At 44.2% G+C, this 57157-nt stretch carries 60 protein-coding genes (1 of these 60 cut by a window edge); 40 read left to right on the forward strand and 20 right to left on the reverse strand.

Going from position 1 to position 57157, the window contains the following annotated elements:
• Positions 1 to 420: 420 nt before the first annotated feature.
• The 4 genes from ACFVAD_RS21995 to ACFVAD_RS22010 form a co-directional block, all read right to left on the reverse strand.
• Entirely contained in the window at positions 421 to 1428 is a 1008-nt protein-coding gene (locus ACFVAD_RS21995) for a FecCD family ABC transporter permease (RefSeq protein WP_386645358.1), read from the reverse strand.
• Positions 1425 to 2435: a FecCD family ABC transporter permease gene (locus ACFVAD_RS22000; protein ID WP_386645533.1), complete on the reverse strand. Its 1011-nt coding sequence runs from the start codon at positions 2433 to 2435 to the stop codon at positions 1425 to 1427. Before ACFVAD_RS22000 ends, ACFVAD_RS21995 begins: the two co-directional genes overlap by 4 nt.
• A 72-nt stretch (positions 2436 to 2507) precedes the next feature.
• Positions 2508 to 3437: an iron-hydroxamate ABC transporter substrate-binding protein gene (locus ACFVAD_RS22005; protein ID WP_386645361.1), complete on the reverse strand. Its 930-nt coding sequence runs from the start codon at positions 3435 to 3437 to the stop codon at positions 2508 to 2510.
• Complete coding sequence (locus ACFVAD_RS22010) at positions 3388 to 4233, reverse strand: ABC transporter ATP-binding protein (RefSeq protein WP_386645364.1); 846 nt, start codon at positions 4231 to 4233, stop codon at positions 3388 to 3390. The genes ACFVAD_RS22005 and ACFVAD_RS22010 overlap by 50 nt, the downstream gene beginning before the upstream one ends.
• 199 nt (positions 4234 to 4432) lie before the next feature.
• Here ACFVAD_RS22010 and ACFVAD_RS22015 point away from each other — a divergent pair, with 199 nt between their 5' ends.
• On the forward strand, positions 4433 to 5482 hold the full coding sequence (locus tag ACFVAD_RS22015; RefSeq protein WP_386645367.1) for an NAD(P)/FAD-dependent oxidoreductase: 1050 nt from the start codon (positions 4433 to 4435) through the stop codon (positions 5480 to 5482).
• Between the two features lie 67 nt (positions 5483 to 5549).
• On the opposite strand, the gene ACFVAD_RS22020 is transcribed toward ACFVAD_RS22015, so the two are convergent.
• The 6 genes from ACFVAD_RS22020 to rluF all read right to left on the reverse strand — a co-directional run bounded on the left by ACFVAD_RS22020 (position 5550) and on the right by rluF (position 12072).
• Entirely contained in the window at positions 5550 to 7037 is a 1488-nt protein-coding gene (locus ACFVAD_RS22020) for a peptide MFS transporter (protein WP_386645370.1), read from the reverse strand.
• Between the two features lie 251 nt (positions 7038 to 7288).
• A complete protein-coding gene (locus ACFVAD_RS22025; RefSeq protein ID WP_386645373.1) occupies positions 7289 to 8362 on the reverse strand; it encodes an ABC transporter substrate-binding protein in 1074 nt (357 codons plus the stop codon).
• Entirely contained in the window at positions 8359 to 9162 is an 804-nt protein-coding gene (locus ACFVAD_RS22030) for an ABC transporter permease (protein WP_386645376.1), read from the reverse strand. The genes ACFVAD_RS22025 and ACFVAD_RS22030 overlap by 4 nt, the downstream gene beginning before the upstream one ends.
• Before the next feature lies 1 nt (position 9163).
• Entirely contained in the window at positions 9164 to 9967 is an 804-nt protein-coding gene (locus ACFVAD_RS22035) for an ABC transporter permease (RefSeq protein ID WP_386645378.1), read from the reverse strand.
• Positions 9957 to 11063 carry an ABC transporter ATP-binding protein gene (locus ACFVAD_RS22040; protein ID WP_386645381.1) on the reverse strand — a complete coding sequence of 369 codons (1107 nt, stop codon included), beginning with the start codon at positions 11061 to 11063 and terminating at the stop codon, positions 9957 to 9959. The genes ACFVAD_RS22035 and ACFVAD_RS22040 overlap by 11 nt, the downstream gene beginning before the upstream one ends.
• A gap of 301 nt (positions 11064 to 11364) precedes the next feature.
• The gene (rluF, locus tag ACFVAD_RS22045) at positions 11365 to 12072 is read right to left on the reverse strand and encodes a 23S rRNA pseudouridine(2604) synthase RluF (RefSeq protein ID WP_386645536.1); all 708 of its coding nucleotides are present in this window, start codon (positions 12070 to 12072) and stop codon (positions 11365 to 11367) included.
• A 140-nt stretch (positions 12073 to 12212) separates the two neighbouring features.
• On the opposite strand from rluF, the gene ACFVAD_RS22050 reads away from it, so the two are divergent.
• From ACFVAD_RS22050 to ACFVAD_RS22145, 20 genes are all read left to right on the forward strand, one after another.
• Entirely contained in the window at positions 12213 to 12734 is a 522-nt protein-coding gene (locus tag ACFVAD_RS22050) for a GNAT family N-acetyltransferase (RefSeq protein WP_386645539.1), read from the forward strand.
• 512 nt (positions 12735 to 13246) lie between these two features.
• Positions 13247 to 14329 carry a BMP family lipoprotein gene (locus ACFVAD_RS22055; RefSeq protein ID WP_386645384.1) on the forward strand — a complete coding sequence of 361 codons (1083 nt, stop codon included), beginning with the start codon at positions 13247 to 13249 and terminating at the stop codon, positions 14327 to 14329.
• 172 nt (positions 14330 to 14501) lie between these two features.
• Positions 14502 to 16025, forward strand: a complete 1524-nt coding sequence (locus ACFVAD_RS22060; protein WP_386645387.1) for an ABC transporter ATP-binding protein — start codon at positions 14502 to 14504, stop codon at positions 16023 to 16025.
• On the forward strand, positions 16022 to 17095 hold the full coding sequence (locus ACFVAD_RS22065; RefSeq protein ID WP_386645390.1) for an ABC transporter permease: 1074 nt from the start codon (positions 16022 to 16024) through the stop codon (positions 17093 to 17095). The genes ACFVAD_RS22060 and ACFVAD_RS22065 overlap by 4 nt, the downstream gene beginning before the upstream one ends.
• 3 nt (positions 17096 to 17098) lie before the next feature.
• Positions 17099 to 18052 carry an ABC transporter permease gene (locus ACFVAD_RS22070; protein ID WP_386645393.1) on the forward strand — a complete coding sequence of 318 codons (954 nt, stop codon included), beginning with the start codon at positions 17099 to 17101 and terminating at the stop codon, positions 18050 to 18052.
• Between the two features lie 274 nt (positions 18053 to 18326).
• Positions 18327 to 19271, forward strand: a complete 945-nt coding sequence (locus ACFVAD_RS22075) for a DNA-binding transcriptional repressor DeoR (protein ID WP_386645395.1) — start codon at positions 18327 to 18329, stop codon at positions 19269 to 19271.
• A gap of 8 nt (positions 19272 to 19279) precedes the next feature.
• Positions 19280 to 19975, forward strand: coding sequence for a phosphate propanoyltransferase (locus ACFVAD_RS22080; protein ID WP_386645397.1), 696 nt, complete (start codon positions 19280 to 19282; stop codon positions 19973 to 19975).
• Positions 19884 to 20681 (forward strand): hypothetical protein, encoded by a 798-nt coding sequence (locus ACFVAD_RS22085; RefSeq protein WP_386645400.1) that lies wholly within the window; start codon positions 19884 to 19886, stop codon positions 20679 to 20681. The genes ACFVAD_RS22080 and ACFVAD_RS22085 overlap by 92 nt, the downstream gene beginning before the upstream one ends.
• A gap of 14 nt (positions 20682 to 20695) precedes the next feature.
• Positions 20696 to 20995 carry a EutN/CcmL family microcompartment protein gene (locus tag ACFVAD_RS22090; protein ID WP_386645403.1) on the forward strand — a complete coding sequence of 100 codons (300 nt, stop codon included), beginning with the start codon at positions 20696 to 20698 and terminating at the stop codon, positions 20993 to 20995.
• A gap of 3 nt (positions 20996 to 20998) precedes the next feature.
• A complete protein-coding gene (locus ACFVAD_RS22095) occupies positions 20999 to 22420 on the forward strand; it encodes an aldehyde dehydrogenase family protein (protein ID WP_386645406.1) in 1422 nt (473 codons plus the stop codon).
• A gap of 140 nt (positions 22421 to 22560) precedes the next feature.
• Positions 22561 to 22839, forward strand: a complete 279-nt coding sequence (locus ACFVAD_RS22100; RefSeq protein WP_204413457.1) for a BMC domain-containing protein — start codon at positions 22561 to 22563, stop codon at positions 22837 to 22839.
• Positions 22840 to 22847: 8 nt separating this feature from the next.
• Positions 22848 to 23672, forward strand: a complete 825-nt coding sequence (gene tpiA, locus ACFVAD_RS22105; RefSeq protein WP_386645409.1) for a triose-phosphate isomerase — start codon at positions 22848 to 22850, stop codon at positions 23670 to 23672.
• A complete protein-coding gene (locus ACFVAD_RS22110; protein ID WP_386645411.1) occupies positions 23673 to 24128 on the forward strand; it encodes an RpiB/LacA/LacB family sugar-phosphate isomerase in 456 nt (151 codons plus the stop codon).
• Between the two features lie 14 nt (positions 24129 to 24142).
• Positions 24143 to 24427 (forward strand): EutN/CcmL family microcompartment protein, encoded by a 285-nt coding sequence (locus ACFVAD_RS22115; RefSeq protein ID WP_386645414.1) that lies wholly within the window; start codon positions 24143 to 24145, stop codon positions 24425 to 24427.
• Positions 24428 to 24703: an ethanolamine utilization microcompartment protein EutM gene (eutM, locus tag ACFVAD_RS22120; RefSeq protein WP_204413230.1), complete on the forward strand. Its 276-nt coding sequence runs from the start codon at positions 24428 to 24430 to the stop codon at positions 24701 to 24703.
• On the forward strand, positions 24700 to 24963 hold the full coding sequence (locus ACFVAD_RS22125; RefSeq protein WP_386645417.1) for a EutN/CcmL family microcompartment protein: 264 nt from the start codon (positions 24700 to 24702) through the stop codon (positions 24961 to 24963). The genes eutM and ACFVAD_RS22125 overlap by 4 nt, the downstream gene beginning before the upstream one ends.
• Positions 24964 to 25149: 186 nt before the next feature.
• Entirely contained in the window at positions 25150 to 25797 is a 648-nt protein-coding gene (gene deoC, locus ACFVAD_RS22130) for a deoxyribose-phosphate aldolase (RefSeq protein ID WP_224840948.1), read from the forward strand.
• Between the two features lie 364 nt (positions 25798 to 26161).
• A complete protein-coding gene (locus ACFVAD_RS22135) occupies positions 26162 to 26365 on the forward strand; it encodes a helix-turn-helix domain-containing protein (RefSeq protein ID WP_386645420.1) in 204 nt (67 codons plus the stop codon).
• A 106-nt stretch (positions 26366 to 26471) separates the two neighbouring features.
• Positions 26472 to 27416 carry a helix-turn-helix domain-containing protein gene (locus ACFVAD_RS22140; RefSeq protein ID WP_386645424.1) on the forward strand — a complete coding sequence of 315 codons (945 nt, stop codon included), beginning with the start codon at positions 26472 to 26474 and terminating at the stop codon, positions 27414 to 27416.
• 11 nt (positions 27417 to 27427) lie between these two features.
• Entirely contained in the window at positions 27428 to 27817 is a 390-nt protein-coding gene (locus ACFVAD_RS22145; protein WP_386645426.1) for a DUF1761 domain-containing protein, read from the forward strand.
• A gap of 38 nt (positions 27818 to 27855) precedes the next feature.
• On the opposite strand, the gene ACFVAD_RS22150 is transcribed toward ACFVAD_RS22145, so the two are convergent.
• Positions 27856 to 28311, reverse strand: a complete 456-nt coding sequence (locus ACFVAD_RS22150) for an ASCH domain-containing protein (protein WP_386645429.1) — start codon at positions 28309 to 28311, stop codon at positions 27856 to 27858.
• A gap of 127 nt (positions 28312 to 28438) precedes the next feature.
• Between ACFVAD_RS22150 and ACFVAD_RS22155 the strand changes: the two genes are divergently transcribed.
• Positions 28439 to 29458 carry a serine hydrolase domain-containing protein gene (locus ACFVAD_RS22155; protein ID WP_386645432.1) on the forward strand — a complete coding sequence of 340 codons (1020 nt, stop codon included), beginning with the start codon at positions 28439 to 28441 and terminating at the stop codon, positions 29456 to 29458.
• Between the two features lie 847 nt (positions 29459 to 30305).
• Here ACFVAD_RS22155 and ACFVAD_RS22160 read toward each other — a convergent pair.
• The gene (locus ACFVAD_RS22160; RefSeq protein WP_386645435.1) at positions 30306 to 30587 is read right to left on the reverse strand and encodes a hypothetical protein; all 282 of its coding nucleotides are present in this window, start codon (positions 30585 to 30587) and stop codon (positions 30306 to 30308) included.
• Between the two features lie 251 nt (positions 30588 to 30838).
• Between ACFVAD_RS22160 and ACFVAD_RS22165 the strand changes: the two genes are divergently transcribed.
• Positions 30839 to 32872 carry a catalase gene (locus tag ACFVAD_RS22165; RefSeq protein WP_386645438.1) on the forward strand — a complete coding sequence of 678 codons (2034 nt, stop codon included), beginning with the start codon at positions 30839 to 30841 and terminating at the stop codon, positions 32870 to 32872.
• A gap of 72 nt (positions 32873 to 32944) precedes the next feature.
• On the opposite strand, the gene ACFVAD_RS22170 is transcribed toward ACFVAD_RS22165, so the two are convergent.
• Positions 32945 to 33787 (reverse strand): aldo/keto reductase, encoded by an 843-nt coding sequence (locus tag ACFVAD_RS22170; RefSeq protein ID WP_386645441.1) that lies wholly within the window; start codon positions 33785 to 33787, stop codon positions 32945 to 32947.
• Between the two features lie 30 nt (positions 33788 to 33817).
• The gene (locus ACFVAD_RS22175; protein ID WP_386645444.1) at positions 33818 to 35023 is read right to left on the reverse strand and encodes an MFS transporter; all 1206 of its coding nucleotides are present in this window, start codon (positions 35021 to 35023) and stop codon (positions 33818 to 33820) included.
• 207 nt (positions 35024 to 35230) lie between these two features.
• On the opposite strand from ACFVAD_RS22175, the gene ACFVAD_RS22180 reads away from it, so the two are divergent.
• Entirely contained in the window at positions 35231 to 35611 is a 381-nt protein-coding gene (locus ACFVAD_RS22180; protein WP_386645447.1) for a winged helix-turn-helix transcriptional regulator, read from the forward strand.
• A 51-nt stretch (positions 35612 to 35662) separates the two neighbouring features.
• Here the strand turns inward: ACFVAD_RS22180 and ACFVAD_RS22185 are convergent, their stop codons facing one another.
• Positions 35663 to 35983, reverse strand: coding sequence for a winged helix-turn-helix transcriptional regulator (locus ACFVAD_RS22185; protein ID WP_386645450.1), 321 nt, complete (start codon positions 35981 to 35983; stop codon positions 35663 to 35665).
• Between the two features lie 110 nt (positions 35984 to 36093).
• Here ACFVAD_RS22185 and ACFVAD_RS22190 point away from each other — a divergent pair, with 110 nt between their 5' ends.
• The 10 genes from ACFVAD_RS22190 (at position 36094) to ACFVAD_RS22235 (ending at position 44087) form a co-directional block, all read left to right on the forward strand.
• On the forward strand, positions 36094 to 36585 hold the full coding sequence (locus ACFVAD_RS22190; protein ID WP_386645452.1) for a lactoylglutathione lyase family protein: 492 nt from the start codon (positions 36094 to 36096) through the stop codon (positions 36583 to 36585).
• Between the two features lie 18 nt (positions 36586 to 36603).
• Positions 36604 to 37581, forward strand: a complete 978-nt coding sequence (locus ACFVAD_RS22195; protein WP_386645455.1) for a zinc-binding dehydrogenase — start codon at positions 36604 to 36606, stop codon at positions 37579 to 37581.
• Between the two features lie 138 nt (positions 37582 to 37719).
• On the forward strand, positions 37720 to 38241 hold the full coding sequence (locus ACFVAD_RS22200; RefSeq protein WP_386645458.1) for a DUF6773 family protein: 522 nt from the start codon (positions 37720 to 37722) through the stop codon (positions 38239 to 38241).
• Positions 38242 to 38250: 9 nt separating this feature from the next.
• On the forward strand, positions 38251 to 38448 hold the full coding sequence (locus ACFVAD_RS22205) for a helix-turn-helix transcriptional regulator (RefSeq protein ID WP_386645461.1): 198 nt from the start codon (positions 38251 to 38253) through the stop codon (positions 38446 to 38448).
• A 108-nt stretch (positions 38449 to 38556) separates the two neighbouring features.
• Complete coding sequence (locus ACFVAD_RS22210) at positions 38557 to 39360, forward strand: alpha/beta fold hydrolase (RefSeq protein WP_386645464.1); 804 nt, start codon at positions 38557 to 38559, stop codon at positions 39358 to 39360.
• 116 nt (positions 39361 to 39476) lie between these two features.
• Positions 39477 to 40421, forward strand: coding sequence for a heme-dependent oxidative N-demethylase family protein (locus ACFVAD_RS22215; RefSeq protein ID WP_386645467.1), 945 nt, complete (start codon positions 39477 to 39479; stop codon positions 40419 to 40421).
• A gap of 10 nt (positions 40422 to 40431) precedes the next feature.
• Positions 40432 to 40920, forward strand: a complete 489-nt coding sequence (locus ACFVAD_RS22220) for a hypothetical protein (protein WP_386645469.1) — start codon at positions 40432 to 40434, stop codon at positions 40918 to 40920.
• A gap of 15 nt (positions 40921 to 40935) precedes the next feature.
• On the forward strand, positions 40936 to 41883 hold the full coding sequence (locus tag ACFVAD_RS22225; protein ID WP_386645472.1) for a PDR/VanB family oxidoreductase: 948 nt from the start codon (positions 40936 to 40938) through the stop codon (positions 41881 to 41883).
• Positions 41884 to 42303: 420 nt separating this feature from the next.
• A complete protein-coding gene (locus ACFVAD_RS22230) occupies positions 42304 to 43482 on the forward strand; it encodes an Alp7A family actin-like protein (RefSeq protein WP_386645475.1) in 1179 nt (392 codons plus the stop codon).
• A 14-nt stretch (positions 43483 to 43496) separates the two neighbouring features.
• Positions 43497 to 44087: a hypothetical protein gene (locus tag ACFVAD_RS22235; protein ID WP_386645478.1), complete on the forward strand. Its 591-nt coding sequence runs from the start codon at positions 43497 to 43499 to the stop codon at positions 44085 to 44087.
• Between the two features lie 83 nt (positions 44088 to 44170).
• On the opposite strand, the gene ACFVAD_RS22240 is transcribed toward ACFVAD_RS22235, so the two are convergent.
• Positions 44171 to 44542 carry a VOC family protein gene (locus tag ACFVAD_RS22240; protein WP_386645481.1) on the reverse strand — a complete coding sequence of 124 codons (372 nt, stop codon included), beginning with the start codon at positions 44540 to 44542 and terminating at the stop codon, positions 44171 to 44173.
• Positions 44543 to 45018: 476 nt separating this feature from the next.
• Here ACFVAD_RS22240 and ACFVAD_RS22245 point away from each other — a divergent pair, with 476 nt between their 5' ends.
• Positions 45019 to 47760, forward strand: a complete 2742-nt coding sequence (locus tag ACFVAD_RS22245; protein WP_386645484.1) for a GTP-binding protein — start codon at positions 45019 to 45021, stop codon at positions 47758 to 47760.
• Between the two features lie 119 nt (positions 47761 to 47879).
• Positions 47880 to 49079, forward strand: coding sequence for a class I SAM-dependent rRNA methyltransferase (locus tag ACFVAD_RS22250; protein WP_386645486.1), 1200 nt, complete (start codon positions 47880 to 47882; stop codon positions 49077 to 49079).
• 223 nt (positions 49080 to 49302) lie between these two features.
• On the opposite strand, the gene ACFVAD_RS22255 is transcribed toward ACFVAD_RS22250, so the two are convergent.
• Positions 49303 to 50706: a hypothetical protein gene (locus ACFVAD_RS22255; protein ID WP_386645489.1), complete on the reverse strand. Its 1404-nt coding sequence runs from the start codon at positions 50704 to 50706 to the stop codon at positions 49303 to 49305.
• Between the two features lie 166 nt (positions 50707 to 50872).
• Between ACFVAD_RS22255 and ACFVAD_RS22260 the strand changes: the two genes are divergently transcribed.
• Positions 50873 to 52375: an aminotransferase class V-fold PLP-dependent enzyme gene (locus tag ACFVAD_RS22260; protein ID WP_386645492.1), complete on the forward strand. Its 1503-nt coding sequence runs from the start codon at positions 50873 to 50875 to the stop codon at positions 52373 to 52375.
• Positions 52376 to 52467: 92 nt separating this feature from the next.
• On the opposite strand, the gene ACFVAD_RS22265 is transcribed toward ACFVAD_RS22260, so the two are convergent.
• The gene (locus ACFVAD_RS22265; protein WP_386645494.1) at positions 52468 to 52812 is read right to left on the reverse strand and encodes a YflT domain-containing protein; all 345 of its coding nucleotides are present in this window, start codon (positions 52810 to 52812) and stop codon (positions 52468 to 52470) included.
• A 161-nt stretch (positions 52813 to 52973) separates the two neighbouring features.
• On the opposite strand from ACFVAD_RS22265, the gene ACFVAD_RS22270 reads away from it, so the two are divergent.
• Both ACFVAD_RS22270 and ACFVAD_RS22275 read left to right on the forward strand, forming a co-directional pair.
• Entirely contained in the window at positions 52974 to 53870 is an 897-nt protein-coding gene (locus tag ACFVAD_RS22270; RefSeq protein WP_386645497.1) for an NAD(P)/FAD-dependent oxidoreductase, read from the forward strand.
• 131 nt (positions 53871 to 54001) lie between these two features.
• On the forward strand, positions 54002 to 54697 hold the full coding sequence (locus ACFVAD_RS22275; RefSeq protein WP_386645500.1) for a tryptophan 2,3-dioxygenase family protein: 696 nt from the start codon (positions 54002 to 54004) through the stop codon (positions 54695 to 54697).
• Positions 54698 to 54763: 66 nt separating this feature from the next.
• On the opposite strand, the gene ACFVAD_RS22280 is transcribed toward ACFVAD_RS22275, so the two are convergent.
• Together ACFVAD_RS22280 and ACFVAD_RS22285 are read right to left on the reverse strand one after the other, a co-directional pair.
• On the reverse strand, positions 54764 to 55012 hold the full coding sequence (locus ACFVAD_RS22280; RefSeq protein ID WP_386645503.1) for a hypothetical protein: 249 nt from the start codon (positions 55010 to 55012) through the stop codon (positions 54764 to 54766).
• A gap of 334 nt (positions 55013 to 55346) precedes the next feature.
• A complete protein-coding gene (locus ACFVAD_RS22285; RefSeq protein WP_386645506.1) occupies positions 55347 to 56897 on the reverse strand; it encodes an ABC-F family ATP-binding cassette domain-containing protein in 1551 nt (516 codons plus the stop codon).
• 170 nt (positions 56898 to 57067) lie between these two features.
• On the opposite strand from ACFVAD_RS22285, the gene ACFVAD_RS22290 reads away from it, so the two are divergent.
• Positions 57068 to 57157: the 5' end (the start) of a S16 family serine protease gene (locus tag ACFVAD_RS22290; protein WP_386645509.1), read on the forward strand. 933 nt of this gene lie beyond the right edge of the window; 90 of the gene's 1023 nt are visible here — the first part of the coding sequence; its start codon is at positions 57068 to 57070; its stop codon lies beyond the right edge, outside the window.

Genomic DNA, 57157 nt, shown 5'->3' on the forward strand with positions numbered 1-57157 from the left:
GGGTCATATCTTTTACTCATCGTAACACGCTCCAGTCCAGATACTTGTTTTTACAAGTCTCTCCAAACCGTGTCTACTTTATAGTCTAGACCCAGATTGATACCGCGATAAAGAGAAAAAGAGGAAATGGCGGTCTCAAAGTGGTGGATTGAGACCGCGATAAAGAGAAAAAGAGAGAATGGCGGTATCAAAGAGGCAGATTGATACCGCGATAAAGAGAAAAAGAGTAAATGGCGGTCTCAAAGAGGCAGATTGAGACCGCGATAAAGAGAAAAAGAGGAAATGGCGGTCTCAAAGAGGAGGATTGATACCGCGATAAAGAGAAAAAGAAGGAAAGGTGGTATCAATGTAGCAAATTGATACCACGATAAAGCCCATACAAAAATATAACGGTCTCAAAAGATAGACACTTTTCACTTTTTATTTCTTCAACAACAAATACATAAAGTACGGTGCGCCGATCAACGCGACCATGATCCCCGCAGGAATGCCGCTTGGATCGATGAGGTTGCGGCCGAGTGTGTCGGCAAAGAGGAGCAGCCAGCCTCCGATCAGGATTGCTACAGGAAGGAAGAGCTGGTTTCTCGGGCCGACGAGCGCTTTGGCGATGTGAGGCGCCATCAAGCCGACAAAGGCGATTCCTCCTGTTACAGAAACGGCGGAGGCTGCGAGTGCCACAGCCGTAAAGAGCATGACAAGCCGCTCTTTTTCCACTGACAGGCCGACTCCCACCGATACCGGTTCACTCAATGCCAATAGGTTAAGTCTATTCGCCTTATATAGGGTGAATGGTATAAGTACGACCAGCCATGGGATAAGAGCCAGTATGAACGGCCAGTCCGTCCCCCAGATGTTTCCTGCCAGCCATTTTGCAATAAAGTCCACTTTTTCCCTGTCCGCACCAGATATGAGGACAACCATAATCCCAGAGAGAGCCATGGAGAATCCGACACCTGTCAGCACGAGTCGGACTGGCTGCAGGCCTGTCTGCTTGCTGTAGGCAAAGAGATAAATCAGGCAGGCTGTAAGCAGTGCCCCGATAAATGCTACGATTGGTAGAACATAGACAAAGGAACCGACTTCGATAGGAACATATAGGAAAAATACAGAAATGGCGACTCCAGCGCCAGTATTAATGCCGATAATGCCAGGGTCGGCCAGATCGTTCCGGGTGATTCCTTGTAGGATGCTCCCGGCCAACGCCAGCGCCATTCCAGCCAAAAATGTAATGATGATTCTTGGCAGCCGAATGGAAAATAGGACAAATTCCTCCTTGAAGGTACCGTTTCCGAGCAATGTAGGCAGTAGTCGCTCATAGGACACAGAGGAGTAGCCGATCCCGATTCCTACGACGACCGTTAGAAGAACAAGCAAAGAGAGCAAAACAAGAACCAAGCGCTGTCTTCTGATCAAAGATGGATGTATCATGAGAATTCCTTGCCCCCTTTACGTACGATGATGAGGAAGAAAGGCAATCCAAGGAGTGCCACAATGGCTGCTACAGGTGTCTCGAATGGAGCGTTCAATGTGCGTCCAACTGTATCGGCAAGCAGCATGAATGTAGCACCAACTACTGCGGACATCGGCAGGATGAATCGGTAATCCGTACCTACAATTGCACGGACAATATGGGGGATCATCAATCCAATAAAGGCCATATTCCCGACAAGTGCCACAGAGGCTCCGGCCAACAACACAATAACGATGAAAAGCACCGTTTTTACCAGCACCGTCTTCTGTCCCAGCCCGACTGCGACCTCTTCACTCAGGCTCAGGATCGTCAGCTGCCTGGAGAGATAGATGGAGATCAGAATCCCAACTGTAATGAAAGGAATGATGATCTGCAGCTGTGACCAGTTCGTACCGATGATTCCACCGGCCGTCCACATCGAAACATCCTTGGATATTTTAAAATAGAGCCCCACCCCTTCTGCAATCGCAAACAACAAGGCGGATACGGCAGCACCTGCCAGTACAATCCTGAAAGGGGAAAAGCCGCCGCGCTTCATGGCTCCGATTCCAAAAACCATCGTCGCCCCGACTGCCGCTCCGATAAAGCAGGCAATCATGATACCGAAGTAATTGGTGGAAGGTGAAAGTGCGAGCGTTACCGCCAGCGCTGCGTTTGCTCCAGCAGTAAGCCCAAGTAGCCCGGGGTCAGCGAGCGGGTTTCTTGTCATCCCTTGCATGATGGCACCGGAAACCGATAATGCCGCCCCAACAAAAATAGCCGCCACTTCGCGGGGAAGGCGGATTTCACGAATCATCGTGGATTTTTCATCCAAATCAGTTGCAGTAAGGGCTGACCAGACATCCTTCATTGAGGTATCCGCAGCTCCAAAAAGCATTGCAACGAGAAATGTTCCGGCAAATACTACGATTCCAGCAATAAGTTTTAAGAGAAATGGAATGCTTCTTTGTTTTTCAGTCATCATCATGTTCATCTTTTCTTTTATAGATTAAGAGGGATTCCCATCAAACCAGAATCCCTCTTGCCGTCATTCATATTATCTGCCTAAAAATTTATCCTGGAAGAATTCAAGTTGGAACTCTAGAGAGATAGGGTCGTTAAAATAGAATTCCTTCGCATTAACTTCGAATACCTGGCCATTCTTTACAGCCGGGATGTTTTTGTATGTTTCTGTTTCCTGGAAGGAAGTGTCGCCGTCCGAATTTTTACTGAAAATGACGTAGTCGCCAGCAAATTCAGGTAGCACTTCAAAGGACAATGTATAGTAACCGTCCTTAAGTGCGGTCTGCTTCACTTTTTCCGGCATGTTCAGTTTCATTTCCTGATAAAGGATTTCGGTTCCGCGAGCCCAGTTGTCGCCGAATACATAAAGCTCTTTATCGAAGTTTTCAATAACGGATACTGTTGCGTCCTCTCCGATTTTCGCCTTGATCTCTTCACCTGCAGCAGCTGCACGCTGTTTGAAGTCGTCAATCCAATCCTGTGCTTCTTTTTCCTTGTTTAAAAGCTTTCCGATTTCAAGGTGCTGTGTAAGGTAATCCAATTTACCGTATGTAAAAGTTACCGTAGGGGCAATTTCATTCAATTTTTCAACGTTTTTGATTGTGGAAAGTCCGATGATTAAATCTGGATCCAATTCAATGATTTTCTCAAGGTCTTCATCTGTTACCTGTTCTACACCTTCCAAATATTCAGCATAGCGGGGATTCATCGCAGACCAGGAGTCTACTCCAACAAGGTCTACATCGAGTGCCATCACATTACCTGCAAAAGAAGAGAGAACAATGACACGCTCCGGGTTTGCGGGTACTTCTATAGGGCCATTTTCTGATTCATAGGTGATCGTTTCAGCAGAACCTTCTTTGTTGGTATCTTCAGATGCTGTATTATTGTTGTGGCTGTTACCGCATGCTGCGCTAACAACCAGTAAGAGCAGGAATACGAACGGTACTAGAATTTTCTTCATGGGTGTTTTCTCCTTTTAGTAAGTTATAAGTGATACACATTGGTTTATCTGTTCGCGGATCTCGTCCGATGACGGCGTCAATCTGGAACACTTCCCTTAACACATCGGGATGGATGACTTCCTCACAATTCCCCGCCTTGATAATATGACCATCCTTTAAGGCGATCAGGTAATCGGCGAAGCGGGCAGCCTGATTAAGATCATGCAGGACCATGACGATGGTTCGTCCCTGTTCCCGGTTCAGACGCTGCAAAAGCTCCAGCACCTCCAGCTGGTGGGCCATATCAAGATAGGTTGTCGGTTCATCCAGAAAGATGATTTCCGTTTCCTGAGCCAGTGCCATGGCAATCCATACACGCTGACGCTGGCCACCTGAGAGGGAATCGACTGGCCGGAATTTGAAATCGAGGGTACCGGTTTCCTGCAGGGCCCAATCGATGACTTCATAATCCTTTTTCGTCAGACGTCCAAATCCCTTTTGATGAGGAAATCGGCCATAGGAAACGAGCTCCCCGACTGTGAGACCACTTGCACTTTCCGGGGTTTGTGGAAGGATGGCCATTTTTTTTGCGAGCAATTTGGTATTCTCGCGTGAAATATCCTGGCCGTCTAGGACCACAGTCCCGGATTGCTGGGAAATGATGCGAGTGATCGCTTTCAAAAGTGTCGACTTTCCACAGCCATTGGAGCCGATAATGGTGGTAATCTGTTTGTCAGGGATCTCTACTGAAAGATCCTTGACAATGAGACGCTCACCATAGCCAATGTTTAATTCGTTTGTGTAAAGTCTCACCATGCTGAACCCTCCCAATGTTTGAAAATATGTAAATAAAAAACAGTTGATAATGATTATCAATGTCGGTACATTTATACTATAAAACCAACTAATTCTTATGTCAACCATTTTTTATGTTGTAAAAATAGAAAGAAAGTCGTATATTTGAGTGAGAATGATAATCAATTACTCTTTTCGGGGATACGAGGGGTGTGCATATATGAGGGAAATAGATATATATGATGTAACAGTCATTGGTGGCGGGCCGGCAGGATTATACTCGGCCTTTTATAGCGGGCTGAGAGAAATGAAAACAAAAATAATCGAGTATCAGCCACAACTTGGTGGGAAAATTCATGTCTATCCCGAAAAAGTGATCTGGGATGTTGGGGGCCAGACCCCGATACCAGGCGCAAAATTAATTGAACAGCTTGTCCAGCAGGGAATGACGTTCAACCCGGAAGTTGTGTTGAATGAAAAAGTGGATTCCATCACAAAGGATGAAGAGGGAATTTTTGTACTCCATGCTTCTTCAGGGCAGAAGCATTATTCGAAAACGGTGATCGTTGCTGTCGGGAGTGGTATTCTTAACCCGCAGAGGCTCAATATTGAAGGAGCGGAACGGTTCGAGGTTTCTAATCTGAACTATACGGTCAAATCCTTAAAGCATTTCCGGGACAAAACCGTCATTATTTCAGGCGGCGGAAACACGGCCATCGACTGGGCGAATGAACTCGAGCCCATTGCAAAAAAAGTGTATCTGACTTGTCGAAAGGACGCTTTGGGCGGCCATGAAGCACAGGTTAAACAGCTTATGAACAGCTCGGTCGAGTGCATGTTCCAAACCACCATTACAAAGCTGATTGCCGATTCCACTCAGGAAGAAATCGAAAAGGTGGAGCTGACAAACTCGGAAACAGGGGAGATCTGTTACCTCGAGATTGATGAAGTGATTATCAACCACGGGTATGAACAAGACTCGAGCCTTTTGCAGAACAGTGATTTAAACATTGAGATTGCAGATAATTTCTATGTAGCGGGCAATGCGAACAGTGAGTCATCAGTAGAAGGCCTGTATGCTGCAGGGGATATCCTGAAGCACGACGGAAAGCTGCATTTGATTTCAGGCGCATTCCAGGATGCCGCCAATGCGGTGAATAAAGCGAAGCAGTACATCCAGCCAAGTGCACCTGGTGCAGCGATGGTATCGTCCCACAACGATGTCTTCAAAAAACGCAATCGCCAGCTCGTTAAGGAAATGATGAAATAATCTAAAAGGGGCCTGACCCTCAGCGCTTTAAAGCGCTGAGGGTCAGGCCCCTTTTTTTAAAAATCCTTTATCTTACACCCTTCATCAACACTTGAATCTTAGGTGAAAGGACAAACAATAGGATGCTCAGCAGAATGGCAGCTCCGCCGATGGTACCGAAGTACATGACTTCATTTTCCGGGTTGTAGAATCTGACGAGCTGGGCATTGATTGCCTGAGCAGCAGCACTTGCCAGGAACCAGATACTCATGGTTTGGGCAGAGAATGCTGCAGGAGCAAGTTTCGTTGTGGCGGAAAGGCCGACCGGTGACAAACACAATTCCCCGAGTACGACGATAAAGTAGCTCAGTACAAGCCATAACGGACTTACCAATGCTCCCTCGCCAAGATAACCAGGGATTAGAATGACTAGGAAAGACAAACCTGCAAACAGCAGTCCCAAGGAGAACTTTTTCGGGACGGATGGCTGATACTTCCCAAGTCTTACCCACATCCATGCAAAAACAGGTGCAAGGATGATGATAAATAATGGGTTCAAGGATTGGAACCAAGCTGGAGAGATCGTGATTCCAGCAAACTCAAGCTGTGTACGTTTATCCGCATATAAAGCAAGAATGGTGGAACCTTGCTCCTGAATCGCCCAGAACATCGCTGCAGCAATAAACAATGGAATATAAGCAATAATGCGTGAACGCTCCACTGCCGTTGTTTTAGGGCTGCGGTACATCACGATAAAATAAATGGTCGGGATGGCTACGCCAAAGACTCCTACCATGTTAATGACTGTTTCAATCGTAAATAGACCATTTGGAATCAGGATAGCTAAAAGCGCACCAATAATAATGATACCGGCACTAAAAATAATCGACAGTTTTTTCTTTTCAGCTGCACTTAATGGATTTGCAACATATGTTCCAGCTAAACCTAAATTCTTCTTTTTCGTAAGCATGAATACTAAAAGTCCAAAGAACATCCCGATTGCAGCAACACCGAAGCCAAGATGGAAGCTTTCTTTTGCCAATTCCCCGGTAATAAGTGGAGATAGGAATGCCCCCAGGTTGATCCCCATATAGAAGATACTGAATCCTGCATCCCGGCGGTTATCGCCTTCTGCATACATATCTCCAACCACGCTCGATACGTTAGGCTTTAACAGACCTGTACCGATAACGATCAGAACCATGGAAACAAAGAACATGGAAAGACTGCCAGGCACGGCAAGTGCAATATGTCCGAACATGATCAGGATACCACCATAGAAAATGGCTTTGGAGGTACCGAAAATCCTGTCAGCCAACCAGCCTCCAATAACTCCTGACATATAGACCAATGCACCATAGATCGACATGATGGATAGTGCAAGCTCTTCTGATAGACCAAGTCCGCCATCAGATATTTCATAGTACATGTAAAATACAAGGATGGCCCTCATCCCATAGTAGGAAAAGCGCTCCCAAAACTCAGTGAAAAATAGAGTGAAAAGTCCTTTAGGGTGTCCAAAAAACCCTTTTTGAGGAACGCTATCCACAATTTTCTGTTTATTTAAATCAGACATTTCATAGCCCCCTCAACGTTTCTAATATAATAAAAAAATAAATCATTTTTGTCAAAATGCAATAATTAACAGTATTATTTCAAATGAAAGCGATTTTATGACAAAAATAGTACTATATTAATAAAGTGTTACAACATAGTAGAAAAGGACGGATAAAATGGAATGGAACTGGGGATGGCTGCGGGTAGATAGAACCAAAAAAACGAATTTTTTCCCATCATAAAAAGATGGGGAAAAATTCGTTCTGTTCTTTATTTTCGGTGCATTTTAAATTCCAGGAACAGTTCATTATAGTAAGCAAGGTTTTTCACACCAAGATTCTCGTAGACTTCCAGCTTTTCCGTCAGTTCCGGCGACGGATAGAAGCGTTCATCGTTTACAAGCTCTTCCGGCAATAATGGAAGAGCGGCTTTGTTCGGCGTGGAATAGCTGACATATTCCGTGTTCTCTGCTGCAACCTCGGCATCAAGCATAAAATTGATGAACTGGTGGGCTGCTTCTACATTCTTCGCGGTTTTCGGGATGACCATATTGTCAAACCAGAGATTGGATCCCTCAACAGGAACCACATATTCCAGGTCCTCATTCTCGTACATGAGTTCAGACGCCACCCCGGACCATACAAGACCGATTGCGGCCTCCTGGTTTTCAAGGAGCATCCTGCTTTCATCCCCGACAATCGCTTTTATATTTGGTGTGAGGGAATTCAGCTTTTCCTTCGCTTCCAAAAGATGCGCGGGATCGGTATCATTCAGCGAATACCCAAGGCTGTTCAGCCCCATTCCCATCACTTCACGTGCCCCATCAATAAGAAGGATCTCATTTTTCAGATCCTCATCCCAAAGGTCATTCCAGCTTCTGATTTCCTTCCCGTCAAGCATGGAGGGATTGTATACAATTCCGACCGTACCCCAGAAGTAGGGAACGGAGTACTTGTTTTGTGGGTCAAAAGGGAGGTCCATAAAGCGCTCATCGATATTTTTTAAATTGGGAAGCTTGGAATGGTCCAAAGGGATGAGCAGATCCTCCTTGCGCATTTTATCAATCATATATTCGGATGGAACCGCTATGTCGTAGGTGGTCCCGCCCTGTTCTATTTTCGTTTTCATCGCCTCATTCGAATCGAATGTTTCGTAGATGACCTTCACGCCTGTTTCTTCTTCGAATCGGTCGATCAGGTCGGAGTTGATATAGTCCCCCCAGTTGTAGATGGTGAGGGTATTGCCGCTTGTAAAGCCCTGTGATTCATTCATTTTCGTAATGGTAAATAAAAGCGCGGCAGAGACAAGCACAATCAGGATAAAAAACTGGACAAGCTTTTTCATCGTCTAACCCCCATTCCACTTGGCTTATTGCGCACCGTAATGAAGTAGTACACAATCACCAGAATGATGGTGAAAAGGAAAAGTAGGGTCGATAAGGCATTGATATTCAGGGAAATACCGCGACGTGCAAGAGAATAGATTTCAACGGAAAGGGTGGTAAAGCCATTTCCTGTCACGAAAAAAGTAACGGCAAAGTCATCAAGCGAATAGGTCAATGCCATAAAGAACCCTGCGAAAATACCAGGCGTGATGTAGGGCAGTACCACTTTCCTTAATACATCCCAGCGGCTTGCCCCCAGGTCATGGGCCGCATCAATCAGAGAGGGGCTCATTTCCAACAGCTTCGGCAGGACCATCAACACCACAATCGGCACAGAAAAGGCGATATGGGATAACAGAACCGAATAAAGTCCAAGCTTTATGCCTGCCATCGTAAATAGGATCAGGAAGGAGGCACCGATAATGACGTCAGGGCTGACAATCAGAACGTTATTTAGCGAAAGCAACGTGTTTTTCGTGCTTCTTCTTTTAAAAGAATGAATCGCCAATGCCCCAAACACGCCGACTATGGTCGAAATTAGCGCGGATAAAAGAGCGATTAGCAGGGTGTTCAGGACAATGATCAGAAGTCGTGTATCGTCGAACAGCTCCCGATAAGAATCCAGGGTGAAGCTTTCAAAATCATACATGTTTCCACCGCTGTTGAACGAGTAGAAAATCAAAAAGAAAATCGGCAGGTAAAGGATGATGAAGATCATGCCAAGAAATAGTTTTGAGAAGGGAGATATTTTTCTATCCAATCTATATCCCTCGCTTTCTGCTGCTTGTCAGTTTCATAAACAGGAACATGATGATAATTAAAAAGACGGCAATCGTCGAGCCCATTCCCCAATCCTGTGTCACTAGGAAATGCTGTTCGATGGCTGTACCTAATGTGATGACGCGGTTTCCTGCAATTAACCTGGTCAGCATGAATAGGGACAATGCCGGGATAAAGACGATCTGGCATCCAACTTTCACTCCGTCCATCGTCAGTGGCAGAACCACGCGGCGGAAGGTGGTGAACCGGGATGCACCCAAATCGTTCGCTGCATCTACAAGAGTAGGATTAAGCTCGTTCAGGGCATTGAAAATCGGCAGTATCATAAATGGAATGAAAATATAAACCGATACAAAGACAAAGCTGAAATCGGTAAAGAGGATCTGCTGGGTTCCAATCCCCAACACCTCGAGGAAACTGTTCGCCACTCCATATGTACCGAAAATCCCTAAAAACGCATAGGCCTTCAACAGGAGATTGATCCAGGAAGGAATGATCAACAGTAATAACCATAAATGCTTATGACGCGTTTTTGTCAGCAGATAGGCGGTAGGATATGCCACCAGCAGGGTAATGGCTGTAATGAGAAAAGCGTACCAGAACGAGCTGAAGGTCATTTTCAAATAGACCGGCGTAAAGAACTTCTGGTAATTTGCAAGGGACAGGCTGCCCTCAATATCAAAGAAAGAGTAATAGAGTACAAGCAGGATAGGTGCAACGACGAACAGGGCAATCCAAATGGCGTAGGGTATAAAGTAAAGATTCCTTGATACTCTATTTTCCATGAGGTGCTCCAATGTCGTACCCTTCCAGACGTCGATCGAAATCCTCTTCCGATTCCCCTATCCGCATGACGTGGATTGCTTCCGGCTCAAAGAAGAGACCAATCGTATCCCCTACGGACGCTTTCTTCGTCGAGTGCACCAGCCACTCGTTGCCATCCTGATCATAGCTGCTGATCTCATAGTGAACGCCGCGGAAAAGCTGGGAATCCACACGAACCTGCAGTTTCCCCTGATCGGGTGTTGTGATCTCCAGATCCTCCGGCCGGATGATGATCTCCACCGTTTCGTTCATCTTCAACCCTTTATCCACACACTCAAATTCCTTGCCGGCAAATTCCACTAGGTAATCCCTGATCATTGTTCCGGCTACGATATTCGATTCCCCGATGAAATCAGCCACAAAGCGGTTGATCGGTTCATCATAAATATCTGTCGGTGTTCCGCTCTGCTGAATTTTCCCTTCATTAATGACAAAAATCTCGTCTGACATCGCCAATGCTTCCTCTTGATCATGCGTGACAAAAATGAAGGTGATGCCAAGTCGCTGCTGAAGCTCCCGCAGTTCATACTGCATTTCGGTACGCAGCTTCAAATCCAGTGCCGATAATGGCTCATCCAGAAGAATGACTTCGGGCTCGTTGACGATGGCACGTGCAATTGCTACACGCTGTCGCTGTCCACCGGACATCTCCCTGATTTCACGCTCCTCAAAGCCTTCCAGGTTTACAAAGCTCAGCGCTTCCTTTACTTTTGCCTTCACATCCGCATTCTTCATCTTTTTGATTCGAAGGCCGAATGCCACATTTTCAAAAACATTAAGATGAGGAAAGAGGGCGTAATCCTGGAAGACGGTGTTCACTTGACGCTTATTGGCAGGAACATCATTTATCTTCTTTCCGTTAAAATAGATTTCCCCATCCGTTGCTTCGGTAAATCCTGCAATCAAACGTAGGATTGTTGTTTTACCGCATCCGGAAGGACCTAGCAGTGTATAGAATTTCCCCCGTTCAATTTCAAAGCTGACATTATCCAATACAGCCATGTCCTGATCGTATTGCTTTTTTACATTCTTGAAATGAATTATTGCGTTTGACATAGCAACCTCCCTGTAAATCGAAATTTTCTATTATAAATGGTGCCAAAAGGAACGCTTTTTAATTTCGAAAATTAAAAATATTAAATTCGAAACAATTATACATGAAATGCATGAAAATACAATGACCTTTCAACCGTGATTATGTCTCATTCTCTATTTGATAGAGAATAGTAGTCTTTAGACCTCCTATAGAAGAGAGATTAATCACCTTTCTCCTATAATAATCAAAAAGAAAGAGGAAGCCGATGGCTTCCTCTTTCTCATGTTTACATAACCACAGGGGTCTGGCCCCTATTACCTTTTACCACTCTTTTGGTTCGTAGTTCAATTCTGCGAAAAGCTGTTTTTTCTCTTTTTTGCTGAGGTCGCGCCATTGTCCCATTGGAAGGTTGTTCAGTTCGATGTTCATGATGCGGGTACGCTGGAGGCGATATACTTCATAGCCGAGCTCGGCACACATGCGGCGGATCTGGCGGTTCAATCCTTGGGTCAGGATGATTTTGAAATCAAACTTGGACAACTGCTCCACCTTGCATGGCAGGGTTTTAGTGCCGAGGATCTTTACCCCTTCAGACATCTGCTTCACAAAATCGGATGTAATCGGTTTGTCGACCGAGACGATGTATTCTTTTTCATGCTTATTTTCCGGACGAAGGATCTCATTGATGATATCCCCGTCATTCGTGAGGAGAATCAGGCCTTCGGATTCTTTGTCCAATCGGCCGATATGGGACAAGCGCAGGGGGTGGTTGACCAGGTCGATGATATTCCCTTTTACCTGCTTCTCGGTTGTACACGTGATTCCGACCGGTTTGTTCAATGCAATATAGACATTATCGCGGGCGATGCGGATAAGTTGCCCGTTCACCAGCACCTCATCTCCAGGCTCCACTTGTCCGCCGATTTTGGCTACCTTGCCATTGATTTTTACTCTACCTTCTTCAATCAGTTTATCTGCTCCGCGTCTGGAAGCTATGCCAGAATCGCTGATGAATTTATTGACTCGCAGTGTACCCACGTCCTTCTATGAAAATTTTTACGATATTCTAACCAAAAGTGAAAATATATGGTTATATGTTTGTTTTTGAATATACTAATCATACAATATAGATAGACATGCTTACAAATGGAGAGGTGAAGAAAGTGGAGATGCTAATACTTACAGGTAAGGACATTTCGGACGGTTTCCTTGATGATTTTACCCGCTATCAGCAAACAACTAAAGTCTATGTAAAGGAAAGCAGGGTTTTTGTGGAGCAACAGGATTCCTTTATCGACGACTGGGACATACAGCAGAGACACAAGATTACCGAACATTTGAGAAAAACCGCGGATGCTGGAGGTGCAGTGATCTCCATTATGAAGGGAGGGAAGCTGGTAGGCTTTTCCGTCATTGAACCGGAACCCTTTGGAACCAATGACTGTTATCTAGAGCTCTCCTATATTCATGTGTCAGCGGACTACAGAGGACAAGGGATTGGAGAGAAACTTTTTAACCGTACCAAAGAGATAGCAAAAAGGATGGGTGCCACCAAACTATACATAGGTGCCCATCCTTCCGTGGAAACACAGCACTTCTATAGAAAGATGGGGTGCGTTCCAGCCAAAGAGATTCATCCGGCCATCTATGACCGCGAGCCGCGTGACCTTCAGTTGGAAGTAAGCATATGAGAACTTTTGAGTGACATGGGAGACTCCACTAGGTTGCTCCCTTGTCTACCTGTGAAAAGAGAATGTGTAAATTAGAAAAACTTCTAAAAAATTATTATTTCCATGTGGTAATACTGCTGGAAAGATGGATGGAGAATATCCATAGGCTCCAAAACGAATGGATAGGATGAAAGACTAGTCATTTATATAGAAGGAAAGAGAATAAAACCCCCTACAAACCTCCGTTTTCAAAGTGTCCAGAAAGAACAGAAAACACCTTTTCGACACCTTTGCTATTAGATAAATCCCCGAAAGTTTATGCCTTGTTATTATGTAATTTCTACCAGGAAATTTTTTGGAATCCGCTATTTATCTATTATTTTTCGACAAAATATTTTACTAGGAAAATATAATCAGGAAATTTTGTTCATCTTTTAAAAACATATATTGAAAAATAAGAAGTTTACGAATATAGTAATGATAGTAAGGGTTTTCAATTTACTATAAATTTTTAATTTTGGGGGAGTTAAGGCATGAAAAAGGGTTTACTTGCTACAATTATTACTGTCATGACAACTATGCTGTTTTTAGTTGGTTGCGGCAGTGACAGCAGCAGCGGAGATAAAGCAGGATTTAAAGTCGGAATGGTAACAGACGCTGGAACGATCGATGACAAATCTTTTAACCAAGGTACTTGGGAAGGTATCAAAGAAGCTACGAAAGAATTGGATCTTAAAAATAAATACTTAAAACCTTCTGGAACATTAGAAGCAGATTATATTAAAGAAATCACAAACCTATACGATGCAGATTTCAAATTCATCGTAACTCCTGGTTTTAAATTTGAAACGGCTATCTTCAATGCACAAACTAAATTCGAAGATGCTAAATTCGTTTTAATCGATGGTTCTCCACATAATGGAGACTTCAACCCTGTTGTAGGAAAGAACACAGTTTCCATCTTCTTCGCAGAGCATGAAGCTGGATTCCTTGCTGGAGTTGCAACTGCGTTAGAGCTTAAAGACGGTGAAGCAGGATTCATCGGTGGTATGGAAATTCCTCCAGTACAAAAATTCAACTGGGGCTTCCAACAAGGTCTTGCATATGCAAATGAAAACCTTGGCACAAACGTAACAATCAAAGCGGACAATGTTGTATATCAAGGAACTTTTGACGATGTAGCAGCTGGTCAGCAAATCGCTGCTCAAATGTTTGACCGTGGTGTGGATGTAATCTTCGCAGCAGCTGGTGGAGTTGGTGTTGGTGCCATCACTGAAGCGAAAAACCGTGTTCAAGACGGCGAAAACGTATGGATGGTTGGGGTAGACGTTGACCAATACGAAGAAGGAGTATACGCTGACGGCAAATCCGTTATCCTTACTTCTGCTATGAAACAAATCGACAAAGCTGCGGCTGATATGATCAAAGCGGAAAATGATGGCAAGTTCCCTGGTGGAGAAACTTTAATCTTTGACGCTAAAAACGACGGTGTTGGTCTTCCGGATAAGAACCCGAACCTAAGCGAAGACACAACTGCTAAAGTTGATGAAGTATTTGAACTAATCAAGTCCGGTGAAGTAAAAGTAAATGCTGAACAAGGCGACTTGATCAAGTAATAGAGAGAAAGCAAGCTGATAATGTAATAAAAAAAAGACGGGTTGTCCCGTCTTTTTTGTTGCCTATATCGTTAGAGGTTAGTTGTCTGTCCTCTTGGAAAAATAATACTCGAGTGTGTTCAAATGGAAGAAACACCTATTGGATACGCTCTTCAAAAGGGAGAATCGCTATATGGACTATGTAGTTGAGATGCTCAATATCAGGAAGGAGTTTCCCGGGATCGTTGCCAACGACGATATTACCCTTCAACTGAAACAGGGAGAGATTCATGCTCTGTTAGGGGAGAATGGAGCGGGTAAGTCCACACTCATGGCTATCCTGTTTGGAATGTACCAGCCTGATCGAGGATCCATCAAGATCAATGGAAAAGAAACGAAAATTTCCAATCCGAACGTTGCAACGAAGCTCGGGATCGGAATGGTACATCAGCATTTTAAGCTAGTGAGCAACTTTACCGTTACAGAAAATATCATTCTCGGTTCTGAATCTCACAACTATTACATGCTTGATACAAAGTCGGCAAGCAAAAGAATTGAAGAATTATCCGTTAAATACGGCCTTAACGTAGACCCCCATGCAAAAATAGAAGATATATCTGTAGGAATGCAGCAACGTGTAGAAATATTGAAGATGCTTTATCGTCAAGCGGACGTACTTATCCTGGATGAGCCCACTGCGGTTCTTACACCGCAGGAGATTACGGAACTCGGTAAGATCCTGAAAAATCTGATTGCCGAAGGAAAGTCCATCATCATCATCACGCATAAATTGAAGGAAATCAAAGAGATGGCCGATAGATGTACGGTTATCAGAAGAGGTAAAACCATCGGTACCGTAGATGTTGCAGCAACGAGCAAGGAAAAGATGGCCGAGATGATGGTTGGCCGTGAAGTTAACTTCAAAGTGAGCAAAATTGAAAGTACGCCTGGGGAAATCGTCCTCAAAATGGATGATGTTTCTGTGAAGCAGGGCAAGGACGTTTTTGGATTGAAAAATATGTCCTTTGAATTGAGAAAAGGAGAAATCCTTGGCATTGCCGGTGTCGATGGCAACGGACAATCCGAAATTGTAGAAAGCATCACGGGGTTGAAAAGTGTAGATTCCGGAACTATCACCTTTGAAGGAGCAGATATCACAAAGCTTCCGGTCCGTTCAAGAATTGCAAAGGGTATTGCCCATATTCCGGAGGATCGCCACAAGAGAGGTCTGGTTCTGGATTATACCATTGAAGAAAACATGGTATTGGAGCTTTACCATCAAAAGCCTTTTTCTAAAAGAGGCCTACTGAACTTCACTGAAATCAGAAAGCATGCAGATAATATCATCAAAAGCTTTGATGTCCGTTCTGGACAAGGGGCAGTTTCCGTTACAAGATCCCTATCCGGCGGGAACCAGCAAAAGGCTGTTATCGGAAGGGAAATCGAACTGGATCCTACGCTATTAATCGCAGTTCAGCCTACTCGTGGACTGGATGTAGGTTCCATCGAATATATCCATAAGAGATTAATAGAACAGAGAGATAAAGGAAAAGCAGTTCTACTTGTATCTCTGGAACTGGATGAAGTATTAAATGTATCGGATCGCATCGCTATCGTGAATAATGGCCAGCTCGTTGGTATTGTGGACGCAAAAGAAACAAATGAAAACGAGATCGGTCTTATGATGGCAGGCGTGAAGAAGGGGGAAGACGAATGAGAGCAGGAATTATCTCGCTGATTGCAGTCGTTCTTGGACTGATTGCAGGGGCGATATTAATGGCTATCACGGGGAACAGCCCGATAGAAGGATATCAATACTTGTTTGAAGGCGGTCTGAAGAACATTTCAAGGACCGGTAATACACTTGCAACAGCAACACCTTTGATTTTCACAGGACTATCGGTTGCATTTGCATTCCGTACAGGATTATTCAATATCGGTGCTGCGGGCCAAATGCTGTTTGGCGGTTTTTGTGCTGTAGCAATCGGTTTATCCATTGATGCGCCAAAACCAATCATGCTTTTGGTAATGATTCTTGTCGGATTTATTGGTGGGGCGCTGTGGGCATTCATCCCAGGTTTACTCAAAGCAAGATTCAATGTTCATGAGGTTGTATCCACGATCATGATGAACTGGATTGCTTACTGGACAGTTTATTATGCAGTTCCTGCTTATTTTAAAGGGGAATTTTTAGAAACGGAATCAAAGAAACTTCCGGATACAGCATCCCTTAAAGTTCCATTTTTAACTGAAGCATTTGATGGTTCTTACATTAACCTAGGTTTATTCCTTGCAGTTATAGCGGTTATTGTCTTTTCTTTTGTCATAAATAAAACAACGCTTGGATATGAACTGAAGGCGGTTGGATTCAACCGTGACGCAGCAGAGTATGCAGGTATTGCGGTAAACCGCAGCGTCATCACTTCCATGCTGATTTCAGGCGGTCTGGCTGGACTTGGTGGAGTGGCGTATTATGCAGGTAACTCCAACAGCATTCAGATCGGTATCCTGCCGACCCAAGGATTTGACGGTATTGCAGTTGCACTACTCGGTGCCAATACTGGTATCGGTGTTCTTTTGGCAGCTGTGTTCTTCGGTCTTTTATACTCTGGACGCGGGTTCATGAACGCGATGACCGACATTCCGCCGGAAATTGCGGATTCCATTATCGCAATAATCATCTATTTTGCTGCAACAAGTATTCTTATCGAACGCTTTGTCAGCTTTATGATCAAGAAACGTAAAAACAAACAATCCACGAACGTGAAAGCCAAGGAGGGGGAATAGGTTATGTGGACAACCATACAACAAATAGCTCCGTATGCAATTATTTTTACAATCCCTCTTTTAATTACAGCTTTAGGCGCATTATTCAGTGAACGAAGCGGTGTCGTAAACATTGGACTAGAGGGACTTATGGTAGTAGGTTCATTCTCTGGTGCCCTTGTGATCATGAAAATGCAAGAAGCCATGCCAGGAGATCCCAAGGCCATCTGGATCGGATTGATTGTAGCTACGCTTGTGGGATTACTTTTCTCCCTGCTGCATGCATTTGCAAGTATCAACTTGAGTGCGAACCAGATCATCAGTGGTACAGCCATCAATATGATCGCAGGTGCCATCACGGTCTTCCTTGCACGTAATATTACAGGGAGCGGAAACATCCGTATTTCCAATGGATTGCGCCCATTTGATGTTCCTTTTTTATCGGACATCCCGGTTATCGGAAGCCTGTTCTTCACAAAAACATACAGTACAACTTGGCTTGTACTGTTCATCTTGGTTATCAGTACGATCGCTCTGTATAAGACGCCATTCGGCCTTCGCCTAAGAGCGTGCGGGGAGCATCCTCATGCTGCAGAGGCGGCCGGTATCAGCGTTAGAAAGATGCGCTATATCGGGGTTATGATCTCTGGTGCGTTCTCCGGTCTTGCCGGTGCCATCATCATCGTAACATTCGGTGGAGAATTTTCCGGAACAGTAGCGGGACTTGGTTTCCTTGCACTTGCTTCCCTGATCTTCGGTCAATGGAAGCCGCTTGGAATCCTTGGAGCAACGCTTTTCTTCGGATTTGCAAGCACGATTGCAAATGTATCTCAGGTAATTCCGTCATTGGCAGTATTTCCGCCGGTGATTTTAAAGGTTTTCCCTTATGTGGTCACGTTGATTGCATTGATCATCTTCTCTAAATCATCCCAGGCGCCGAAAGCTGTCGGAGAGCCGTTCGATTCAGGGAAAAGATAACACAAAATCTAAGCATATCCTTTCGGGGGTATGCTTTTTTGTTATGTTGATATAGTTTTTATAATTTTTAGACTAACCTGTATTGACAGAATTTTTAGGAGGTTTATAATGGAATTAAACATATGTTCATAACGCATGAACAATATTTTATTTGTAAACGCTTACTGAACCTTTTTACTTTTATTTCCTCTAAGAATCGGCAGCCAGAGCGCGAAAAAAAGTGTATTAAAGTCTCGTTATATTGAACATAATTTCAGATTTAGGTGAGTGGAACATGTCGAATGAGAAAATGGCTCGTCTTGTGGAAGTAGCAAAAATGTATTATGTCCAGGATTTTAGCCAAGCAGAAATCGCGAAGGAATTGGGTGTGTCCCGTCCTACTGTATCAAGGCTGCTGCTGCAGGCGAAGCAGGACGGAATTGTCCATGTAACCATCAATGACCCGACAGAAGATGTACAACAGCTTGCCAACCAGTTGAGAGACAGCTTTCAGTTAAAGCACTGCATCGTCACCTCCTCCCATTCCAATGAGGAGAGGGTGATCAAGGAAAGGCTAGGGGAGGCCGCAGCGGATTACCTGTATTCGATCGTGGAAACCGGTGATACCATTGGCATCACCTGGGGAACGACACTTTATGAGCTTTCCAAAAGACTTTATCCGAAAAGCGTAAAGGATGTGACGATTGTTCAGCTGAATGGCGGGGTGAGCTATTCGGAATTGAATACCCACGCTTCTGAAATACTCAATGGTTTGGCAGCTGCGTTCCACACGACACCGCACTTTTTGCCGGTGCCTGCCGTAGTGGATCATACGGTGGTCAAGCAGGCCATTGTAGCCGACCGCCACATAAGAAAGGTGCTGGAGCTTGGAAAACAGGCGAACATCGCCATCTATACGGTTGGTGAGCCTGGGGATCATTCCACCTTGATGCGGGCGGGCTATTTTTTGGAAGAAGATATCGAAACCTTGAGGCGAAACAACACAGTCGGCGATATCTGCTCCCGTTTCATTGATGGACAGGGGCATTTAAGCAATCAGTCCTTGAACGAACGTACCATCGGCCTGGAGCTGCCACATCTGACGGAAAAGGAATATAGCATTCTCGTGGCAGGCGGAAACAAGAAAACGGATGGAATGATGGGTGCTCTTAAGGGAGGCTATGCCAACGTGTTGATTACCGACCAGTATACGGCGAAAGCCTTACTTGAAAAGGGGTGATAACAGGAATGGATAGGGAAAAAATTAAAGCGCTCGTTCAGGAGGTTGTCAAAAACTCCTTGGGGCAATCTGCAAAAATGGTCCCGATTGCAGCCTCCAATCGACATATTCATTTATCAAAGGCACATGTCGAACGTCTTTTCGGGCGAGGCTACAAGCTTCAAAAGCAAAAAGAGCTTTCTCAGCCTGGTCAATTTGCCGCGAAGGAGACTGTCACACTCATCGGTCCCAAGGGCAAAATAGAAAAGGTGCGGGTCCTCGGCCCTGCAAGAGGGGATACCCAGGTGGAAGTTTCCCTGTTTGATGGATTCACACTTGGCGTAAAACCGCCCTTACGTCAGTCCGGGAATATACAAGGCTCTGAATCTATCACCATTCAGGGGCCGCGGGGTCAGCTGAATTTGAAAGAAGGGTTAATCTGTGCAGCACGCCACATTCACATGCACCCAAGCGACGCAGAAGCATTCAAAGTCTCGGATGGCGATCTTGTGCAAGTAAAGGTGGATGGGGAGCGGGGGGTCATTTTTACCAATGTATTGATTCGGTCCTCTGAAAGATACAAGTTGGAAATGCACATTGACCTCGATGAAGCAAATGCAGCTGGACTACAGAATGGCAAGCTTGGTGAAATCATTGCCATCGAACGCCCATCAAAAGAGATTGGAGGCTGTGGTTGTGGATGTAACGGTAAAGGAAAAGATTAAGCTGCTCGTCCAGGAGGCAGTGGAGACTTATCTGAACGAGCAGAATCAACATAAAGGAAAACAGCCGATAGGCATCCTGCTAGGCTACGAAACTGGTAATCTGACAGGAGTTTTGGAAGCGGTTACTATTCTTTCTGAACGCTATGAAGTATCCCTGCTTTTGAGCAGGAATTATCTCGCGGACCCCGATGCATTCAGTGGCTATACAATCCTGCCATTGGAGCAGCTGGGACGAGAGGATGTCAATGGACTCCTGAATGAATTTGGGGCGATTGTGCTTCCGGTTGCGTCCTATCAATTGCTTGCCAAGCTTGCGCTGACAATCGACGACGATCCGATATCCTCCCTGGTCCTTCAATTCCAGATGCTAGGAAAACCGGTGATTGTGGTGAAAGATGAAGTGGAGTTCAATGTGTATCAGCAGATCGCCGCACCACATGCTGTGCAGAACAGGGTGCAGGGCTACATAAGGCAGATTCAAGCCGATCAGGTGAAATGGGTGCCATTGAGCCGTCTCGCACGTACGGTTAAAGAGCAGCTGCAAGCATTCGCCGAGAAGCAGCCTCTCATTCTCGCAAAGCATATTGAAAAAGCAGATCGGGAAGGGCTTACAGAACTCCAGTTGCCAAAGAAAAGCAAACTATCGCCTGTAGCGAAGGATTTGGCCAGGGAATTCAAGATACAACTGAAAAAACAGGACTCCTAGAAAGGAGACAATCTATGATTATTGCAAAAGTGACAGGATCCATTGTTTCCACTACAAAAGCAGAAAAGCTGAAGGGCAAGAAGCTTCTTATCGTCACCCCTTTGGATATGAAAACCATCGAGGAGGATGGAAAGCCCATCGTCGCAATCGACACAGTCGGTTCAGGGGTAGGGGAAGTGGTCCTGGTGGTCAGCGGAAGCTCCGCAAGGCAGACCGAGATCACAAACGGTGTACCCGTTGATGCAGCCATTGTGGGCGTAGTGGACCAGATTGAAATAGAAGGGTCTCTTACCTTCAAAAAAGGAGGAGAGTAATCAGTGCAGATAAAGGAAAATGACATTAAAAAGATGGTGGAGCAGGTACTGCAGCAGCTTGGCGGAAATGTGCGGGAGTCGGCTGTATCAAATAGTGATGTCCCACTGGGCAACGGTGTGTTCACTACGGTGGACGAAGCGGCAGAAGCTGCAAGGGTTGCTTGGGAGAAGCTACGTGAAACATCCTTGGAAACAAGGAAGAAAATGATAGAAAAGATGCGTGAGGCAAGCCGGTCCCATGCAGAGGAATTGGCAAAGCTCGCAGTTGAGGAAACCGGTCTTGGAAGAGTGGCGGACAAGATTGCCAAAAACCTTCTTGCGGCCAATAAAACGCCTGGGGTAGAGGATATCGTAAGCACCACCTATTCCGGGGACGGCGGACTGACGCTAGTGGAGTATGCTCCAATCGGAGTATTCGGGGCAATCACCCCTTCCACGAATCCCGGTGCAACCATCATCAACAACTCAATCTCGCTTGTCGCTGCCGGTAATACGGTAGTTTTCAACCCGCATCCAAGTGCCAAAAAGGTGTCCATCCGGGCGATGCAACTGTTGAACCAGGCGATCGTCGAGGCAGGCGGACCGGAGAACACGTTAACTTCTGTAGCAAGTCCCAATATCGAAACGTCCAATGAGGTCATGGTCCACCCAAAAGTGAATGCACTTGTGGTGACAGGCGGAGGAATTGTCGTACAGGCAGCCATGAAGGCCGGCAAAAAAGTCATCGCGGCAGGCCCGGGAAATCCTCCGGTTGTAGTGGATGAAACAGCCATCCTCTCCAAGGCTGCAAAAGACATTGTCACAGGAGCAAGCTTTGACAACAATGTCCTCTGTACAGCGGAAAAAGAAGTATTTGTTGTCGATAAGGTAGCAACGGAATTGAAAAATGAAATGACCAAAAATGGGGCCATCGAGCTGAAAGGCTTCCAGTTGGATAAGCTGTTGGCAAAAATCATGGTCATAAAGAATGAAAAATCGTATCCAAATCGTGATTTTATCGGAAAGGATGCGAGTGTCCTACTGGAAGCAGCTGGCATCAAAGCAGATAAGAATGTGAAGCTGATCATCGCCGAAACTGCTGCCGATCATCCACTCGTCCACACGGAAATGCTCATGCCGATTCTGCCGATCGTCCGGGTGCCGGATGTGGACAAGGCGATTGCGCTCGCGGTGAAGGCGGAAAAGGGAAACCGTCATACAGCCATGATGCACTCACAGAACATTACAAATCTCACAAAAATGGCCAAGGAAATCCAAGCAACCATTTTTGTGAAAAATGGACCTTCCGTATCCGGTCTCGGGTATCAAAGTGAAGGCTTCACAACCCTTACCATCGCAGGGCCGACAGGGGAAGGGCTGACAAGCGCAAAAACCTTTACCCGTCAAAGACGCTGCGTGCTGGTGGATGGCTTCAGAATAATCTAGTGTGGTGATATCAGATGGAAGAACGTAACGAAGAACTGCCGTTGAATACAGAGCAGGTACAAGAACCGGTCAAGCGTAAAACACGGGCGAAAGCTCAACCAAAAATAAAAATAGAAGAGCAACCAATAGGAGGAATTCAAATGAGTCAAGAAGCATTGGGAATGATCGAAACTAAAGGACTAATCGGGGCAATCGAAGCAGCAGACGCAATGGTAAAGGCAGCAAACGTAACGCTGGTAGGAAAAGAGTTTGTTGGCGGCGGCCTTGTAACAGTCATGGTACGTGGTGATGTTGGGGCGGTTAAAGCGGCAACAGAAGCGGGAGCGGACGCAGCAGGACGTGTCGGCCACCTTATTTCTGTACATGTCATCCCACGCCCTAACAGTGAAGTGGATGGAATTCTACCGAAAGCTAAGTAAGGGAAACCATGATGGATCAAGCGGTAAAATCCTATATCGAACAACTGGTGAGAGCGGCGATCCAGCAATCCGCTGAGCCCATCTCCACCAGGACCAGCTATGCAATAGCAAATTGGAAAATGAATAAAACCTTCTCGGAAATGGCGGTTTATCTACAGGAACTGAAAAGCAGGGACACTGTGTCGGTGGTCATCTGTCCACCAGCCCAGCTCTTATATCCGGCAGGTTTATTGGCCAAGCAGCTAGGCTCCTCGGTCAGTATTGGCGCTCAAGATGTCCATGAAGCAGACCAGGGCGCCTATACAGGGGAAATCTCTGCCGCCATGCTTGCGGATATCGGCTGTCAGTATGTCCTCATCGGACATTCCGAAAGAAGGCAGTATTTTCATGAAAATGATCAACAGGTGAACCAAAAGATTAAACAGGCCATAAAAGAGGGCCTGACCCCGATCATCTGTATCGGGGAAACCATCGAACAGAAGAACAGTGGGCAAACAGAAAAAGTACTGACAACCCAGCTTGTCGGCGCCCTGCAAGATATAGATTCAAATTTCATCCTGGCTTATGAGCCGGTTTGGGCGATCGGGACAGGGGAGTCGGCTTCTGCCGAGCAGGCCCAGTCCACGCATGCCTATATCAGGGCAGTACTCACCAAATTAATTGGTGCCAGAGCGGAAAGCATCTCTATTCTGTACGGAGGCTCTGTAAACGAGAAGAATGCAGGGGAGTATTCCTCACAAAGGGATATCGATGGGGTGTTGGTTGGAGGGGCGAGCCTGAATGCCGCATCTTTCGAAAAAATCATCGCTGTATTTGCCAAAGGAGACATGTAAATGAAAAAAGTTGCAATGGGATGCGACCATGGTGGATACGAACTGAAGGAAGCGTTGAAGGTTTATTTGACGGAGCTTGGCTATGAATATCTCGACTTTGGCTGCCAAGCGGGGGAATCGGTTGACTATCCTGACATTGCCTTTCTCGTCGGAGAGTGTGTGGCAACAAATCCGTCCTATGTCGGCATCATGATTGATGGTGTCGGAGTAGGCAGCGGAATGGTACTTAATAAAATACCTGGCGTACGCGGAGCCGTTTGCTGGGACCTATCCTCCGTCATCAACAGCCGTGAGCATAACAATGCCAATGTGCTGTCAATCGGCGGGCAATTCATCGGGGAAGGTCTTGCCAAGCAATTGGTCAAGACATGGCTTGAGACGGACTTTGCCGGTGGTCGCCATGACCGCCGTGTCACCAAGGTCATGGAAATCGAAAGCCGTTTTATCAAACGCTGAAAGCAGGTTAGAGCATGTTTGTAGCAAAAGTGATCGGTAATATGATCTGTACACATAAAGACGACAATTTAAAAGGATTAAAGCTCCTGATTGTCCAGCCTGTGGATGATCAACTGCAGAATAAAGGCAAACCACTTGTTGCTATAGATACCATCGGGCAATCTGGAGAAGGAGATCTTGTGTACCTGGCAAAAAGCCGGGAATCCTCCCTCCCATTAAATAAAGATTTGGTTCCCTCAGATGCAGGGATTCTTGGAATCATCGACTATTATAACGTAAAACGAATGGAGGAAATATAAATGAGCAACGCATTAGGAATGATCGAAACAAAAGGTTTGGTAGGCGCAATCGAAGCGGCAGATGCCATGATGAAAGCTGCGAACGTATCCCTAGTAGGCAAGGTGCAAGTAGGCGGTGGCCTGATAACTGTCATGGTACGTGGAGATGTAGGGGCTGTTAAAGCGGCTACAGAAGCTGGCGCAGATGCAGCACAGCGTGTAGGGGAATTCCTATCTGTTCACGTTATTCCTAGACCACACCAAGATATCGAGAAAATCCTGCCTAGCACTCTATGAAGCTGGCAAAAGTCGTTGGAAACGTCGTTTCGACGATTAAAACACCAAGTCACCAAAATAAAAAGCTCATGGTCGTCATTCCCGTTGATGCACAGGGGAAGAAGTGCGGTGATGCAATGATCGCCATCGATCACTTCCATGCAGGAGCGGGAGACTATGTGCTCATTCTAGAAGAAGGTGGATCGGCAAGGGACATCATCGGAGACCCGAACGGTGCCTTTGATGCAGTCATTGCCGGAATTGTCGACCGATTACATTAATGTGAGGTGGAAACAATGCAAATAGAAGCATTGGTGGAACAAATTACGAATCAAATCATGGAACAGCTTACAAATAAACAGGAACTGAAGGATGGCAAGCCGGTACAGGCAGCAGCTACTACGGGGCAATCCAGTAATTTCTCAAGCTCCTCTTCCAATATAATCACAGGGCCTTCCATTGCGCGTATGATCGACCATACGCTTTTGAAGCCTGAAAGCACAAAAGACCAAGTGATAAAGCTTTGTGAAGAAGCAAAGGAATATAACTTTGCAACGGTCTGTGTGAATCCTTACTGGGTTGCAACGGCTGCAAAGGAATTGAAAGGCTCCAACGTCGGGATTACAACTGTAGTGGGCTTTCCGTTAGGCGCAACGAACAGCTTTGTGAAGGTATCCGAAACAAGAGACGCCATCGCAAGCGGGGCTACGGAAATTGACATGGTCATGAACATCGGCGCTCTTAAATCCGGTGATTTCGAAACGGTAAAAAAGGACATCGAGGCGGTAGTTCTAGCAGCAAAAGGCCATGCACCTGTTAAAGTTATCATTGAAACAGGACTCCTTGAAAACGAAGAAAAGAAAAAAGCTTGTATTCTTGCAAAAATGGCAGGAGCGGACTTTGTAAAAACCTCTACAGGTTTTGGTCCTGGATGTGCCACGGCAGAAGATATCAAGCTCATGAGAGAAGCTGTAGGGCCTGATATGGGCGTAAAAGCTTCTGCATGCGTAAGAGACCTCGATACTGCCAGAAAGCTTGTACAGGCAGGCGCAACGCGTATCGGAGCAAGCTCCGGCATTGCTATCGTGACGGGCGGAAAAGGAACAGGCTATTAATCCTCATTTTGCAATTTTCCCAAAGGCAGTGCACCGAGTGAAGGTGTACTGCCTTTATTAATGGCTGTTTATGTAGATATTGTTGCTTTTGATGAATACAACAAAAACACGGAATATTAAATTCTAAAAATTTTTAAGTATGCTAGCTGTTGATTGGAGCAATAGGCGAAGACTCCTGCGGGAGGAAGGGACAAGGGAGACCCCACAGGCGAAGCCGAGGAGGCTCCGGACCGCCCGCGGAAAGAACAGCCTAGTGCGGAAATCAACAGCGGAGCTAGAACCTTCGTCAAATTGATATTGAAATTTTCAAAAAATTTAATTATAATATAATAAAATGTAATCGCTTTCAACTACAGGGGGGACTATGGTGAACATTATTGGCAAACAACTAATCACGGCTAGAACAAGACGAGGCCTCGATCACGAGAACCTTGCCCTTTTAACAGGCTTGAATGTAAACGACATCGCTGCAATCGAAGCGGGAACGGTGGATGTTCAAGTTTCAACCTTACATAAACTATCAGAAGCACTCAAATGGTCATTTTCCATTGGAGATGTGTCCATCTAAAAAAGTGCATCATACACGAAGAACCGGATATATTCCGGTTCTTTTCGCGTTTTCTTGCTATAATAAAATTACCAATAAAAGCAAATGCAAGGGGTTTTATACATACATGTACACAAAAGAGCAGCACTACCAGATAGACAATGTCCTCGAATATATAGAAGTCAATCTCGACCAATCGCTCTCCCTCGATCGGCTGGCTAAAGTTTCCACATATTCCCCCTATCATTTTCAGCGACTTTTCAAGGGGATAGTAGGGGAAACACCTGCTAATTATGTAAAAAGGCTGCGACTGGAGAACGCGGCACATTTCCTTATCTATGAACATCAGCTTCCAATCACCCAAATTGCACTCATGTGCGGCTTTTCCTCCCTCTCCTATTTTACAGCTACCTTTCAGGCCAATTTCGGGATGAGTCCGAAAAAGTGGCGGGAAGGGGGATATCTGGAGCGGTTTCCACGTGAATACGAAGATGATAGCAAGAAATCTAAACAATCCCGCAAGATGGAGAAAGCACACCAGGAACACGAGGGCTATAATAAGTTTCAGTGGCTTAACTTGGAAAAGGTCAAAACCGCTGAACTCCCTGCATTTACAGCAGTGAGAAGGCAAAGCGTCGGACCTTATACAGAAGGTGTGCCCGGTGTTTGGGAGGAAATCTATCGTTTTGCGAATGCAAGGGAACTAGTGACCGAGGATAAGGTTTTGTACGGAATACCAAAGAATAATCCTTATATCACCCCACCCGGAAAAAGCAGGTATGACTGTCTCTTACCCGTAAATGATCAGGACAAGCTCACGTTGGAGCAGGAGCGGATTTATCACTTTCGGGGCGGTAAGCATGTCATCTATGAATTTGATGAGCCCTTGGACTATGTAGAGCGCAATAGATTGATCGAATGCTATTCTGAGATTTACAGCTTCTGGCTGCCTAAAAGCGGATATAAGTATCTGGCGAATCCAGTGGAACTGGTAGAGGTGGAGCCTATTCCTGGCACGTTAAGCCTACAATGTAAAATTAAAGCGATCGCATTAGCCATCGAACCGAAATAGGGGGAAAGAGTATGGAATTGGATTTGAAGGAAATAAGTTTTTTGGCAATATTAGCAGGTGGGATTCTTTATATGGTCTATGGGGGCATATATTACTCCATCATGCTCGGAAAGAAGAAGGACGCACAGTTCAAACAAAGTGAGGGGCCACTTAAATACATCGTTTCTGTCATCATTGCTTTTATCAGTTCATTTATCATGGCGGTATTCATAGAGGCAGCAGGTGCTCATTCCCTTATGGAAGGGCTTGTGATTGGGGCAATGATAGGTGTCATTATCTCATTGGTGTATTTTAAAAATTCATTGTTTGGTTTGATGACCCGAAAAGCATTTTTAATCGCAATCGGGGACCATCTCGTTATATTCACTTTGCTCGGTGGACTTCACGGGATATTGAGCTGATTGAAAGACAAAAACGCTTGGCCATCCCCAAGCGTTTTTTACTTGTTTTTTATATCCACTACTTTAAAACGTTCACATACCAACATCATATCTTCTGAAAATGCTAGTCCTAAATCACTTAACTCTTTCTTGAAGAATTTTTCGTGCGCGTCTTTCCAATATTGATATGTTCGATCCCCAGCGCCTTCAGCAACAGCAAATTCCTCTGGAACCTCATTCATTGGCATCAGTTTTACATCAACGGTTTTAATGATCGCCAAGGGTTCATCATTCCCATTTAAAATTACACTATAATCTTCCACGGCAGGCAGAGGCTCGTTTTCCATTTCATAAAAAATCAAACCAGAACAAGTGGCTGTTTTAACACCATCCATTACTAATTGAGCTAAATGGTCTGGTTTAGATCCGAATTGCCACGCACTCACTGATCTTGGTTCTTCTTGACCTATGCTTGTCCAAAACTCATTCCAATATTCTTGTGAAGCTTGATTCATATTTTTCTCTCCCTCATTTTAAATAAAACTCTCTTAAATTTAATTATTCCTTTTTAAGGAAATCCAACTAGTGCATTTATTATATAATGATAGAAAAGTTAGATTAAACGATTGGAGGCATACCATCTTGTATAAAGATTATATCAAAGAGCTGATGGGAAATGGGGAGATTCCAGGTGGGATCCTCTACGTATCTAAAAATGACGAAGTAAAATGCTTGGAATCTTATGGGTCTTTTACTGACAAAAATGGTGTGAAGCAGCGCATCCAGGCAAATACGCTATTTGATATAGCCTCTTTAACCAAAATTTCTGCCACAGTACCGTCGATCCTGTATCTTATAGCAAAAAAAGAATTGAAACTTAGTACCTTGGTCAGGGACGTATTGCCAGGGTTCAGACACAATGATGTGACCATCGAGCATCTGCTGACCCACACTTCCGGTTTTTCTGCAGATCTCCCTTATAGGGAAAGAAAAATAGAAAGAGATGTCCTCGGGGAAATCTTTCAGAAGGAATTAACCTATGAACCTGGTCAAATGATGATCTACAGCGACCTCGGCATGATCCTGCTCGGAAAAATAACAGAGAAGGTCACCGATCAGACACTCGATATTTTTGTGAAGCAACAGATCCATGAACCGTGGGGAATGAAGCATACCCGTTTTAATCTATCCGAAGAGGTCAAAAGGCAGGCAGCTTCCACAGAAAAGTATCAGGATAGCTTTATTCAAGGAGAGGTCCATGATGAGAAGGCATACCAGCTTGGAGGGGTCAGTGGGAGTGCGGGGCTATTCTCCACGATAGAGGATATGGCGACATACGCAAAAATCCTGCTGTATCCCGAGTCGCAATCAGTTATTCCCCCCGCTTATCTGAAAATGGCAGTTGAACATCGCCAGTTTAACCGTGGACTGGGATTTGAGGTCTGGAGCGGAATCGGGGAGGCTCCGTCCTGTGGGGATAAATGGTCGATTGGTTCATTCGGGCATACCGGCTTTACCGGCACGAGCCTCTGGGTGGACCCGACCAAAGAGCTAACCGCCGTATTTCTCACCAACGCCGTCCACTACGGCCGCGAGACGCCTATCAGAAGTATCAGAAAGAAGCTCCATACCTTGATATTTGAGACCGAAAACATCCACTAACCTTTTAGTAATAGACTCATTTTTGGGAGAGAAAACTTTAATTTGCATTTTAATCAGGTATGGAAATAACAGTGAAATTAGCACTGTATTTAAACAGTAAAAATACCAGATCAAAGGTTAACGGGTTCGAATACCTGTCAATTTTTCGTTTAAAAATCTGCTTATATTTGTTATACATTTAGTCCTCCAAGATGCAGGTTTATTTGTTATGTAAGAATATTACAAATGACCACCTAATGTATAATGGATGTTATGGCCCAAAAAATAACCGGAAAAATTCCATTTAAATTGGGAAATGCCCATATTTCCCTAAGAATAAGCGGAGTTTTTTCGCTTATATGATCCAAATCTTGAATTTTTCCTTATTTAGAGCAGTTAACCGGAATTGCTCCGCTTATCTTTGCTTCTTAAGCTTCCTCTATATACATTAGCCGGAAATTCTCCGCCTATTCATTCTCATACCTATACGAAAATCATCAATGAATAATTACACAGCATTTTGCAGTCCGATTTACGAGGTAACAGAAATCTCTGTAGCATTACATATCTATATACAAATTGACCACATATTTAAGCCTATTTTTATCATTATTCGCGTTTTATCCATAAAAAATGACCAACTAATTCACATATAAATTGTTGGTCATTTTAATAGAAATATTTGATTTTTGTGACAAGTAAAAGAACCCGTTAATCAAAGGCTCTGGGTTTTTGAATTTTTATGGACTTCTTATTCTTGTTCCATTAAATAAAGGTAAGCTCCCGCTTCAAAAATTTAATGAAAATTAAACAAGTTATACACTACCACTTTTTCAGCTATGTTTTTATTATCAGCATTTGTTCTAAACTAGACTCTTACCTTTTGACCGTGTTTTAAATCATCAATGCTATTTACAAAGAGAGTATTCAGACCTAACCCTGTTATTTTAGTTTCACCTGTAATTTCCACCTCTAACTCTTTATATGAGGCTTCTGGATCAATTCTGAGTTCTGATAATACCAATATATCCCCATTAACTTCAGATATTAATTTCTTTTCGTCAAAATCACTATATCTAATTAAATCAATAGCATACCAGAATGTAATAATTAAAAAAATTGATGGTATTACCCATTTTAGAATTTTCAAATTGCCCTTCCTTTTATTGGTATATCCATTATTTACAATAATATCATAATACTTTTTTTAGGAGAGAATCTAATTATGGATATTTAGGGTGAAAATCTGTGAATTGAATCGTTTTTTCATCTCAAAAGTGCAGGACTTTATAGAAAAATAGTAAAAAAGAATCCCCAAATACCCGTTTGTCCGACAATCCAGTAGGGTACGTGAAAAGAGTATATGTTTTACATAAATGTTACCAAGGGGAGGAACGCAGTTTGAGTAATGAAAACCGCAAAAACGATCAGTTGGAACAGTTTCGTGTAAAAGATGAAGGAAAAGAGATGACCACCAACCAGGGTGTGAAGGTATCGGAGGATGAATTTTCGCTGAAAGCAGGCGAACGCGGTCCGACCTTGATGGAGGATTTCCATTTCAGAGAAAAGATGACGCACTTCGACCATGAGCGCATCCCGGAGCGAATTGTCCATGCCCGTGGATTCGCAGCACATGGCGAGTTTGAATTATATGAATCGATGAAGGAATATACAAAGGCGGGATTTCTGCAGGACCCATCGAAAAAGACACCTGTTTTTGTTCGCTTTTCCACAGTGGCGGGTTCCAGGGGATCCGCGGAGACGGTGCGGGATGCCCGAGGATTTGCTACAAAGTTCTACACAGAAGAAGGGAACTATGATTTGGTCGGTAATAATATTCCGGTCTTTTTCATCCAGGATGCCATGAAGTTTCCGGATTTGGTACACGCATTAAAACCGGAGCCTCATAACGAAATCCCCCAAGCCGCCTCAGCACATGACACCTTCTGGGATTTTGTAGCGAACAACCAGGAGTCCGCCCATATGGTGATGTGGGCCATGTCAGACCGGGCCATTCCCCGAAGCCTCCGGATGATGGAAGGGTTCGGGGTGCATACCTTCCGCTTTGTAAATGAAGAAGGGAAAGCACATTTCGTGAAGTTTCATTGGAAGCCGGTTCTGGGCACGCACTCCCTTGTATGGGATGAAGCGCAGAAAATAAACGGAAAAGATCCCGATTTCCATCGCCGTGACCTGTGGGAGTCGATTGAAAATGGGGATTTTCCGGAGTATGAATTCGGCGTTCAGATTCTTGCCGAGGAAGATGAATTTAAATTTGATTTTGATATTCTCGACCCTACAAAGCTGTGGCCGGAAGAGGACATTCCCGTCAAGATCATTGGGAAAATGACCTTGAATCGTAATGTAGACAATGTCTTTGCAGAAACCGAACAGGCGGCCTTCCACCCTGGACATGTGGTACCGGGAATCGATTTTTCCAATGACCCACTTCTGCAGGGGCGGTTATTCTCCTATACAGATACACAATTAATCCGACTTGGCGGACCCAATTTTCACGAGTTGCCAATAAACCGTCCTGTATGCCCGTTCCATAACAACCAAAGGGATGGCTATGGGCGTCAAACCATCAACCGTGGCCCTGTAAGCTATCATAAAAATTCCCTTGCCTACAATACGCCAAGACCAGTGAGTGAAGAGGAAGGCGGCTATGTGCACTATCAGGAAAAGGTGGAAGGGCGCAAGGTGCGCAGCAGAAGTAAAAGCTTCAAGGACCACTTCACCCAGGCCACAATGTTCTGGAACAGCATGAGTAAGCCTGAGAAAGAGCATATCAAACAGGCATTCAGCTTTGAACTCGGTAAAGTGAAGAGCAAATCTGTCCAGCAGCAGGTAGTGGATATGTTCGCCAATGTCAGTGTGGAGCTTGCATCCACTTTTGCTGAAGCAATCGGTGCAACACCTCCTGAAGGGCAGGAATCAGGAGTAAGCAAATCTTCGCCGGCATTGAGCCAGGAGAAAACGGAGAAAAAACCGGATACACGAAAAGTTGGCGTGATCATCGCTGATCAGTTCCAAGGAAGTGAAGTGAATGCTGTGTTGGAAACATTGAATGAGCAAGGTGTCCAGCCGGAGATCATAAGTACAAAGCTTGGAGTGGTGAAGGGTTCGGACGGCTCCGAATTGGAGGTCGATCATACCTTCTTAACTTGTGATTCTGTCCTATTCGATGCGCTTTATGTTGTAGGAGGCAAAGAAACGGACAAGAAATTCGACCGGGAAACCACCTATTTTGTAGAAGAAGCCTTTGACCACTTCAAACCGATTGGAGCAACTCATGATGGTGTGAAGTGGCTGAAAAAGCTAGAAATAGCGGATAGTCCTGGAGTGGTGGCTGGAGAGGATATGAAACAGTTCTCTACTAGCTTTATTGAAGCTATATCCGCACATCGCCACTGGAATCGAGAAGGAATTTAATCTCCATAGCAGCACAAAAAGGTATAATCCTCACTGAATATGGGATTATACCTTTTTTAATCACTAATTAAATCAGAAATCGAAATTATCAGGATCGGGACCTACTCGATGATCTTCATTTAAGGCATCAATTCGAGTCATATCCTCTTGGGTCAAGTCAAAATCAAAGATGGAGGAATTTTCGATAATTCTCTGCTCTTTTATTGATTTAGGTATCGTCACCACTTCATTTTGTAAATCCCAACGTAAAATAACTTGTGCAACAGATTTACCGTGACGATCTGCTATTTCTTTTAACTCATTATTATCCAGTAATTGACCCTGCATCAATGGGGACCATGCTTCCAACTGAATTCCTTGTTCCTTACAGAACGCATGAAGATTATGCTGGGTTAGACGAGGATGGTACTCTACTTGATTGACCATCGGTTTGATTTCCGCTTCCTTCATCAATTCCTCTAGATGATGAATATGAAAATTACTTACACCGATTGCTTTGACACGACCTTCTTTGTAAAGTGTCTCTAACGCTCTCCACGCATCTTTGAATTTCCCTTCTACAGGCCAATGGATGAGATAGAGATCTAAATATTCTAAACCAAGCTTACGTAAACTCTTTTCATAAGCTTCGATGGTAGATTCATACCCAAGATCTGCATTCCAAACCTTTGATGTAACGAATAAATCCTCTCTTGCGATACTTGAAGTTTCCATTCCAGCACGAATACCTTCGCCTACGCCTTCTTCATTTTCATAAATAGCAGCGGTATCCACACTGCGATAGCCTTGTTGGATCGCAGTTTTTACTGCATTCACCAATTCCGGTCCTTCCTCCACCTTGAATACACCGATTCCAAACCAGGGCATTTTCACACCATTATGCAATGTTGTTGTAGATTGTAGATGTTTTGCCATTTTTTCTACCTCCAATAATTTAATATGTTTTTATGCTGCGATAAAGTGATTTTTTTGATTATCTTTTCGTTCAAGTGCCCGACTCCAGCCTGTAAGAAGGACTGCTGCCAGCACCATAAGCCCACCGATCCAGGGTGTATGAATTAATCCGATTGAGTCTGTAATCACCCCGCCTAAATAAGATCCTATTGCAATTCCGGCATTAAATGCTGCTATATTAATGGCAGAAGCTACATCAACTGCACTTGGCACAAAACGCTCGGCTAACATTACGACATATACTTGGAGTCCAGGTACATTCATAAAAGCAAAGATTCCCATTAGAAAGATGGTAATTAAACCGGCTATTTTATACGGTGCAGTAAAAGCTAAGGCAAAAAGGACGATTGCTTGTACGACAAACATATAAAAGAGTGCAACTATCGGTTTTTGATTGGCTACCTTTCCACCAATGATGTTTCCAATTGCGATTGCAATACCATAAACTAGTAAAATAATGACGACTGTCTCTGCCTGAAAGCCTGTTATATCCTGTAACAGTGGAGCTAAATAGGTAAAAACAACAAATGTACCACCATATCCTAATGCAGTAATAAAAAATACAAGGAGTAATCTCCCATTTTTCAGAAGCTTGGCTTGGTCACTGATTTTTGTCTTAGAGCCCTTTGGCAAATCAGACGGGATAAGGATACTTATGGCAAGGAAAGCGATGATTCCCACTGCAACGATTGCCACGAAAGCCATTCTCCAACCAAACTGCTGACCAACAAAGGTTCCAAATGGTACACCTGTTACTGTGGCTACTGTTAGACCTGTAAACATGATGGATATTGCGCTGGCCCTTTTATTTTCAGGTACTAGATTGGCGGCAATAGTGGAACCGATTGACATGAACACACCATGAGAAAAAGCAGCTATCACTCGGGCAAAAAGCAACAAGCCAATGCTGGTCGCGCTAGCAGCTAAACTATTTCCTATGATGAAGATGACCATAATCCAAAGCAATAAGGTTTTTCGCGACATTCTAGATGTTAAAGCCGTTAATATAGGTGCACCTAACGTGACACCTAAGGCATATAAAGAAACGGTTAATCCAGCTGTTGTTACAGAAATATCTAGATCCTGTGAAATCAGCGGCAATAATCCCACACTTATAAATTCGGTTGTTCCTATGGCAAATGCACTAACCGCTAATGCAAGTAATGCGGATACACTTCTTTTTTTATCTAAGCTCATTTTTCTCCTCCTTGGGTTCTGTTCTTTGTTGTATGCAAGACTCTCGATGTCTACACACTATATAAAATAAAAAATGGTGTATGTTAGCCGGCAAATGCTATTATGATACAAGGGGAACAATAAGAGAAGAACGTACTTTTTAGTGCCATAGATACCAAAAAGTTATATAGGAACTTTTTGGTTCCTATGAAATAGGAGGATCATTCGATGCAAAAGAAGAAGTACAATATATCAGTAGAGGCCACACTTGAAGTGATAGGCGGTAAGTGGAAATGCGTCATTTTATGCCATCTTACTCACGGGAAAAAACGGACAAGCGAACTAAAACGTCTAATGCCCGGCATTACCCAAAAAATGCTCACGCAGCAATTGCGCGAGCTAGAAGAGGATGGTGTGATAAATCGTATCATTTATAATCAAGTTCCTCCAAAGGTTGAGTACGAATTAAGTGAATACGGCTGGAGTTTACAGGGAATTCTTGACTCCTTATGTGCCTGGGGGGAAAAGCACATCACAAAGGTATACGGAGACAAATTTGCTGTCTTAGAAGAAGGAATCTTAAATGAAGGACTGAAGGAAGAAAGATAATCAGGAAAATGAATTAAAAGCACGGCAGTCAATAACCATCCTGCCGTGCTTTCATTTATCTTCACAGTTGTTTTCTCCCCATGTACATAGGCTTTTCATCGTTGGCTGTAGGGACATGGCTTCCTTTGTCAGCTCATACTCCACATGAAGCACCTTTCCAGGAAAGGAGGTGCGTTTCACCATTCCCATATCCTCCAGTTCCCGAAGCTGATCTGTCAGAACCTTGCGGCTGATTTCTGGAATTTCACGTTCCAATTCAGAAAAACGTTTAGGGCCCGATTCAAGGGCACAATATACTTGAGGTCGCCATTTGCCCTCAATAATGGACAAGGCACGGTTAACGGGAAAGTTGATTGGTTCCACGTGAAACATCCTTCCTTGCGATAGTAGTTACCTGAAAGTGCGTACTTTTTTTCCTTAGGATAATCATTTACGATATGCATTATATTAAAAATCAACCAAAATTACGAGGAGGAAGAATCATGAGATATCCAAGAACATTTTCACATATTGGACTTTCTGTTCCAAACCTGGAAGAAGCGGTGAAATTTTATACAGAGGTGATGGGCTGGTATGTCATCATGCAGCCTGCAGAAGTCGTGGAGGATGATTCTGCTATCGGAATCATGTGCACTGATGTATTCGGCGAAGGTTGGGGAAAGTTCCGTATTGCCCACCTTGCTACAGGGGATAAGATTGGAATCGAATTGTTTGAGTTCCCACAGAACGAAAAGCCTGAGAATAATTTTGAGTACTGGAAGACGGGAATTTTCCACTACTGTGTCCAGGATCCCGATGTAGAAGGGCTTGTGGAGAAAATAGTTGAGCATGGCGGAAAGCAGCGTATGCCAATCCGCGAGTATTACCCCGGTGAAAAGCCATATCGTATGGTCTACTGCGAAGACCCTTTCGGAAATCTGGTGGAGATCTACTCCCATTCCTATGAATTGACCTATTCAGAAGGTGCTTATTAATAGAGAGGGGGAATGAAGATGAAAGCATGGTTGTTAACGGAGCCTGGCAGTTTGGATTATTTAAAATGGGGAGAAATAGAGGAACCGAAAATACAGGCAGGTGAACTGCTGGTTGCAGTCAAAGCGGTTGCCTTGAACCCAGTTGATTATAAAGTTGCATTGAATGGAAATCCTGCATGGCGATATCCACATATTGTAGGCGTGGATTTAGCCGGAGAAGTGGTGTCGTTAGGAAATGATGTCACAAACGTTAAAGTGGGGGACAGGGTAGCCGTACACACCAGCCTGGTTAGAAAGGGGGCCTTTGCGGAGTACGCTGCAGTGGACGCTAGAGCGGCTGCCTTGATTCCGGAAGGTGTTTCCTTTGAAGAGGCCGCTTCCATCCTCTGTGCAGGAATGACAGCGTATGAGGCAGTACTGCAGAAGCTGAATACCACCAAAAAGAAGAATATCCTTATTCATGCCGGTGCAGGAGGTGTCGGCGGGTTTGCCATTCAGCTGGCAAAACAGCTGGGTCTGAAGGTTTTCACCACAGCATCCACCGAAAATCATGAGTTGGTTATGTCATTGGGTGCGGATATAGCCATTGACTATAAAAAGGAAGATGTGACGAAAAGGGTTCATGAGGAGACGGTTGGCCGGGGAATGGATCTTATCCTGAATAGGGTAAGCAGGGATGTCGCTACAGCTGACCTCGAACGTTTGGCATTTTCAGGGCAGTTGGCCTATATAGCCGGTCCGCCTGACTTGTCCGATGTTAAGCCGTTTTCCCTTTCTCCTTCCATCCATGAAGTCGCACTCGGAGCTGCCCATGCATCAAACGATGATCGAGCGGTCGGGAACCTTTCCTTTATGGCTGAGACATTAATGCAAATGGTAAAGGAGAAGAAGCTGAACACTCTCATAAAAGAGATATTGCCTCGTACAGAGCTCGTTGCAGGTTTGAAAAAGCTTCAAAGTCGTCATGCAAGAGGGAAGATCATTGTTAAGTTCTAACACACAAAAGTCATGATGGCTTTTGTGTTTTTTAATGAAATTATAAAATATATTTAACTTTTTGCAATATATATATTGCAAAAAGACGTTTATTTTATATAATAGAGATAACAAAGGAAATAAATGGAGGGGTAAGAAATGAAGTTTTTTACAGGGAGAACCAAATTGTTGGATGAAAGAATCGTGAATATGCAAAACAAAATCTATCGGGAGATCTACATCGGCATTATGGCGGTCTGTATTCTGTCCATCGGATGGAAATTCTATCTCAATGGGTCCGATCTGGGAAATGTCACAACAGAGCTGGTGATTATGGTAGGTCAGGGCATCTATTACATCATCCGTTCTACGAGTATGGGCCTACTCTCCTCTGAAGTGGAGATGCATAATAAGAACAGCAGATTATCTTTTACGAAGAAAAACATCATCATCCCAGCTGTGGTGGGACTTGGACTTGCTGCATTTTTCGCAACCAATAGTGCAATAAATTTTGCAGATACAAGAGAAGAGAGCATCTATTATTTTATTCTCGTGTTTTTTGTCACTTTGCTATTCTATATCCCGTTTTTTCTGATTATTTTTGGGGGTCCGTTCCTCGCTGCTAAGAAAATCAGTGATAAAATAGAAAGCAAGGAACTTGAAGATGATGAGAATATTTAAGGTGAGATCATGAAAAATATCAAATTGAAAATGGCCAGAGTGGAAAAGGACCTGTCACAAGAGGAATTGGCAAACATAGTAGGCGTCTCCAGACAAACCATCGGACTGATCGAGCTCGGAAAATATAATCCAAGTCTCAGTCTATGTGTTGCCATTTGCAAAGCGTTGTCCAAAACGTTGAATGATCTCTTTTGGGACGGAGATTAGACGGAAAACAGTGGTTGCCAATAAGGTAATCGCTGTTTTTTTATACTTTGATAATAAAAAAATGTTGGTTGAATATATAGTTAATAGACTAAAAAAGGGGGAGAGATATTGGCGATATTGGAAGTTGGTCCTGGTGTGGAGTTGTATTACGAAGATGAAGGGCAGGGAACACCTGTGGTCTTCATTCATGGAGTTTGGATGAGCAGTCGTTTTTTCAAAGAACAAATTCCATATTTTAAAAGAGAACATCGAGCCATAACGTTAGACTTAAGGGGACATGGCCGATCTTCAAAGGTAGAGGATGGACATACCATTAAAACGTACGCGCAGGACTTACAAACCTTTCTGGAAAAGCTGAATCTGAAGGATGTAGTACTGGTGGGCTGGTCGATGGGGGCTTTTGTGGTATGGGAATACCTGAAGCTGTTTGGCGAGGGGAATGTGAAGGGGAAGGTCATTGTGGATGAATTGGCATCGGATTTCAAATGGCCGGACTTTCCAATCGGAGCCTTTGACCTTGCTACATTAACCCATTTCATGAGGGAAGTTCAAGAAAATAGAGTAGAATTCCTGAAAGGGTTTTTGCCTCTTATGTTTAAAAGTGAATTATCAGAAGCGGAGCTGGAGTGGATGCTTGAGGAAACGACAAGCCCGCCGGTTGGTGTGGCCAGTGCGATTCTCTTTGATCAATCCGTGGTGGACTATCGGGCTACGCTGCCTTCCATCCAATCTCCGGCACTACTTTGCTTTGGCAGGGAGGAAAAGCTTATACCCGTAGCTGCCGGCGAGCATCTAAAGCGTAATCTGCCGAATGCAGAATTGGTTCTCTTTGAAAATAGCTGCCATTGCCCATTTCTGGAGGAGACAGATAGATTCAACGAGGAGGTAGCTCGATTTATTCAAAAGCTTTGATGGTATAGAAAGGGAGGAGAATGATGGTCCCAAAGACTATTATTCTCCTCCTTATTGCTATCAGACCTTTTTTCCCATACTATTAATATATATAATATTCTGAAAGTGGTGGCGAGTTGAATACATACAGTGATCTAGAACATTTCCCCTATCCCTTTAAAGGAGAGATATATCGGTATTCCAATAATTCTATGCCGTTGGATCCGCCTTCAAGTATTGAGGTTTCGAATAAGTACAAACAGGAAGTGAAATTGAAACGGGACCTACTTACACATCACCCTGAACGCTGCTATCACTCGCTTTCCCATACTCTTGATGCACAGTGGGAAGCACTGGCGCTTGTTATGGATAACATGGCAACATATTTCCCGGAAAAGTTTACATTACATAAGTGCGAAGATGAGTGGGTTTTTCATAATAAAATGGTAGACGAAAAAGTCACGTTCATATTTGGCGACGGAGCCACCTTGCCTTGTGAGCCTTTGGATTTTATCGGAAAACATGTTCAGGAGGATCTGATTCTGATGGTTCAGAAGGATGGGGAGCTATATTTGGACGCCGGACAGCTTTGCTTTCCAGGTAATTGGTCATTGGCTTTCAACTTGGGGATGTGCTTTAAGGACTTGCATCATCCAATTCCAGGATTTAATGAGAAGGGATTGGATGATCGGATCCGCCAGTTTATTCTTCGATTGGAGGAAGGCTCGCCTTGGGGAAGACTGAATTGGCAAATGCAGGCGGGCGACCGGCTTGACACATCCTTGGAAACATTTGATGAATGGGGGAAGGAGAGAAAGCTCGTAACGAGCGAAAATGCAGGTGAAATTGTTCATCTAAGAGTGGAGGTTCAAAAGCTCTTCAGGCTTCCCAGATCGGAAACTATCCTTTTTACTATTCATACGCACCTGCTTTCACTGGAAATGTTTGCAACAAATAAACAGTGGGCGAAGCAGTTTGCCGGAATACTAGAAGAACTTCCTCCATTTATTTACGAATACAAGGGTCTATCCTTGTACAGGGAAGCTGTCATTGATTATCTAAATCGTAGAGTAAGTGAATAGGAGGAGCAAAATGCAGAGAAATATTGCCACCTACATTCCCAATAAACGACATTATCTGTTTTGTGTAGATGAAACTGGGGAAGAGGAACTCTCTTCCCTTATTCGCGAAGTACAAGTAAGGCAGGCGTCTGTTGAAGTCATTCAAATAGATAAGCATGTTAGTTCTGACCGTTTACAAGAAGAAATGAAGCATGGGTTGAGTAGGCAAAAGATGGGGACTTATTTATACATAGCTGTCGAATGGAAGAGGCTCGATCAATTAATAATAGTAGCGGAAGATGTAGGTTTTACTTCTGAGGAAGCCAGCTTTATCGGGGTAGGAACAAAAAACATGAACGTTTTCTGCTGCCGTTGCCACGGGATAAATATGGTTTCTGATATTAAAATCGAGAGAGGTAATTTTCGGATAAACTGCTCCTTTTGCAGGATAAGCCTTTCTGTTTCAGATCATTATTCCAAATTTAGGAATGCCTATTTGGGTTATTCAGAAATCTCATAGAAAGGAGGGGGCAAGGTGAATGGAAATAGGATAAGGGTCTACATTAAGTCCATTCAGGAGGAGACGCCAAAGGTAAAATCATTTACACTTGCTGCTTTGGATGACGCACCTCTTCCTGCCTTCAGTGGTGGAGCACATATACAAACCTTTCTTCAGCAGCCTAGCCTAGTAAGACACTACTCGCTGATAAGCAGTCCATATGAGACGGATGTCTATAGGATTGCTGTTGGTTTAGCTGATGATTCCAAAGGAGGCTCTATTTTTTGGCATAGGATAGCAAGAGTTGGCGACACATTGGAGATAAGTTACCCTAGAAATCATTTCCCTCTGAGTTATCGGGCGAGGCACCATGTCTTTTATGCAGCAGGTATTGGCATTACCCCATATTTATCGATGATGGCTGATCTGAAAAGAAGAGGCAAGACCTTTGAACTGCATTATGGGGCTAAAAATAAGGAATTGTGTGCGTTTTCTTCCTTTCTTGAACAGCATTATTCAAGGGAAACCCGGTTCTATTTTTCTGAACAGGGGGAACGGTTGAAAGGGGAGGGGCTTTTCGACCATTTGATTGGTACGCATGTATATTTCTGTGGTCCCAATTCCTTTATTTCGTCTCATCTGCAAATGTGCGCGGATATTGGATATCCTGCTTCCAGTATACATAGTGAACAATTTTCTGCCCCGTTAATTCGCGCTTCTTCCTCATTTACTGCAGAGCTCAGCAATGGGATGTCGATATCTGTACCTGCTGATAAGAGTTTGCTTGATTCTCTCCTTGGAGCAGGGATTGAGGTACCATATTCCTGTAGAGTTGGAAGGTGTGGTACATGTGAATTGCGAGTGCTCGACGGGGAAATTGTTCATAATGACTCCTTTTTATCAGATAAACAAAAAAAAGCACAGGATGTTATTGTCAGCTGCGTTTCACGTTCAAACAATAAAATACGTATTGTTTGTGGGTAGTCGATTCTTATACGGGGCATACGGGGTATCGGAATTTAAACGATGCCCCGTTTTTTTTAACAAGAGGGGAGGGGAGAGGATAGGAAAGATATTTTTAACCATAATATGGAAGTATACAATTTCTGTGTACAAGTGTACATAAATGTATACTTTTGTTTACAAAAACGTGTACTTGTATACGAATGTGTAAACAAGTTGATTTATAGGGATGTATACAAGTTTGTAATCATTGTATACGAAAAGTGTATACGAAAAAATGAAGTTTACAGAAACGTATACATTTTTTACACTTTCATTACGATTCACAAGAATGATTGAATAGTAGACAAATATTCTGTAGGCTTAAGATATACTTACTAGATTTATTTTCTACTTATGGAAAGATACTTATGAACAAGGAAAAGAAAGGAAGATGAACAAATGACTTATTCAAGAATTGCAGCAGTTGACGTAGGTAATGATTCTATTAAAGCTATTTTTGGACACTTAGACTCCGAATTAAATATTCCGAACGTAGTAGCTAGAGATATTGAGGACCGTCCTGTAATCGGAATAGAAGAGCTTGACAACAAGGATCCACTGGATGGTCTGCATATTCGTCTCCACTCCCCTGCCCTTAAGGACAATAACGCAATCTATCGTATTGGTAACCTAGCGACCAAAAGCAATAATGCGACAGAACTGGATCCAGGCAGCAGCAAGTCAGAGGAAGACCAGACATTGATCATGCTATTTGCTACATTAGCATTGGATGCTGTAAATGCAAGAAATGAAAAGCACTTTACGCGCAATAAAAACGTGATTGATGCGAATTACACACTAGGAACTGGACTTCCACTAAGAGAAGTGAAGGAAGGAAAGGACGCTGGCTATCGTTCCAAGCTACTTGGATCTGTCCACCAGGTGGAGTTCCTTATCACCCCGAAATATCAAGGCTTGAAAGTGAATATTAAATTTGATGAAGTAAAAGTCTATCCTGAAGGATTCGCGGCATACATCAATCTAGTGATGGATAACAATGCAAACATCATTAACAAGGACCTTATTGATAAGCGCATCCTCATCCAGGATATCGGTGGATTATCAACGGATATCGCTGTCATTAAAAACCGTAATGTGGATGATGACAAAGCGCAAGGGTTCAACCTTGGTGTGTCCGAAGCATTGGAGCAAATCAGAGAAGAAATCCGTTCCAAGCACGGCGTGGAGCTTGATAGCCGCAGGGATGTTGTCGAGATCATCACAAAGAAGAATGACCGCAACCACATCATGGTGCGCGGCAGCAGAACAAGCGTACATGATATTACCGATAGAATCCTGCTTGATTTGGCGAAAAAACAATATCGCTTACTGCGTAATGTTTGGTTGAAAAACTCCCAGACAGAGATCTGCTATTTTGTTGGTGGTGGAGCAACGGTATTGAAGGACTATCTGAAGACGCTAAACAACAGCTTGGATGGCTATAACATCGATTTCTTCGAGGACGAGAAGGAAAGCATCTGGATGATGGCGAATGCCTACTATAAGCTTATCGCTGATTTCAAAAAGAAATCCGATAAAGCAAAAGAACCAAAAGACCAAAAAGCTGTAAAAGCGTAAAATAAGGTGATTCTATGAAGAAAACCGGCTCCCTGAACGAAATAAAACGAGGACAGGCCATCTCTTTCCGGATTCCCTCTGATACTCCGGACCACCTGCTGAAGCATCTGCAAAAGCTAAAGGAAACAGAGAGAAGAAATTTTTCCAGTAAGATAGCGGAGTTTGTCATGCAAGGAGTTACGACTTCAAGTGTACGGGAAAAAGAAACCATTTCCATTCCATTGCCGAACTCTCTTAGCAAAAACCAAAGAGACTGGTTGAAGCATCAGCATTCAGAGGCTTTGCTTGGGAGTATCGTGTATCAATTGCTATCTGATCCTGTTCGTGCCACCAGTATTCTGGCCGCGATGAACAGCAATTCGACGGATATCGATCAAGCTCTCTATCTTCAGGAGGATATCCCTGCTAGATATGAAGAGCAGGAAGCATCCATTCAAGAGGAGGAAGCTGCTCCAATCGATCTAAACGGAGACGATGATCTAGACTCCTTTGATTGGAATAAAGCCTTACAGGAACAGGCGTCCAGTGAAGAGGAGCCTGAAGAGCTGGAAAGTGAAGATGTAGATAAGTTGCTGGGAGATTTTCTGGCGCATATGAATAAGTAGCAGCAAAGAGGGCGTTCATGAATGGGGCGCCCTCTTTTGCATGTAAAATACCTTTAAGAAGCTTCACGCAAACGCAAATAAGCTTAGGATATGGTAACTTCACTCATTAATGCATGTGTGTTGCCCTCTTCATCCGAAAAGAAGGCCATCCAGGTCTCTGTATCTCCCATTTTAGCAACTACATGAGGCTCATCCAGAAACCTTACATCGTTATTCACCAATTCTTCATAGGAATCCTTGATGTCCTCCACCGTAAAATAAAGGATCGAGCTGGCATTTGCAAATTCCTCTTTTTCGGGAAGGCTAAGAAGCAGTCTGACTCCATTGCAATCAAAAAAAGCTAGATTCCCAGTTGAAAACAGCAAAGGAAGTGCCAATTTTTCTTTATAGAAGGCTACCCCTCTATCAAAATCCTTTACAGTTATCCCTATTTGACCGATCTGCTTGATATCCATAAAAAAACCCCCTATTATTTTCCGATTATTCTACCAATTAAATTATCGCAAATAGAATGTCTTTTTATCAAGCTAGTACGATAGAAATGTGTCGAATTTTTTTCAGACCGGAAAAGTTATACCAATAAGTAAAAGGGTATAGTATAGAATGGTCCTAAAAACGAAATGACTGACGAACTATATAGCAGAATAGTATATTTTCTATCAAGAGACGAAGCTACTAGAACCATTAGATTACTTTTCTCTTTTAAAAAAGCTCTTTTCTTAAAATTTGTTGCTTATGACCGTAAAAAATCGGCTTTTGGATTTTTTACTGAGATAAACTACGCATTATTTAAAAAGTAAATTATCTAATACACCTGAAAAGAGCACGAAAGTAAGTGAAATTACGTGTTTATGTTGTATTCGTTAAAAGCAGAAATTCCTGCGAAAACAGCCATAAAAATAAGCAGAAATAAAGATTGGTGGAGGGAAAAATGACTACGGAAAGCAAATTCATTAATAAAACGTATTTTGAAACATTTATGCTCGATGTCGAAACGAAGCATCCTGTCCAGGTGCTTGGAGAGGCATTTTTGACAGAACAGACAAAGGAAGTGTATGATCTCTCCTTTATTCGCTTTGCCCAGGGCGAGGTTTATTTTCATAGCAAGGATTATGAAAGTGCTATCTTTAAGTGGGAAAATATTCACAATGAACTGGCGCCATGGGCGAAAAAGAATATTGCGGATGCCTATTACGAGCTAGGAATGCTAGTAGAGGCGGAGGATATTTATACGCAGATCCATACTGATAACGATGTTCTGCGGGTGGAAGTGGCGATGCAGCTTTTCAACCTGTATGTGGAAAGGGAGAAACAGAAGGGTGCCTATAAGCAATTGCGAAAGGCAATCTCCATCGATCCGGACTACCCTGATGTGACATCCACTGCACGCTTGTTCTATGAAGAGCAGGAGGATTGGAACCATGCAATAGAGCTTGCGGTCAATGAATCCATTCGTTTGAGGTCACCGCACTGGTTTGACAGAGTGAACCTCTATGTGCAGCAGGAGCGCCACGCCGAAGGCTTCGCACCTGAATATTTCCATGATGTCCTGATGACACTGCTGGAAGCCGACAAGCACGTATTTGAAGAAGTGACGGCTGGATTGTGGAACAGCTATAAAAACCACACGTTATACCTATCGTGGATAAAAACGATCAATGCCGTGTTCCTGAACCTGGAGAAGAATTCTTCCGTTTCCTGGAATGTGGTGGCGGATCTTCACCAGACAGCCTATCTTGATCTGATCGATGGAAAATATCTGGTCAGAGAATTGGAGGGGATTGTCCCTGATCTTTTGAGCAATTGGCTGAAGATTTCCAATCAGTCCAATTCGTTGTTTGCAGCGGCAGCAGTCATGTCATGGGCGGAAGTGTTTCCGACTGCCATTTCGGCGGATACGCTGCATGATGCCGAAACCCGCATCTTCCGTTATGAGCATGACAGCATTCAGGTAAGCTATACCGTTGAATTGTTCAAAACATTGATAAATTGGGCGAAGAACAACCATCTTGAGGTGGGCCATCAGAAGAAGTGGCTATTTACCCAGCTGACAAACCTGAACCAAAAGCATATTATCGTAACCGGTACAGCTCAGAATGGCAAAACATCGTTCTTGAACTCCTTGATCGGGGAAAAGCTGTTAGGGGATGAGGCGTGCCCGATCTTTATCAGGGCTGATGAAGACAAGGCTGAGTTGAACGAAATAACGGCTCAAGGGACAAGGGTCCTGAACGATTTAGGGGAACATCAGGCAGGAGCGATCATTGACCTGAAATGGCCATCCACCTTCCTGCAAGAGCAGAATTACTCGCTCATCAGCACTTCCGAATTTGATGTGAAAAATGTGGAGAGCAACGAAACCCTTGATTTTGTCCCATTATCGGATGGACTTTTGTACGTGTTGGATGCTCAAACTCCATTTACGGAGGAAGAGCTGCATGTGCTTGTGAAAATTAAAGAACGTGCACCGGAGATTCCCGTGCATTTTGTCATAAATAAAATGGATACAGCCTTCCATGAGGCGGAAGCCGCACAGATTATCGAGGAGACGAAAAACAGGATCAACGAATTTTTCCCGGATGCAAGAGTGTATCCATACTCCTCCTTACGTGGGGCAAATAAGCAGCTTCCAGGTCTGGCTACCTTCATGGACGCCAACTTCAAGCTGCGCAACAAGGCTGTGGAGGAGAGACGCACATCCAAGCTGTTGCAGCTTATCCGCTCCACATTGACTGAGCTCTTGAACAGCCGTATTGCGATGGAGGATAATCTGGTGAGTACGGTTACCTTCAATGAGGATATTTTAGGCAGACTCAAAGGCTTCATCCACCACTTGCAGGATGCGGAGCTTGAGAAAATCCGCACAGTTTCAGAGAATTATCGCGCAGTAACCCAGGATATGAAACGCGAAGTGAAGCTGACCATTCCGAAGCTGCTTAGAGAGTGCTCAAGTTATGTAAAAGAGGATAGCAATTTCAGTAATCTGCATCATGAACTGAATGAACGGATGAATGAAAAGATCCAACTTTACATGCAGGAGGATCTATTGCCTAGATTCCGCCAGGAGCTGCAGCTATGGCTGGATTCCTCGAACAGGGAGCTCCTGGAAAGTCAGGAATACCTGAGAGAAATGAGCCAAACCTTTAATGGTCTTTACAAAGAGGATCGCATGAAATTGGAATGCGACTTTAAAGTGATTGAGGACTGGCGCCGAGACGTCAACCGTATGCTTAGCAGGGCTGACGTGGAAAAGGAAAACATTTTAAACAGACCAAACACGACACAATTCCTGCTGAAGAGTGCAGGGCGCCTGTTTGGGTCCATTCAAAGCAACAACCAGCTGCTTTACAACCAATATAAGAAATACATCGAGAATGAAAGATTTGAAGATGTGACAGAGTCGGTCATCAGAAAATTCTTCCTGGAGTTCGACCTGTTTGAAAAGGCATTAAAAGCCGATGTCAGCATGTTCTACCAGGCACCTTTCACAGAACTGAATAATACTGTGACAGATACCGAGCAGACCATTGAAGATGCCAACCTGAAGCTTGAACAGATGAAAGCAAGCCCCGAGCGTTATTATGACCCTCTTAAGCTATTTGAGGTAAGACTGCTTCAATACGAATTCATGGTAAAAGTCTGCGAGGACAATGCAAATATACCGACACATTAATCTTTTACTAGCCTCTATCCATTGGATAGAGGCTTTATCTTTGTATGAGTAAGTATAAAATACCCCGAAACAGTAAATGAGTTATACTAGAATAAAATAAAAAAAGAATGGATGACAGGATGCGACAGGAAATCACACTAAGAGTAAAAAATAAATTCAGCAAGCAGTATAAAGGCGGTTATCCTCTGATAACAAAAGATGCCGTCATCAACGGCAAAGAGCTGAAGGAAGAGGGGATCCTCGTGAAATTGGTGGACGAGGCCAATCAGTTTCTCGGGAAAGGGTACTACGGAAATCAGAATAAAGGCTACGGATGGATCGTCACAAACAATGAAAACGAGGAATTGGATACCCGTTTTTTTGTGCGGAAACTTCAGCAGGCTCTTGGTAAAAGGGATTCCCTCATGAAGGATGATTCCACTACAGCCTATCGTCTTTTTAATGGGGAAGGTGACGGAATCGGCGGCTTCACCATCGAGTATTTTGATGGCTATCTTGTGATCAACTGGTACAGCAAAGGCATCTACACCTTTAAGGAAGAGGTGCTCGCCGCTATCGGGGAGGTACTCGATGTAAAGGGAATCTATGAAAAGAAAAGATTCAATGCTGAGGGCGGAACCTATGTCGAGGATGATGATTTTGTATCAGGGGAAAAAGCGCCGGTACCTCTTTTGATTAAAGAAAATGACGTGAATTTTGCGGTCTATTTGAACGATGGCGCCATGGTGGGGATTTTCCTTGATCAGCGCGAGGTCAGAAAAACGATTCGGGACAAGTATGCGAAAGGGAAGACGGTCCTGAATACCTTCTCCTACACAGGTGCATTCTCGGTTTATGCGGCACTTGGAGGGGCAGCCAAAACTACAAGTGTAGACCTGGCGAATCGCAGCCTTCCAAAGACGATCGAGCAGTTCAACGTGAATGGAGTAGACGAAAAAACGCAGTCCATCCTGGTGGAGGAAGTATTCCATTTCTTCAAATATGCCAAAAGAAAAGGCCTAAAATACGATATGGTCATCATGGATCCCCCAAGCTTTGCACGATCCAAAAAAGTGACATTCCGTGCAGCGAAGGACTACACCAGCCTGGTCTCAGACGCCATAGCCATCACGGAAAAGGACGGAATCATCGTAGCCTCCACCAATTGCAGCACCTTCGGAATGGACAAATTCAAAGGCTTTATCGACCAGGCCTTCAAGGACAACAAACAGAAATACAGAATCCTAGAAGAATTCTCTCTGCCAAGTGACTTTGCAACGATCAAACAATTCAAAGAAGGAAACTACTTGAAGGTTGTGTTTGTCCAAGTGCTGGGGTAAGTTAACAAACTCCAAAACGACACTAAAATTAGCGAGAGGGTCTGGCCCCGCAACCCTAAAAATTTTGTGTGGATGTTCTTCCATACCGAACGGAACATTTTTATCGTACACTCCTAGCGGGGCCAGACCCTGCACTAGCGAACACGCGGGGCCAGACCCTGCACTAGCGAACATAATGAAAAAACTCGTCAATTTGACGAGTTTTTTCTGTCTAGACCAGCAATCAAGACCCCTTCTGCAGATGATGATACATATACTGATAGGACTTCGATTCTTCTACCATTCCAAGCTCCAGATAGAGTTTGGTCAGCCATTTGATGGAGCGGGTGTCGGTGGGGTCGAGCTCAAGCTCCCAGTTGAAGCATTCTACCGCTTCGTTCAGCTGCTTCATTTGGTAGTACAATTCGCCAAGGGCATACATTTGATCCGGGTCGTCTTTGAGGACGGCCATTTTTTTGATTTTCAGGAGGACCGGGACGGTAGGGTACTGATCGTAGTACGGCTTTAGCCACTGGTTGGTAAACTCCAAGCCTTTTTCCTTCAGAAGGATGGGAATGACCACCTGGAAGAATGACTGCGCCTGTTTTGCTGAAATTTCAGCAGAAAGTGGAAGGCTCAAGTTCTCCAGCATATTTACATACTTGGAAGGGTCGATATGAATCAGGATTTCCAGTAGGTAAGGGAAATTCTCCATGGAGATGGGAGATTTGTCTTTGGTTAAAAGCAGGAGGGCGTCCTCATAGCGTCCTTCCTCCTTTAGTAAGGCAAGGAGATCTATCCAAAGTCTATCGTGTGGAATAGACCGCTCCGAAGCGACATGGGCAAGATAATCCGTTTTCCCTTCAAGGGTAGGGTTCGCGGTGAATAGGGCTGCTAATTGCTTGTAATTGAGATCATCGGTGGGGGAGTCATGAATCAGAGAGTGTGCATACATGCAGAGCAGTTCCATGATGCGCCCCTCCTTTTTCAAAAGCTGATGAAGGGTTGCGAGCCTTGTCTTATCCTCGAGACGTTCATAGCAGTATTGCTCGGCATATAAGGGGTCTTTTACAGCAAGTGTTTCAAGGCTTGACTGGTAGAGTGATTGGTAGGACTGATACTGCAGGTTCTTGGACATTTCAATTGCCCATTTGTGGGAAGGGTACAAGTCAGAAAGCAGGTGCAGCATTTGATAGGTGTGGAAAAGCTGTCCTTCACGTCGCAGCTGGAGGGCAAGCTCCTTGATTGCTTTTATGATTTTTTCCTTTTTTATATAGGAGTCGAAAATGGTCAGTATGTTAGCTGCTTCAAGTGGAGAGTGCTTCTTCTGAATTTTTTCCCATAGCGGATTCAGAGTTGGGAAGGTGTTTATTCGGTTATGTGTGAGCAGATAGGATACGAATGGATGGGTTGGTTGCAGGTAGATGCCTTTTTGCAGGATGGAGCTTAGTCTGGAGCTTCTTTTTATCTTGGTGGTATGTTTACCAGTCAAATAGGCGGTTTTATGGAAAAACAAGTAATAGCAGTCTGTTTGGTTGGTGTCTTGCGCTTCCAGGACTTGAAAGCCTTGGTACATGTATAGGCCGGTGGGCTTGAGGAGTAAGGAGTGCTTATCGTGTTGAATGGTAATGGACGTCATTTTCGTCATTTTATTCCCTCCAATGGTTTGTACCTGTATTGAGAGATAGCTTCTGTTTCAATTGTAACACGAAAGCTGGGAGAAAGAGAAATAACCGATAACCTTTGAAAGGTCCCTTACTGCTCGTACTTACATATAATGGGTGAAAAAAGAGTGAGGATAAGGTGGAGTATCGATGATAACAGCTAGAATCGGTAGCAAATGGAGGGAATATGAGGGAGAGCTGGAAACTTATTTCTCCTCATTCAGAACAGGAATTATCGGAAACGGGCACAAGGTGAAAACACCAATAGGGGAAAAGGAAATCATATATGCAGATTGGACGGCAAGCGGCAGGTTATATGAACCGATAGAAAAAAGGATCGTGGAGAAAATCGGTCCATTCATGGCTAATACCCATACAGAGTCCAATGCTACGAGCTCTTTTATGACGGCAGCCTATAAAAAAGCGCGGACCATCATTAAACAGCATGTCCATGCGAGTGAGGAGGATGTGCTCATCATGGACGGGTTCGGGATGACGAGTGTGATGAATAAATTCCAAAGAATACTGGGGCTGCGCGGACCGGAAACATGGAAGGCTCAGATCAATTTGCGAAAAGAAGATCGACCTGTTGTATTTATCACGCATATGGAGCATCATTCCAACCACACCTCCTGGCAGGAGACGTTGGCGGAGGTGATAGTCGTACCGCCGGATAAGGGTGGAAATGTCAGTCCGCGGAATCTGGAAAAAATGTTGGAACAGTACCGGCATCGAAAATGGAAAATCGGTTCTTTTACCTCCTGCTCGAATGTGACAGGGATCGTAACACCTTACCATGAATTGGCGAAGGTCATGCATCAGTTCGGAGGCGTTTGTGTGGTGGACTTTGCAGCTGCTGCCCCCTATATTTACATGGATATGCACCCTTTGGACCCCTTGGAGAAGCTGGATGCCATCCTGTTCTCTCCTCATAAATTCTTAGGCGGGCCGGGCACGAGCGGGGTACTGCTTTTTGATAAAAAGCTTTATCACAACAAGGTGCCGGACCATCCGGGTGGAGGGACGGTCACTTGGACGGATCCTTGGGGCGGGCATGCGTATTATGATGATATTGAAACGCGGGAGGACGGCGGTACACCGGGTATCCTGCAGGCAATCCGCACGGCGCTTTGCATCCGGCTCAAGGAGAAGATGGGTGTCGAGCGAATAGTTGCACGGGAACATGAAATGGTAAAGCTCCTGCTTGGTGAACTGTCTGACTTACCGGAAGTGCACGTTCTTGAAGCCGAAAAAAAGAACCGGATCGGCATCGTTTCTTTTTATATAAGCGATATTCACTACAATCTCGTGGTAAAACTGTTGAATGATCGCTTCGGCTTCCAGGTAAGAGGGGGCTGTTCCTGCGCAGGAACCTATGGGCATTATTTATTTGACATCGATGAAGCGGCGTCCAAAGCCATCACCGATAAAATCTCTGAAGGGGACCACACAGGCAAACCGGGGTGGATCAGGTTTTCGATGCATCCCACCATGAACAATGCAGAGATATACGATTTTGTAGACGCCCTCAGGCTCATCATTCGCCATCAGGAGGAATGGAAGCGGGAGTACAGATATTGTGCAAGCAGTAATGACTATTTTTATTTAAAAAGGGAATTGCGAGACGTGGAAAAATTGTATGAAATTATGTAACAACAAAAGAGGACGGCCATAGGACCATCCTCTTTCTATATATAAGGGGGGAGTTTACTATTTTCTTATTACTAAGGAGATTCTAGGATTACTTAAAAAGTACGGCTTGCAGTCGCGTCTTTCACAACCAGAATGACTTTTCCATGATCCAGCTTTTCTTCAAGCTGCTCCGCTTCACCGGAAGTGAATCCAAGTTCCTCGAATTGAGCACGAAGCTCATCGCCTTTGCTGCGGAAAACATTCTTCACATAAGTATCTAATCCAACATCGAGAGCGCCAACTGTGTTAGCATCCGCGTTGTCAGCTACTCGCTTTGTGCGGTCATCATCATGTGTGATAACAAAGATGTCATTTTCATGAACACCTTGCGCTTTTAGCTCCTGTACGGCTCCTACTACTTGTTCATCATTTTGAAATTCTTTATAGGTTGGTTTCATGTTCTATCGCCTCCTTGGTTATGTAATAAAAATACCCGCTTCACAAAAAGTGAAACATGCTTTATTAAATTTTTTTCTGAAATGCTGCGACGTGCAGGATTGATAATTCATTCCGAACTGACAAACAATACTAGTGAATAAAGTCGGAGGAGGTATAGTTGATGCTCTACGATTGCATGATTATCGGTGGAGGTATTGCGGGGCTGCAGGCTGCCATTCAATTGGGCAGGTATCAGTACAAGGTGATCTTGATTGATTCGGATAATGGAAGATCGAATCTATGCCGTTGCTACCATAACCTCCTTGGCTGGCCGGATGGAGTGGACGGAGAAACACTGAGGGGACTTGGAAGGCAGCAGGCGGAGGGATATGGCGTCCTTTTTATAAAAGATCGTGTGACAGGGGTGGCAGAAGTGGATGGGAGCTTTCGGGCAACTACAGAGCAGTCACGCTCCTTTTCAGCCAGGCGCCTCCTGTTCGCAACAGGAGTAAGAGACCATATCCCCATTCTGCCAGGGCTCATCCCATGTTTGGGTATCAGCATCTTTGTATGTCCGGATTGTGATGGATATGAAGTCAGGGATAAACCGGCGGTGGTCATAGGATCAGGAGATGCTGGAGCAAATATGGCACTGGCTTTAACGCACTGGTCGCAGGATATTACCTATATAAACCACGGAAAGTCTCCTATCCAACAGAAGCTTCTTGAACAATTACAAAATAGAATGATTGCTGTCATCGATGAAAAGATTGTCTCCGTTGTTTGTAACGGAGCGCAGTTGGAGAGCATCACAGGTGAAGATGGTCTGAACATTAAGGCCTCACATGGTTTTCTCGCACTTGGAGGTAATGTCGTCAACACGGATCTTGCAGCACAATTGGGAGTGGCGCTTGAAAAAAATCGGCATATCCAGGTTGATCCTAGAACGAAAATGACGAACGTAAAGCATGTGTGGGCGGCAGGTGACATTGTCGCACATTCCGAACAGGTGGCAATTGCCATGGGGGACGGGGTACAAGCGGCGATATGGATGCATAAAAGCCTGCAGGGAGAATAGAATCTTAGTTGACAGTGGTTTGGGCCAATGCGTAACATAGGATGTAAGGGTTTACATAAAAGTCTGAAAAAGTGGAACGTAGTCGTTAGCCGTTAGTCTTTCCATTTCATTCGGGAGCAGGAGGAGAAAAAATGGAAGAGAAAAAGATATCCGATTATGAGAAATATATTCGTACAGAAGAGCTGCTAAGCCTGCAAAAGGGGGATCAGGAGCTCTGCTGCGAGGATGAACTGACGTTTCAGATGATCCATCAGATCGCCGAGCTTCATTTCAAGCTGATTATCCAATATATTAACCTCGCTGACGCCAATATGAAAGCAAAAGAAACGGTTCACGCTGCCCAGCAGCTGCAGCGGGTCAATATGCACCTGAAGCATCTCCCGCCCGTATTTGATATGGTAAAAGTGATCAGTCCAAGAGATTACCATACAATCCGCCTCGCACTTGGCAGAGGGAGCGGCCAGGATTCACCGGGATTCAATCACATTTTGAAGCTGGGACCGACACTTTGGCAGCCGTTTGAAGATCTATTGAATGAGAAAGGCCTGACTCCGCTTGAACTGCACAAGAATGCAGGCGCTAACCTGGAGCTGTTTATTTTGATGCAGGAGCTGACTGCATTTGATGAGAATTTCCAGACGTTCCGCCAGCACCATATCCAGCTTGTCCGCAGGATGATCGGCCTGAATACGAAGAGCCTGAAGGGGATTCCCGCTCAGGCTCTGGAGCGTGGAGCGAAATTCGAGTTCTATCCAAAGCTCTGGGAAGCAATCTGCGAACTTACAGACTGGACGGGATCGAGCTATAATCCAAAGCCATTAAAATAGGCAAGGAAAAAACGAAGGTGGCTGCCTTCGTTTTTTTGTTACCTTTCTCGGACTGTAAGGTGTTTTTCACTTTTTGTTTTTGCCAAGTTTTTCGTTACCACGTTTAAAGTTTCCAGTGATTTTAGCTAACAATAACTGTACCTCTGTCATATTATCTTCAACTTCTTGAATTTTTGCTATAAGACGTTCGGCTTCTTTATCCTTTACAATTTTTATTTGTTTACCTTCGTAATGGATGAATACTATTCCTTTTTTTGTTATTTGATAAGTGAATGGTTCTTCGGATAATCGGTTTCTTTTATCTATCTCGCTCATTGCATCGGCTCCCAAAAAATTAAGTAATACATACATTTTATTTTATATAATTGATTGTTTCACTAATTTTTTAAAATATTTAGAATCATACGAAGCCGTTGTAGATGAATGATGAGCATTAGTGGTGAGGGACGGTAGTGATCCTCACTAAATTTTGACTGGAGAATGCATTATCTAAGGAAACCTAAATAGATTCGTGTCCAAACATATAGGCGGGAACCGGATATCAATAAAACGCATTTTACGACATAATTCGACAAGAAAAAAGTTCGCAATAAAAAAGCTATCCGAAAGTCATCTCTAGCATGACTTTTCGGACAGCCTGTATCAATAATTATTTCTGTTCCGCCCATTCCTCGACGTTCCATACCTTGGTTACCCAATCCTCATAGAAGCTAGGTTCGTGGCAGACAAGAAGGATGGTGCCTTTGTATGCTTTGATGGCACGTTTGAGCTCTTCTTTTGCTACTACATCCAAGTGGTTGGTCGGCTCGTCAAACAGGAGCCAGTTGCTCTCATGCATCATCAGCTTGCAAAGGCGGACCTTCGCCTGCTCGCCACCGCTCAATTGGCTTAGTGGGCGGGAGATGTGTTCGTTCTTCAGACCGCAGCGCGCCAGCACGGCACGGACCTGGTGCTGATCTAATGCAGGGAACTCATTCCATACATCATCGATCGGTGTAAGGTCTTTCGCTTTTACCTCTTGCTCGAAATAGGAAGGGAATAGGAAATCCCCACGAACAACGGACCCGCCAAGCGGATCTATTTTACCCAATATCGTTTTTAAGAGAGTGGATTTACCGACCCCGTTGCATCCGACAATGGCAATCTTATCGCCGCGTTCAATTTCCATCGTAAGCTTCGGCAATAGTGGATCAGAGTATCCGATTTCGAGATCCTTTGCTTCCACCACATAACGGCTGCTGGCACGGGATTCCTTGAATTCGAAGGTCGGCTTCGCGGAAGTTTCCGGACGATCGATACGCTCCATGCGGTCCAGCTGCTTCTGACGGCTTTTCGCACGGCCTGTCGTGGAGTAGCGCGCTTTATTTTTCGCAATGAAGTCCTCTTGCTTCTTGATGAATTCCTTCTGCTTTTCGTACGCGTTGATATGCTGGTTTTTATTCAATTCCGCGAGCTCCAGGAATTTCTCGTAGGAAGCCGTGTAGCGGGTCAATTTTGAAAACTCCAGATGGAAGATGACATCGACGACGCCATTCATAAACTCCGTATCATGGGAGATTAATAGGAATGCGTGAGGATATTCCTTCAGATAAGAGCTTAACCAGCGGATATGCTCGACATCCAGATAGTTAGTCGGCTCATCCAGCAGCAATACTTGAGGCTGCTCCAATAACAGCTTCGCCAAAAGAACCTTTGTACGCTGTCCGCCGCTAAGGGCAGCAACGTCACGGTCAAGTCCGATTGCATCCAAGCCAAGTCCTCGGGCTGCTTCCTCCACCTTGATATCGAGATTATAAAAGCCGCCGGCATCCAGATGGTCCTGAATTTCCCCCATCTGTTCCAAAAGCTCTTCCAATTCCTCAGGAGTTGCTGTGCCCATTTTGTCCGTAATTTCGTTTAATTCTTTTTCTTTTTCATAAAGTGGAAGGAACGCATCACGCAGTACGTCGCGGATCGTCTTTCCTGGTGTCAGGACCGTATGCTGATCCAAATAGCCATAATGAACACTTGGTGTCCATTCCACACGGCCTGTATCGTACACTATTTCCCCAGTTATAATATTCATTAACGTGGATTTACCAACCCCGTTCGCGCCAACCAATCCTACATGCTCACCTGCAAGAAGGCGCAGGGATACATCCTTGAATAACATGCGGTCGCCAAAACTGTGGCTCAATCCATCTATGCTTAATAAACTCATGCTCGTATCCATCCTATCTCTAAAAATATCTACTTTTCATCATACTAAATTCTGCAAGGAAAGGAAAAGAGAAGTTTCTTCCTATTATCGTTATTTTTTTGAACTATTCCCTCTCCACTTCATATAAAATAGAAAATAGAGAAAATTGGAAGAGAAGGGGTCCTTGCTAGATGAGAGAAAAAAGAATTGCATTGGGAATCGTTTTAGCCTCATTACTTTTCGTGGGATCGGCATTTATCCCTACAGGATACGATGTATTA

It is taken from the genome of Sutcliffiella sp. NPDC057660, from assembly GCF_042800035.1.
Lineage (GTDB): Bacteria > Bacillota > Bacilli > Bacillales > Bacillaceae_I > Sutcliffiella_A.

Excerpts from the sequence above, each read along its gene's own strand:
- ACFVAD_RS21995 (WP_386645358.1), bottom strand. The coding sequence starts at position 1,428 with ATGATACATCCATCTTTGATCAGAAGACAGCGCTTGGTTCTTGTTTTG.
- ACFVAD_RS22000 (WP_386645533.1), bottom strand. The coding sequence starts at position 2,435 with ATGATGACTGAAAAACAAAGAAGCATTCCATTTCTCTTAAAACTTATT.
- ACFVAD_RS22005 (WP_386645361.1), bottom strand. The coding sequence starts at position 3,437 with ATGAAGAAAATTCTAGTACCGTTCGTATTCCTGCTCTTACTGGTTGTT.
- ACFVAD_RS22010 (WP_386645364.1), bottom strand. The coding sequence starts at position 4,233 with ATGGTGAGACTTTACACAAACGAATTAAACATTGGCTATGGTGAGCGT.
- ACFVAD_RS22015 (WP_386645367.1), top strand. The coding sequence starts at position 4,433 with ATGAGGGAAATAGATATATATGATGTAACAGTCATTGGTGGCGGGCCG.
- ACFVAD_RS22020 (WP_386645370.1), bottom strand. The coding sequence starts at position 7,037 with ATGTCTGATTTAAATAAACAGAAAATTGTGGATAGCGTTCCTCAAAAA.
- ACFVAD_RS22025 (WP_386645373.1), bottom strand. The coding sequence starts at position 8,362 with ATGAAAAAGCTTGTCCAGTTTTTTATCCTGATTGTGCTTGTCTCTGCC.
- ACFVAD_RS22035 (WP_386645378.1), bottom strand. The coding sequence starts at position 9,967 with ATGGAAAATAGAGTATCAAGGAATCTTTACTTTATACCCTACGCCATT.
- ACFVAD_RS22040 (WP_386645381.1), bottom strand. The coding sequence starts at position 11,063 with ATGTCAAACGCAATAATTCATTTCAAGAATGTAAAAAAGCAATACGAT.
- ACFVAD_RS22050 (WP_386645539.1), top strand. The coding sequence starts at position 12,213 with ATGCTAATACTTACAGGTAAGGACATTTCGGACGGTTTCCTTGATGAT.
- ACFVAD_RS22055 (WP_386645384.1), top strand. The coding sequence starts at position 13,247 with ATGAAAAAGGGTTTACTTGCTACAATTATTACTGTCATGACAACTATG.
- ACFVAD_RS22060 (WP_386645387.1), top strand. The coding sequence starts at position 14,502 with ATGGACTATGTAGTTGAGATGCTCAATATCAGGAAGGAGTTTCCCGGG.
- ACFVAD_RS22065 (WP_386645390.1), top strand. The coding sequence starts at position 16,022 with ATGAGAGCAGGAATTATCTCGCTGATTGCAGTCGTTCTTGGACTGATT.
- ACFVAD_RS22070 (WP_386645393.1), top strand. The coding sequence starts at position 17,099 with ATGTGGACAACCATACAACAAATAGCTCCGTATGCAATTATTTTTACA.
- ACFVAD_RS22075 (WP_386645395.1), top strand. The coding sequence starts at position 18,327 with ATGTCGAATGAGAAAATGGCTCGTCTTGTGGAAGTAGCAAAAATGTAT.
- ACFVAD_RS22080 (WP_386645397.1), top strand. The coding sequence starts at position 19,280 with ATGGATAGGGAAAAAATTAAAGCGCTCGTTCAGGAGGTTGTCAAAAAC.
- ACFVAD_RS22085 (WP_386645400.1), top strand. The coding sequence starts at position 19,884 with ATGGCAAGCTTGGTGAAATCATTGCCATCGAACGCCCATCAAAAGAGA.
- ACFVAD_RS22090 (WP_386645403.1), top strand. The coding sequence starts at position 20,696 with ATGATTATTGCAAAAGTGACAGGATCCATTGTTTCCACTACAAAAGCA.
- ACFVAD_RS22100 (WP_204413457.1), top strand. The coding sequence starts at position 22,561 with ATGAGTCAAGAAGCATTGGGAATGATCGAAACTAAAGGACTAATCGGG.
- tpiA (WP_386645409.1), top strand. The coding sequence starts at position 22,848 with ATGATGGATCAAGCGGTAAAATCCTATATCGAACAACTGGTGAGAGCG.
- ACFVAD_RS22110 (WP_386645411.1), top strand. The coding sequence starts at position 23,673 with ATGAAAAAAGTTGCAATGGGATGCGACCATGGTGGATACGAACTGAAG.
- ACFVAD_RS22115 (WP_386645414.1), top strand. The coding sequence starts at position 24,143 with ATGTTTGTAGCAAAAGTGATCGGTAATATGATCTGTACACATAAAGAC.
- eutM (WP_204413230.1), top strand. The coding sequence starts at position 24,428 with ATGAGCAACGCATTAGGAATGATCGAAACAAAAGGTTTGGTAGGCGCA.
- ACFVAD_RS22125 (WP_386645417.1), top strand. The coding sequence starts at position 24,700 with ATGAAGCTGGCAAAAGTCGTTGGAAACGTCGTTTCGACGATTAAAACA.
- deoC (WP_224840948.1), top strand. The coding sequence starts at position 25,150 with ATGATCGACCATACGCTTTTGAAGCCTGAAAGCACAAAAGACCAAGTG.
- ACFVAD_RS22135 (WP_386645420.1), top strand. The coding sequence starts at position 26,162 with ATGGTGAACATTATTGGCAAACAACTAATCACGGCTAGAACAAGACGA.
- ACFVAD_RS22140 (WP_386645424.1), top strand. The coding sequence starts at position 26,472 with ATGTACACAAAAGAGCAGCACTACCAGATAGACAATGTCCTCGAATAT.
- ACFVAD_RS22145 (WP_386645426.1), top strand. The coding sequence starts at position 27,428 with ATGGAATTGGATTTGAAGGAAATAAGTTTTTTGGCAATATTAGCAGGT.
- ACFVAD_RS22150 (WP_386645429.1), bottom strand. The coding sequence starts at position 28,311 with ATGAATCAAGCTTCACAAGAATATTGGAATGAGTTTTGGACAAGCATA.
- ACFVAD_RS22170 (WP_386645441.1), bottom strand. The coding sequence starts at position 33,787 with ATGGCAAAACATCTACAATCTACAACAACATTGCATAATGGTGTGAAA.
- ACFVAD_RS22175 (WP_386645444.1), bottom strand. The coding sequence starts at position 35,023 with ATGAGCTTAGATAAAAAAAGAAGTGTATCCGCATTACTTGCATTAGCG.
- ACFVAD_RS22180 (WP_386645447.1), top strand. The coding sequence starts at position 35,231 with ATGCAAAAGAAGAAGTACAATATATCAGTAGAGGCCACACTTGAAGTG.
- ACFVAD_RS22185 (WP_386645450.1), bottom strand. The coding sequence starts at position 35,983 with ATGTTTCACGTGGAACCAATCAACTTTCCCGTTAACCGTGCCTTGTCC.
- ACFVAD_RS22190 (WP_386645452.1), top strand. The coding sequence starts at position 36,094 with ATGAGATATCCAAGAACATTTTCACATATTGGACTTTCTGTTCCAAAC.
- ACFVAD_RS22195 (WP_386645455.1), top strand. The coding sequence starts at position 36,604 with ATGAAAGCATGGTTGTTAACGGAGCCTGGCAGTTTGGATTATTTAAAA.
- ACFVAD_RS22200 (WP_386645458.1), top strand. The coding sequence starts at position 37,720 with ATGAAGTTTTTTACAGGGAGAACCAAATTGTTGGATGAAAGAATCGTG.
- ACFVAD_RS22205 (WP_386645461.1), top strand. The coding sequence starts at position 38,251 with ATGAAAAATATCAAATTGAAAATGGCCAGAGTGGAAAAGGACCTGTCA.
- ACFVAD_RS22220 (WP_386645469.1), top strand. The coding sequence starts at position 40,432 with ATGCAGAGAAATATTGCCACCTACATTCCCAATAAACGACATTATCTG.
- ACFVAD_RS22230 (WP_386645475.1), top strand. The coding sequence starts at position 42,304 with ATGACTTATTCAAGAATTGCAGCAGTTGACGTAGGTAATGATTCTATT.
- ACFVAD_RS22235 (WP_386645478.1), top strand. The coding sequence starts at position 43,497 with ATGAAGAAAACCGGCTCCCTGAACGAAATAAAACGAGGACAGGCCATC.
- ACFVAD_RS22240 (WP_386645481.1), bottom strand. The coding sequence starts at position 44,542 with ATGGATATCAAGCAGATCGGTCAAATAGGGATAACTGTAAAGGATTTT.
- ACFVAD_RS22245 (WP_386645484.1), top strand. The coding sequence starts at position 45,019 with ATGACTACGGAAAGCAAATTCATTAATAAAACGTATTTTGAAACATTT.
- ACFVAD_RS22250 (WP_386645486.1), top strand. The coding sequence starts at position 47,880 with ATGCGACAGGAAATCACACTAAGAGTAAAAAATAAATTCAGCAAGCAG.
- ACFVAD_RS22255 (WP_386645489.1), bottom strand. The coding sequence starts at position 50,706 with ATGACGAAAATGACGTCCATTACCATTCAACACGATAAGCACTCCTTA.
- ACFVAD_RS22260 (WP_386645492.1), top strand. The coding sequence starts at position 50,873 with ATGATAACAGCTAGAATCGGTAGCAAATGGAGGGAATATGAGGGAGAG.
- ACFVAD_RS22265 (WP_386645494.1), bottom strand. The coding sequence starts at position 52,812 with ATGAAACCAACCTATAAAGAATTTCAAAATGATGAACAAGTAGTAGGA.
- ACFVAD_RS22270 (WP_386645497.1), top strand. The coding sequence starts at position 52,974 with ATGCTCTACGATTGCATGATTATCGGTGGAGGTATTGCGGGGCTGCAG.
- ACFVAD_RS22275 (WP_386645500.1), top strand. The coding sequence starts at position 54,002 with ATGGAAGAGAAAAAGATATCCGATTATGAGAAATATATTCGTACAGAA.
- ACFVAD_RS22280 (WP_386645503.1), bottom strand. The coding sequence starts at position 55,012 with ATGAGCGAGATAGATAAAAGAAACCGATTATCCGAAGAACCATTCACT.
- ACFVAD_RS22285 (WP_386645506.1), bottom strand. The coding sequence starts at position 56,897 with ATGAGTTTATTAAGCATAGATGGATTGAGCCACAGTTTTGGCGACCGC.